Raw genomic sequence first — 48,558 nt, forward strand, 5'->3', positions numbered from 1 at the left:
GACCTATGAAGGAAGCGATATTATACGGCTATGAGCTTGTAAATAATACACATGTTGCTGCAGAAGAATATGTTGGGAATCAGTTGTCTTGCACAAGCTGTCATGCAGGAGCGGGTTATGATGAACAAGTTTCGTCATTGGTAGGTGTTATGGCGAATTATCCTCAATATATTGCACGCTCAGGTGATATTGTAACGATTGAGGAGCGTATTAACGGTTGTATGGTTCGCAGTATGAACGGTAAGAAATTTGACATGAATAGTAAAGAGTTAGAAGCAATGGTCTCATACTTCGCCTATATTTCAGAAGGTGTACCGATCGGGGCAGAGCGTGAATGGGTAGGTACAAGTACTATGAAGAACATTCCTATACCAGATGTTAAGAACGGTGAGGAAGTATATGCCCAGTCTTGTATTGCTTGTCACGCAGCTGATGGCTCAGGTACAGGTGCTAATACAGGCCCAGCATTATGGGGTAAAAACTCATTCAATGATGGAGCGGGTATGGCGAGAATGTCAAAAATGGCTGGCTACATCAAACATAATATGCCAGTTGGTGCAGAGGGTACTTTGACAGATCAAAATGCCGCTGATTTAGCAGCCTTTATTTTATCGCAGGATCGACCTGAATGGGCAAATCATGATAAAGATTGGCCAGAAGGCGGACGTCCTAATGATATTATGAATAAAGAAAAACGGGAACAAGTTAAAAATGGCACAATAAATTGGGAGCAAGTACTTTCTACTAATTAAGATGAGGGACCATCTCTTGCGAGTAGAAATAATATACGTTTCGATTTACCTTTAGATAATTTTTTGTCTAAAGGTATTTTTTTATCTAAAGATGGAAATCTACATCTGAGGCCGTATAGGCGCGTTATCCTTCGATTGCTATATTTAGTAATGGTGATTATTATTACGGATTTTAGACATAAGGAGGAAGTTTATTATTAAAAAAGTGTTGCGAAAGTATGGTTACACAAATGGTGCTTTAATAGGATTTATTTTATTGTTATGGATCAGTGTCTTTTTTATTGGTGGCATATATGGAGCGTATTCATGGGCAATACTTAAATTAGTTTTACCAATCGTAGGGGCGCTAGGATTGATGATTAATTTGATTATGGTGATTATATTTATTATTAAAAAGCAGAAAGGTGTAAAGCTGTTTATTAATATAGTCGTAAACATAATGTTAATCTTTCCAATACTAATGACCATGAATATTATTTCTTATGCTTACCCGAACACTATTGAACGTGCCCAACCATCTATAACTGTAAGCTGGCCTTTAACTGCAGAAACTGTAGTTGGGTGGGGCGGTAATGATGTTAAAGATAATTTGCCTCATGCAGTATGGGCATCAGAGAGATGGGCCTACGATTTAGTAATGGAACCATATAATATTAATAGTGAAAGCAATGAGGATTACAGAATATGGAATAAAGAAATTTACTCACCTGTTTCTGGAGTTGTTATTGCTGTTTCAAATAATGAAGCTGACATTACACCAGGGACAGAAGATTTTAAGTCGATTGAAGGAAATTACGTGTACATAAAAATAAACGAAACATGTACGTATCTTTTACTTAATCATTTTAAAAAAGGTAGCGTATCTGTTGAAGTTGGAGATACTGTAGAACCTGGAGATTTCATAGGGCGTGTTGGAAATAGCGGTTCATCCTCGGAGCCTCATTTGCATATTCACCATCAAAGACAAGATCCAACGAAAGTTATACATCCTGTCTTAGCGGAAGGACTGCCTCTATTTTTTCAAGATATAGATGGTGACCTCATGCCGAAAAAAGATACTATTATAGAACCACACCCTTTATTAAAGTAACTATTTCTCTGGCTTTATACAAAGATGTACAGGTCGTATTTTGTTATACTAGCAGTATTAGGAAGTAGCATCGGAGGTGACGCTGTTGATTTTTTTGAAATTTTTAATCGAACTCATTGTTGTATCAGTGCTTATTTATTTTGTAAGTGGTCGATTAATTGGTTCAAATATTAATTTTATACGTAGGGTTCTTTCTGTAGTTATTAGTGTGACGCTAACGTCCTTTGTTTATTGGTATACCTATTTACGCCATACAGATTTTTTATACGAACCAATGATGCAAACAGTGACAGAGGTTAGTACACTTGTTTGGATTGGTTGCATGCTACTAATTTCGATGTTACTCTACCTCGTTTTTGAGCTTTTTGATCCAAGTGGTATTACAGCTAGAGATCGTCGGAATGGCAAAAAAAATTTATTATTGCGCCTTCGTAGTTACTGGCGGCAGCAAAAGCGTTTGCGTCAGGTGTTAAAAATAGCAGTGACAAATGGTGTTGTTCAAACGATTAAATACGCAAGACAACGAGAAAATGAAAAGGAGCTTGCCGTTGCTTTAAGGATAACTTTGGAGCAATGTGGTGGGATATTTATTAAATTTGGTCAGGTACTTTCTACTCGTAAGGAACTGTTTTCGCCTATTTTTATTGACGAGTTAGAGAAGCTACAACATAATGTGAAGCCTTTATCGTCAGAGCAGGTATCACAAATTTTAGAAGATTCACTTCCGAAGCCTATGAATGAAATATTTGTAAGCTTTCAAATGGAGCCTATTGCGGCAGCATCTATTGGACAAGTACATAAGGCACGATTGAAAAATTTTGATGAAGTCGTGGTGAAGCTACTACGTCCAGACGTGAAGGAAATCATGCGAGACGATCTCGATATTTTAGAGGAATTTGCCAATTGGCTTTCAAACAAATCTACATGGGCTGAGTCACTTGGTTTTCGAGAGCTTGCTAAAGGATTTGGCGATGGGTTACGCGAGGAAGTTCATTTAGATATTGAGGCTCGTAATACATTGCAGGTGACGAATGCTCTTACTAAAAGCGATTATAAGGTGAAGATTCCTAAAATCTATACAAAATACTGTAATGAAAATATTATTGTCATGGAATATGTACGGGGGAAAAGCGTTGCAAATGCTGCGGCTGAATTTAATCGATTAGGAAATAATCGTAGGCAGTTTGCACGGACTGTTTTATACTCCTTCATTGAACAGATGCTTGTTTCGGGTATATTTCATGCAGATCCACATCCAGGAAATATTCAGATTGATGAGACGGATGGCACACCGATCCTCCTTGATTTTGGGGCTGTTGGCCGTTTGGGAGCTACACAACAAGAGGGCTTAAAGCTAATTTTAATGGGGATTCATCTAAATGATTCAAATACTTTATTTGACGGTGTAACATTATTGGTTGAAAACGCTGATCATGCAGATCGTGCAAAGATAGAACAAGCAATTGATCAAATTCTCTTGAAAATTTCTTACGTGGATCGAATTCCGACAGAAGAATTAATACATGCGTTATTTACGGTTGTTCGGGATTTTGGTCTTGCTTTCTATCCAGCAGTAGGTTTAGCGCTGCGTTCATTAGTAACATTAGAGGGGACTTTACGGGTAATTGACCCGAATTTTGATATTTTTACGGAAGCAAAAGATTTTTCATCTGCATATATGCGAGCATCCTTCCTGAAGCCATTTAAAGAACCGATGGCAACGAAGGAACGTTTACAAGAAGAATTAGCAATGCTTATTCCGGCATTGCGCAAAATGCCAAGACGAGTTAACCAGCTCATTCAACGGGTAGAGAGTGGAAAAATTATCTTACATCACGATGTTTTTTCGGATGAGGATAATGCTCGTTTTATTACAAATTTGTTTTCCCGTTTCGTCTTACTTCTCGTAGGTATTACCTTTGGCATTGTTTCTGTAGCACTTTTAGCAATCTCGCAATTTATTCGTGATGCATACGCTGTTTATTTAAATACAGCTGCATACTTGGGATTGTTTTTATGTGCCATACTTTTGGTACGCCTTTCTATCCAAGCGTTACGTTCTATGAGGCAATAGGAAGCGCCAACTTGGAGTGGAAATTAATATCTTTGTTCATTGAAATACATTTGCGACAAGATGAGGTAGGGGAAATGCTCCCTTACCTTTTTTTATTTTAACTTCTTTTAGCCGATTCTGGACGCAATTATGCAGAGGCATAATGGGTAAATGTTCTCGAGAAATATTACAAAAACATTACAAAACAGAAATTGGGTCTAATGGTAAAGCAGTTAAAAACGTTGTTATGTAGAATAAAATGTAGTTTTGTAGAATTTAATAGAATTTACGTGAATATTACAAGAATGTTGCGAGTTTTACTAAACGATTAAAAAGCCGTGAAATAGTATAAAAGTTATGCTAATAATGCTAAACTTTAAAAGGCTAATAAATATATAAGAGAAAATAAAAGAAATCGTTCCAGTGATTACATTAAAATACGAAGAGCGAAATTGACTAGTGAAGGGGAAGAATAACGTGGGTAAACGCAATAAATGGCGTAAGTCGATGGTGCTAGCATTAGCACTAGCTGGCGGCTTATTATTTAATACAGTTCAACCAACCGTAGTGCACGCAGAAGAAACATCTCAACAAATGATTGATAAGAAAGCTAAAATAGATACAGAGGTTAAAAAGCTACAAGAAGAATTAACTAATTTACAAAAAGAGATCGATGAAAAAGTAAAAGTATTTAACAAAGTACAAGCAGATATTAAAGAAGTTGATGCAAATATTGTAGATACTAAAAAACGTATTGAGCAACGTTCAACAATTTTAAGTGAACGTATGGCTGCATACCAAGCTCAAGATAACACTGTAGGTATATATTTAAGTGCTGTTCTTGAATCGAAAAGCTTTGCAGATTTAATGGACCGTGTCGTAGCGGTAAAAACATTAATGGATGCTGACCAAGAATTAGTAGATCAACAAGAAGCGGATAAGGCTAATTTAGAGAAACAAAAAACAACATTAGATGAAAAACAAAAAGAGCTTCAAAAACAATTCCAAGAGCTTCAACAAAAGGAAAGCGAAATGGAAGTAAAAAAAGCTGAGAATGAAGCGAAATCTCTAGCTTTAAAGGCACAAATTGCAACGAAACAAGAAGAAGAACGTTTAGAAGCAGAACGTAAAGCAGCAGAGGAAGAAGCAGCTCGTTTACGTGCACTTCAAGCAGCTACTCCAGTAGTACAAGCAACAAATAACGACGTTAACAATAATACTAGTAACAATAATAATAGTAACAGTAACAGTAATACTAGCAACACTAACAATAGTGGCAAAGCGAACAATGAAAAATCACTACAAAAAGTCGTTGTTGGTTCTGGTTCAGGTACTGCATCTTCAGGTGATGCAATTTCAACTGCAAAGCAATTCTTAGGCCGTAGCTATGTTTGGGGCGGCAGTAACCCATCAACAGGATTTGACTGTTCAGGTCTTGTGCAATGGTCTTACAAACAAGCAGGCGTATCTTTACCACGTACAGCATCACAACAATATTTAGCAACACAACGTATTTCAGCAAGTGAAGCACGTGTAGGTGACCTAGTATTCTTCAGCTATGGTTCAGGCATAGCGCATGTAGGTATTTACTTAGGAAATAACACGATGATCGATGCTCAAAATAAAGGTGTTGTCATTGAATCACTTGATTGGTGGAATCAATATTTAGTAGGCTTCGGTCGTATTCAATAAGCCCTACTATTATATAGACGATTTAAATAGCGAAAAGGTCATCTTTGTAAAAAAAATTACAAAGATGACCTTTTTTAATATTTGACGGTATTCAAGATTTTGCGAGTAAACCTATCATCCCTGATATAGTGATCCATTAATTTAGGCTCGACTAGTCGATGAATAATGAGTAAAATAACATCTAGGATGAATTTATTTACATAAGTAGATATATTTACTACCATATTACCAGTTACTAAAATGAAAATAGAGCCGATGTAAGGTATAGCATCAATTATCCATATAATGATTGCCATCGTTATAGCGTATTTCGCTTGGATTCATAGAAGGCTAATTCCGATTATAAAGCTAACATGTAAAATGTGTCTTTTATAGCCGAAAGAAATGTTTCCTTGCATAATGATACTCATTTCTGATAATTTTGAAATATAATAATTAGGTACCTTACTTTGAAATTAAAAGTGTTTGTGACTTTAGTTTCGTAGTAGTAAAGTAACGAATGATAGAAATTAATACAATACTTACAAGTTTACCATTTTTACGTTCTGAAACAATAAAGGTAGGGATGAATCATGGAAAAAGAGATTTTGCAACTTTTTAGTAATTTAACAGAGCGTGACCTTGATATTCAATACAAATCATACGAAGAATTAATGAAAATTATGCAAGAACCAGTTGATTGGACATATTCAGTTTGGGAACAACTTGTTCAAGCTCTTACATACAAAAACGGACATGTACGTGCAAGTGCTGCACAATTTTTATGCGCATTGGCAGCAAAAAGTGATCCCGAAGAAAGAGTATTAGAGGACTTCTTAAAGATTTGGGCAGTAACGTATGATGAAAAAACAGAAACTTCGAGGCATACTTTGCAGGCGATTTGGAGAATAGGTTTAGCAGGGCAGGTACAAAGAGATTTAGTCGTGTCATATTTGGCGAAAAGATTTCAAATATGCTTAGACGAAAAGCACCCGACATTGATACGCTATGATATTATTGTATCTTTTAAAAAGCTATTCGATGCAACGAATGACCCAAAACTACTAGAGATTGCTCGACGTTTAATTGAAGAAGAAGAAGATGTTAAATGCAAAAAGAAATATAAGAATGCCATCCGTTAAAAGATGTAAAATAGCTGTTTTTTTTGCGCATGCTTTCGTTGAGAGATAGCTTTTATAACATCAATCTATGAAATATAACAAATACCTGCACGAGCATGTGAAATGCCCGTGGGGTAACGAATACACCCGCGTGCATAAGGTGATACCTGCATGATCTTTATCCATCGTATTTGTTTATTCTAATTCCACAGCTATTTTTTCCTATTAATCTATGTTAAACTGCTAAACAAGTGAATAATTCTTGCAGAATAAGGGTGCTAAACTATAGCATAATCGGGAATTCGGTGAAAAACCGAAGCTGTTTCCGCAACTGTAAGTACAGGAATCATAAAGATATACCACTGTCGAATTATCTGATGGGAAGGTTTTTATGACTCACAACATGATTGAATGTAGTGAACTGTACAAGCCAGGAGACCGACCTTTGTTTGAACGTATGATAACTCTTCGGAAGCTAGGAGAATATGCGGCAATTACATAGGCTATGTTGTGTCTATACGACACTATTATGTTATTTTCGTTGTTTCCTTAGGAGTGGGAACAACGTTTTTTTATGTACACTTATCTTTCACCTGCTGGAATCCTAAGAAGGTGTGAATAAAGTAAGAATTTTTCACGAAGGAAAGCGGGGACTTAGATTTGAAAAAAGATGCACGTTATTCTTGTTATCCATTTATGCGTGAAAAGGCATCAACGGTAGATTTTGAAATTCGAACAGATAGCCTTACAACACATATTGGCGTCGCTTTGGTGGCGGTAAAAAAGGAAACGGTAGAGGTAGTAGTAGATGATTTACTAGCCATTTTACCAATGGCTTACCATGTAAATGGCTCAGTACGAGGTAAATTGGCGGTAACTGAAGATAATTTGACTTGGCTAAGTAATCGCTATGATTTCTATGTTAGTCATGTTAAGGATGAAATACAAAACTTTGTATTACCTCAAGGGACAGAGGCTGCTACTGCATTACATTTATGCCGTAGTGAGGCGAAAAAATCATATCGCGTTTTGCACAAAGTATCTGAAGAACGGGAAGTACCTGCTATTCTCTTTGATTATTTAGGATTACTAGCCAATGTCTTTTTTGTAATGGCTGTCTTTATGAATCAGCAGGCTGGTATTGCTGAAATACCGTTTATTAGTAAGTCATACCCGATGAAAAAGAAAAAGGAGAATCAATGAAATGAAGAAAATGTTTAAGCTACAATGGCTTTCTGTGTTAATGTTAGCACTCGTTTTAGTTGGCTGTGGCGCGAAAGAGGATATTAATAAAGAGACTATTTCTAAGGAAGATCAACAAGTTGAGAAAACTAGCTATAAAGTTAAGGATGACCGTGGCGTAGAAGTAGAGTTTGCTGCCGCACCTAAAACTATTGTTTCATTGCAACCAAGTAATACAGAAATTTTATTTGCTCTAGGTGTGGGGGATAAAATCGTTGGTGCAACTGAATATGATACGTATCCGGAAGAAGCGCAAAAAATTGAACGTGTTTCTGATTCTGTAAAATTCAATAGTGAGCGTATTTTAGCGTTAAAGCCAGATGTCGTTATTGCCTATACAACTGGAGGCGATGAAGAAAATTTAAATGCCTTAAAAGGTCTCGAAGATGCAGGTATTAAAGTGTTTGCCATTCAATCGGCTAAAACATTTGATGATGTGTACGGGGATATCCAACAAATCGCAACAGTTATGGGAATCAAAGATAAAGGCGACAAGTTAAATGATGATATTAAAGGTAAAATTGCAGAAGTCCAAGCAAAAGTTAAAGATGTGAAAGAACCAAAAAATATCTATTTAGAAATTAGTCCGAAGCCAGACATATATACACCTGGTTCTGGTACATTCCAACAAGAGATTTTAGATGCTGCAAATGTTAAGAACGTTTTTGCTGACCTCAAAAGTTGGGCAAAGGTATCTGAGGAAGATATTATTGCAAAAAATCCAGATGTCATTTTAACAACCATAAACTATGGGGAAAACCCAACGGCAGAAATCCTCTCTCGTGATGGATGGAATTCAATCACTGCCATTCAAAATAAAGCGGTGTATTCTATAGACACTGATATTTCAAACCGTCCGGGTCCGCGTATTGGCGAAGCTGTTGAGTTAATAGCAAAAGCAGTTTACCCTGAGTTATTTAAATAGTATTTTGGAGCTGTCCTTTATCAAGGGCAGCTTTTTTGATGGATAATAGTGAAATGTCAGGGTAAAAACCCGTTTCTCTTCGGTGAAGAAGTGTCGGTTGGAGTGGATAACTGATCCGCTTTGAAGAGAAAGTGATCGGTTGGAGTGGATAACTGATCCGCTTTGAAGAGAAAGTGATCGGTTGGAGTGGATAACTGATCCACTTTGAAGCAGAAGTGATCGGTTAGAGTGGATAACTACTCCGCTTTGATGAAGAAGTGATCAGTTGGAGTGGATAACTGCTCCGCTATGAAGCAGAAGTGATCGGTTGGAGTGGATAACTGCTCCGCTATGATGAAGAAGTGATCAGGTAGAGTGGATAACTGCTCTGCTTTGAAGAGAAAGTGATCGGTTAGAGTGGATAACTGCTCTGCTTTGATGAAAAAGTGATCGGTTAGAGTGGATAACTGCTCCGCTTTGATGAAAAAGTGATCAGGTAATACGGCCATCTCCCCGCTTCAATAAAGATTCGCTGAAATCCCCCCCTCAGCGTTCAAAGTAGCGTATGACATTCCCTAGTGCGAAAATTGGTATTATATCGAATTGTTCTATAATATAGAGGTAAGCATGCTTGCTAACAGAGAGAGGTGCAGTGAATGAAACAGCTTGATATGAAGATTGTTCCGTTTGAAGCAGTTTATAATTTTCGTGATATGGGTGGTTATAAGTCGAGAGATGGGCGTACTGTTAAGAATGGTTTGATTTATCGTTCAGCAGCACTTGGTAAAATGACGAAAACAGATAAGGAGCTATTTAAAACGCTAGGTGTGAAAACAATTTTTGATTATCGAGACAACCATGAGGCTCAAAATAATCCTAATCCGGTATTTCCGTATGCCAAGTATATTCAAATACCAGCAAAGGGAAATCATGCTTTTGAGATGCCTACAAACACTGGTGGAAAAGATTTTTATAAGATTGTAAGCCTAGAGATGTTCCGAGAATTTTATGCACAAATGCCTTTTAATAATGACTCGTTTAAAAAGTTAATAGCAACGATTCAACAACCTGAAAATTTAGGGCTTGTTCACCATTGTGCGGTTGGGAAGGATCGAACAGGTATTGGCAGCGCACTTATTTTACTGGCGTTAGATGTACCTGAGGAAACGATCATGGAGGACTATTTAGATACAAATGTACATCTACGTCCCTTAGTAGAACGAATGGCTCAGACAATTCAGCAAGATTATAGCGATCGAGAATTACAGCAATTTTACGCCTTAATGTCTGCCCGTGAGGACTATTTACAATCGGCATTTGATGCAATGGATAACCGATATGGTTCTAAGACTGCTTTTTTAGAGCGAGAGTTTGGTTTAACAACAGAAAAACGTAAGCAATTGCATGACCATTGCTTACTATGATAAGAAACCCTTTCGCATAAAATTGTGAGAGGGATTTTTTACGTATTATACTACCTTTACAATGTTTCGTTATAAATACTCTTTACACCCTAAAAATCTATGATAAGATACTATATATTTTTATCCCGCTGTAACGGGCAGTCATTTAACTGTACCGAAAGCGAAGCGTCAGGTACAAAACTCTCATCTCAAAATCGGTAGTTGGGAGATTAACTGCCCGTAAAATTCTTATGAAGCGTATAGGAGAAGTTGAAATTGTCAGACACAGTAAGAGAAAGTGATATAAAAGAGACAAATAAGTTAAGCTTGTTCCATTTAACGTGGCCGATATTTTTAGAAGTATTTTTATTTATGTTAATGGGACTAGCAGATACTTTTATGCTTAGTGCTTTATCAGATAATGCAGTATCAGGGGTTGGTGCAGCCAATCAGTATATTCATATTGCAATTTTAATACTTGAGGTAGTTGGTAATGGTGCTTCCATTGTTGTATCTCAATACTTAGGTTCAAGGCGCTTTTTTGAAGCTGCGAAAATTTCTGCTTTAGCAGTAACGATGAATTTGGTCGTTGGACTAATGATGAGTGTCTTATTTTTCTTCTTTTCGAGTCATTTAATGACCATGATGAACTTGCAGGGAGAAGTGCTTAAATATGCCCAAAGCTATTTGGCAATCATAGGAAGCTTTATTTTTTTACAGGCAATTATAAATGCGTTAGCAGCGATTATCCGTGTACATGGATGGACAAAGCAAACGATGTATGTATCACTAGGTATGAATGTGGTACACGTTGTATTAAACTACGGTTTAATCTTTGGTAACTTAGGATTACCGGAGTTAGGTGTAAAAGGAGCGGCTATTTCCTCAGTTGTAAGCCGGGGATTAGCAGTTCTTGTGTTTTTCTGGCTGTTGTATCAAGTGATGGAAGTAAGGGTGAAGTTAGAATATTATTTCGAGTATTCAAAGGAATATGTTCAAAAAATATTAAATATAGGCTTACCGTCAGCATTTGAGCAGGTGCTTTATCAGTTCTGTCAGATTGTCTTCCTTTATTATGCAACGTATTTAGGCACAGAGACACTTGCTGCAAGACAATATGCTATGAATATTTCGATGTTTACGTATTTATTTGCGATTGCAATCGGGACGGGCACAGCTATAATTATTGGGCGAAATGTCGGTGCTGGTAAAAAAGATCAAGCTTATCATCAGCTTTGGTTAAGTGTACGAGCAGCTTTTGCCTTTACGATAACTATGGTTGTAGTTGTGACGATATTCCGTAAGCAACTTATGCACGTTTTCACTGATAATCCAGAGGTAATAGCCATCGGGGCATCTGTCCTAGCATTAAGCATTCTGCTTGAAACAGGGCGTACAATGAATATTGTAGTTATTAACTCATTGCGTGCCTCGGGGGATGCAAGATTCCCGGTGAATATCGGTTTCTTATCAATGGTATGTATGAGCCTCCCACTCGGGTACTTGTTCGTATTCGTTTTACATTGGGGGTTAGTAGGTATTTGGCTAGCGATTTCGGCAGATGAATGGATGCGAGCCATTATTGTATACTTTAGATGGAGAAGTCGTAAGTGGGAGCGTTTTGCACTTGTTTCACCTACAGAACAAAAGGAGACGAATTAATGGGAGCACTTTCTAAAAGAGCTGCAGGGGCAGCCTTAATGGATAAAAATATGACACTTTTTGCTTGTCCAATTTGTCAGGAGTCAATGAGTGTATTTGAGCAGGGTAGATTAGTATGTTCCTCAAATCATTCTTTTGATATTGCCAAGCAAGGCTACGTCAATATGCTGACACATGGTGCTATTTCTAAGTACGGTAAAGACCTCTTTGAATCTCGAAAAGCGGTTATTGATAGTGGCATCTATGATTTAGTAGAAGATAAAATCGGAGAGCTGATTGCTAATGCAGAAACCGTGCTTGATACAGGGTGTGGTGAGGGTTCGCATTTAGCCCGTATTATGGAAGATAAAAAAGATAACAGTATTGGCATAGGTATTGATATAGCGAAAGAAGGCATACTTGCTGCATCCCGACATTATCCAGAGCAAATTTGGTGTGTTGGTGATTTAGCGAAAAGTCCATTTGCCAAATCAAGCTTCGATGCCATATTAAATATTTTATCGCCTGCCAATTACGAAGAGTTTAAACGTTTATTAACTCAGAATGGTTGTGTTGTTAAGGTTGTACCTCAAAGCGGGTATCTACATGAGCTTCGATCACAATTATATGCGGATTCTACAAAAGAGTCGTATTCGAATGAACAAATCGTTGCTCGGTTTAAAGAAAGCTTTGCCGATGTTAGTGTAGACCGTATTACGTATACGGTACCGCTAGCTACAGAGCTTGTACCGGCTCTGCTTGAAATGACACCGATGGGCTGGCATAAAAAAGAAGACGCTAATATTCAGTTAAATGAAATTACGATTGATGTTGATGTATTAGTGGGAAGAGTCTAGTTATTTCACAAGCAATTGCAGTATACTGGTCTTTTCGATTACAATGGGAATAACTATTGAAAATAAGGTAGGAATGAACAGTGTATAAATTTATAGCAAATCTTGTCAAAGTGATATTAAAATTAACGGGCTCAAAGGCGCGTGTATATGAGGAGCAAAACTTACCGAAGGAAGGTGGGTTTATTATTGCATGTACGCACACAGGCTATGTTGATATTTTAAATCTTGGGGTTTCAATGACTCCTCGAGAAATTCACTTTATGGCTAAAAAGCAATTGTTTGATATAAAAGGCCTTGGCTGGCTTATAGAGCGTTTAAATGCCTTTCCGGTTGACCGTGACAATCCAGGACCAAGTGTTATTAAAATCCCTTCACAGTTATTGAAAGAGGGTAAAATCGTAGGGATTTTCCCATCTGGTACAAGAAATGCTGAGGGTTCGGATTTAAAGCAAGGTGCAATTACTATAGCACAGTTGTCTAAAGCTCCAATTGTACCAGCTGCTTACGTTGGTGCGCGTAATGCTGGCGATGTTTTTAAGCGCGGTAAGGGTTATCTAATTTATGGAGAGCCATTTTATGTGACAGGCAAAGGTAAAGAAGGGCGCGAGGAATTTACACATCGCCTTGAACATGAATTAGTAACGTTAACTGAAGAATTAGAGAAGCGAATTGCGGCAGAAAAGAAATAAAGTGAAACATATTTAAAGGACTCCCTGTGAAGAATACAAACCTTCACAACCTTTTGAAGTGGAGTAGCTTCCTACTGGTTATATGCTGGACAGCTTAGAAGGCACTCAGAATCATTGATTTTGAGTGCTTTATCTTGGATTCAGCAATATTTTCTGTGCGAAAGCGAAGCGACAGCAACAGTTACGCCAAGCGAAATTGATTGAGGAGGATATAAAAATGATTCGAGTACTTTTTGTGTGTTTAGGGAATATATGCCGATCACCAATGGCTGAAGCGGTCATGCGTAATTTAGTTGAAAAAGAGCATTTAAGTCATAAAGTTGAGTTAGATTCGGCTGCAACAAGCTCTTGGCATATTGGCGAACCACCTCACAGAGGAACACAAGATAAGCTAAAAGAATATGGCATCTCAACGAAGGGTATGCAAGGACGACAATTACAAAAAGCTGACTTTGAAAATTTTGATTACATTATTGGCATGGATGAAAGCAATATACGTAACATCCGAACGATGCTTGGCAATCCTGATTCTCTAAAGATTTTCCGCTTTTTAGATTTAACCGGCCATCGAAAAGACGTGCCTGATCCATACTATACGGGAGATTTTCAAGAAACCTATGATTTAGCCTTAGAAGGTTGTCATGCACTATTAGAAAAAATCAAAGTAGAAAACCAATTGTAAAGTGCCTCTAAGTGAAACAATTTTCTGGACCACACCAAAAGTTGAGGATGACATTCAAAACGTATGCTATGTATATAAGTTGATTGGAGTGGAGGCTGGGCGACTCCTTGGGGATCAGCAATAGAGGAACGAAGGCTAAAAGCATCACATCCTGTGATAACGCCTTCGTGACCAACCTCGGTGCTGTTGCTGCTGCACTACGCTTTTGCGCAAAAAACATTTGTTGGCCCGAGACCCTGCAGCGAAGCGAAGCGGCTCATCGGACGCCCCCAGGAAGCTCTGCTCTGCGCGAAAGCGAAGCGTCAGCAACAAAGCGCCCTGCCGGAACGGAAATCAACCATACGTTATGGTGATGATCTGATTTTTTAAAAATTTATTCTTTAGAAAACGACCTTAAACATTGGCATATCTAGCTTTGTAAGCATCATTTGTGTTATTATTTTCAGAGTAAAGATACGAGAAGTATTTAATCACCATTTACAGATGTGCAAGTGTACATCTATTATTTTGATAAACTTTTAATTTGAAAGAGAGTGGAAACTATGGGTCGTAAGTGGAATAATATTAAAGAAAAGAAAGCGTCTAAAGACCAAAGCACAAGCCGTATCAATGCAAAATTCGGACGTGAAATTTATGTGGCAGCTAAATCAGGCGAACCAGATCCTGAGTCAAACCGTGCCCTTAAAGTTGTTCTTGAACGAGCAAAAACATACAGTGTTCCTAAACATATTATTGAAAAAGCAATCGATAAAGCGAAAGGTGGCGGCGATGAAAGCTTCGACGAATTACGTTATGAAGGTTTCGGACCAGCTGGTACTATGTTAATCGTCGATGCTTTAACGAATAATGTTAATCGTACTGCTTCAGATGTACGTGCAGCATTCGGTAAAAATAATGGGAATATGGGTGTCAGTGGATCTGTTGCCTACATGTTTGATTCAACAGCAGTTATCGGTTTAGAAGGTAAATCAGCAGATGAAGTTCTTGAAATTTTAATGGAAGCAGATATTGATGCTCGTGATATTCTAGAAGAAGATGAAGCTGTTATTATTTATGCAGAGCCAGAACAATTCTTTGCAACGCAAGAAGCTTTAAAAGCAGCTGGTGTTGAAGAATTTACTGTAGCAGAGCTTTCAATGCTTCCTCAAACGGAAGTAGAATTAACTGGTGACGACGTTGCGAAATTTGAAAAATTAATTGATGCATTAGAAGATTTAGAGGATGTCCAAAACGTTTACCATAATGCAGATTTAGGCGAATAATATAAATTATAAAACCAGTAGCAATTTTTAAAGCTACTGGTTTTTAATTAGGGAGGAAAATGGTGCAAGCTCTTTTAGCGATTGCTATATTTTTAGTAACTTTATTTTTTGTAATAGTGCAGCCACGTAAAATATCAATCGGCTGGTCTGCTTGTATTGGTGCTGCAATTGCGTTGTCGCTCGGGGTTGTTACTTGGCAAGATGTTGTTGAGGTAACAGGGATTGTTTGGAATGCAACGTTATCGTTTATAGGGATTATTTTCATTTCACTTATTTTAGATGAAATAGGATTCTTTGAATGGTCTGCCCTCCATATGGCACGCATCGCCAAGGGAAGTGGTATCCGCTTATTCATTTATCTTTCCTGTCTAGGTGCTGTTGTTTCAGCGTTATTTGCAAATGATGGTGCAGCCCTAATACTAACACCAATCGTTCTAGCGATGATCCGTAAGTTAAATTTAAGCGATAAAATGGTCTTTCCATTTATTATTGCAAGTGGCTTTATAGCAGACACAACATCATTACCGTTAGTCATTAGTAATTTAACAAATATTGTGTCGGCAGACTATTTCGATATTGGATTCATGGAATATTTCTTACATATGCTGATACCGAACTTAGTTTCTTTACTGGCAAGCATTGCTATACTTTATATAGTCTTTCGTCGTTCGATTCCAAAAGAATATTCACTTGAAGCAGTTGATAATCCAAAGCTGGCAATTCGTGATACGAGATTATTTTTATTATCATGGTATGTTATAGCGATATTATTAGTTGGTTTCTTTACGAGTGAGTTTTTCAAAATTCCTGTGTCATTTATTTTATGTGGTGTAGCGGCTATCTTTTTCTTACTTGCACGACGTAGCCATACTGTAGATACAAAGAGAGTTGTGAAAGGGGCACCGTGGAATATTGTGTTCTTTTCTATCGGTATGTATGTCGTTGTTTACGGTTTGAAAAATGTAGGAATGACTGGATTGCTAGCAAGTTTATTAGAGCACGCGATACAACAAGGGTTGATGGTATCGACAATAACGATGGGGTTTGTAGCAGCAATTTTGTCAGCTATTATGAACAACCTACCAACTGTCATGATTGATGCATTAGCTATTGCTGAAACTAGTGCAACTGGCATTATTAAAGATGGGCTTATTTATGCAAACGTCATTGGCACTAATTTAGGTCCTAAAATGACACCTATTGGCTCACTTGCAACATTGTTATGGCTCCATATACTGGCGCAAAAAGGGATAAAAATTGGCTGGGTTCAGTATTTAAAGATAGGTATTATCTTAACAATCCCAACTCTTTTAGCTACTTTAATAGCTTTAGTGACTTGGATTATGATCATATCATAGGTAAATAGAATAAAATCAAAAAACTATTTTTCTATAAGGCATATCGCTGTAGAAAGATAGTTTTTTCTGTTTTTCTAGCTCATCGGTCGCCTTCAGGAAAGCGCCCCAGCCTACCCATCAACGTTATGGTGATGAAGCATATCTGGGTAAAAAGGCGAATAATTCATACATAAATTACGTTTTACCCATTGTGAAAAATTTCAAATCATAACATAATATAGATTAATAGTCATAGTGACGAAGAGAAAAGGGGGGGCTAAAGCATGAAGTTTTCACGTTCGATACAGGGGAAACTAATTATCATTTCGTTAGCACTATTAATTATTCCTAGTTTAGTAATAGGGTTGGTTAGTTATAACAAAGCGAATAAAGGAATGGAGAATATTGGCGAACAAGTTATCAAAAATAGTGTTGAATCTACTTTGCAATTAATCGAGCTTGCAAATGAGAGTGTTAACAGAGGCGACGTTCCTTTGGAAGTTGCACAGGAACGGGTGCGGGAGGCACTTCTAGGGCCTAAGGATAGTGAAGGCAAAAGGCCAATTAATTACCCTGGAGACTTAGGGAAGTATGGTTATGTATATGTTTTAGATGAGAAAGGGACATTAACAACCCATCCGACTCGAGAAGGGGATAGCTTATGGAATGATAAAGATAATAGTGGCAATTACTTTATCCGAGAAGTAATCGAAAAAGCACTTGCTGGTGGAGGATTTACACAATATGAGTTTGCGCTACCGGGTCAAGATGTAATAGCTCCAAAAATAATTTATTCTGTAAAGGATCCTAATTGGGGATGGATCATTGCATCGGGTACATATATGCAAGACTTTAATAAAGAAGCTAATTCATTATTACTCGTTATTGGTATTACATTATTAGGAGCCATTATTATAGGTACTGTGGTTGTCATAATGATTTCGAGACATTTAGCTTTACCAGTGAAAAAACTATCTAAACGCGTACGCGAGGTAGCAAAGGGGAATTTAACTGTAGAAATTGAAAATCTACAACGTTCAGATGAGATTGGTCAGTTAAATGAAGGATTTAATGAAATGGTTGATCAACTGAAAACATTAATTACAGATGTAGAGGAAGCTATTGTAGAAATTCAATCGACATCGTCAAATTTAACATCTGTGGCAGAGGAAACAAACGCTTATGGAGATGAAATAGTAAAAGCGATAAATGAGGTCTCGGACGGTGCGGTAAAGCAAGCTTCAGATGCTGAAGATACGAATCGAACTGCCGTTGATTTTGCCCAGCAGATTGAGGTATTGCATGACAAAAATGAAGTAATGCTTGATGCATCTCAACATATGAAACGATCAAATCAAGAGGGGCTCTTAAATTTAAACCGCTTAAAAGAGACATCACACGAGTCTTCGGAATTGATTAATAATGTTTATGCTGTATTTAATAGCTTAATTGTGAAAGTAAGGGAAATTGAAGGCATTGTCGGTACCATTACCGAAATTTCTGATCAGACGAATCTACTTGCATTGAATGCATCGATAGAGGCGGCTAGAGCTGGTGAGCATGGCAAGGGCTTTGCAGTCGTTGCTGAGGAGGTGCGGAAGCTAGCGGACCAAACATCTGTAGCAACTGAGCTAGTGCGCACAACCTTAAAGGGAATCGAAAGTGAAACTAATTTAGTGAACGATGAGATGAAAAAAACAAATGTCATTGTTCATCAGCAAAATGATTCGGTTGCCATCACAGAGTCGTCCTTTAAGGAAATTGAATTGGCCGTAGAGAAAATTATTTCTGTTATTGGAGAAATGACTGCGGGAGTAGAATATTTGAATAGCTCAAAGGATAACATGATGCAATCTATCGAAAGTATTGCAATGATTAGTGAGAAAAATGCTGCTGCATCAGAGGAAGTAACAGCATCTGTTGATGAACAACAGCGTGCCATTCAGCTTGTTAGTGAATCTTCTAGTGATTTAACAGATGAAATAACGGCGTTACAGGAATCTATTAAGCGCTTTATATTAAGATAATCAATCGTGATGTTTGTACAGTAATTCTAGTACAAGCATCTTTTTCTTTGTCTAATCGTTAGTAAAGGTAAAGGGGGGATGTAATGTGAAAAAATGGTTAATCAGATTAGGGGTTGTACTGCTCGTTATTTGTATAGCTGTTTATATTTGGCTCGGCGAGGAGATGAAAAAAGGTGCCCAGCCGGCTGCAAACGGAACAGCTACATACATGATTGTCCTGGGAGCGAAGGTAAAAGCGGGTGGAATCCCATCGCTTTCATTGGAAAATAGATTAGAAGAGGCTGTAAAGTATTTAAACAAATATCCTCATGTGAAAGTAATTGTTTCAGGTGGGCAAGGAGCGGATGAAGATCGGACAGAGGCTTCAGTAATGTTTAAATACTTACAGGACAAGGGGATAGATACTAACAGAATATTAGTAGAAGACCAATCTACTTCAACTTATGAGAATTTACTATTTTCTAAAGAACTTTTGCCTAAAGGAACTAAGAAAATAACGATTCTCTCTAATGATTTTCATTTAAAGCGTGCAAAATATTTAGCTGAGTCTTTAGGTTTTGAAGTAGATGTCGTTGCGGCAAAAACACCGAAATCAGTGGAAATAAAGTTAAATCTACGTGAAAGGGCAGCATTATTAAAAACCTATATAATTGGCTATTAATTTGTTTCTTAATAGTATAGATTTGGCATATAATAGAAATATCACGGGGTATATGACAGAAAGAGGGGACTTCTATGAAAATGTTTAAAGACTATGAATACAGCCGTCCAAATATCGAGGCAATGAAAGAGCAACAATTATCCTTAATTGACCAATTTAAAAATGCTCAAACGATGGACGAGCAAAGTGAAATAATTGAAAAATTAAATGGATTGAGCAATGATTACGCTACAATGGCAAACTTAGTGTACATTCGTGCTTCGATTGATACAAATGATGAATTTTATCATGCAGAACGCGATTATTTTGACGAAGTTGGACCTGAGTTGGAAGAGGTAACAACAGAATATTATAAAGCGCTAATCGTTTCACCATTTCGTGAGCAGTTAGAAGAAAAATGGGGTCAGCAATTATTTGATTTAGCAACCTATCAAATTAAAGGCTTTTCACCAGCAGTCATTGATCTAATGCAAAAGGAGAACAAGCTCGTTTCAGAATACAATAAACTTGTTGCCTCTGCGCAAATTGACTTTAATGGTGAAACATTAACGCTTGCTCAGCTTGGACCATATGCAGAGTCTACTGATCGTGAAGTGCGTAAGGCGGCTACGGATGCACGCTTTGGCTTTTTTGCTGATCATGAAGAGGAATTTGATCGACTTTATGATGAGCTAGTTAAGGTGCGCCATGAAATCGCTGTTAAATTAGGCTATAAAAACTATGTCGAGCTAGGCTATATTCGAATGAATCGCATTGATTACAATGCAGAGATGGTAAAGAAATTCCGTGACCAAGTTCGTGATTTAATCGTACCTATTGCCACAAAATTATATGAGCGTCAGGCAAAGCGTATTGGTATTTCTGATTTTAAATTCTATGATGAAGCATTCAACTTTGTATCAGGAAATGCTACACCAAAAGGCGATCCTGAATGGATTGTTGCGAACGGTAAAAAAATGTATGAAGAGCTATCACCTGAGACTGGTGAATTTTTCAACTTTATGATTGATCATGAATTAATGGACTTAGTGGCGAAGAAAGGAAAAGAGAGTGGCGGTTACTGTACATTTATTGAAAACTATCACTCACCATTTATCTTCTCGAACTTTAATGGTACTTCTGGCGATATCGATGTGTTAACACATGAAGCTGGACATGCTTTTCAAGTCTATTCAAGTCGTAACATCGGAATCCCAGAATATTTATGGCCAACATATGAATCTTGTGAAATTCATTCGATGAGTATGGAATTTTTCACATGGCCATGGATGGAGCTATTCTTTAAGGAAGACACGGAAAAATATAAGTTCACACACTTAAGTAGTGGCTTGTTATTCCTTCCTTACGGTGTTGCAGTTGATGAGTTCCAGCATGTGATTTATGAAAATCCGAATATGACACCAGCTGAACGTAAAGCTGCGTGGAAAAAAATTGAAGAAACATATTTACCACATCGTGACTATGATCATAATAGCTATCTAGAAGCAGGCGGTATATGGCAACGTCAAGGACATATTTATTCAAGTCCGTTCTATTACATTGATTACACGTTAGCTCAAATTTGTGCATTCCAATTCTGGAAACGTTCACGTGAAGAATTTGAAGCTGCTTGGAAGGACTATGTTCATTTATGTGGTTTAGGTGGCTCTATGTCCTTTACGAAGCTTGTGAAAGAAGCAGGCTTAATTTCACCATTTGAGGACGGCTGTGTTGAATCGGTTATTGGTGATATTGAAGATTACTTAAATTCAGTAGAAGACACAAAATTATAGACTATTACGTTATGCGACATTAGTGGAAATTCGCGACACTCCTGTGGGGAAACAATCCGTCCGAGCTTTCTCAGATGCTATAGCATTTGAGGGGCTTGCGAGGATTGCCCGTTGGTGAGTTGCGAATTTTTTAGTTTAGAAACTCTTTTATTTGGAAATTAAATAGTAGGATACTTGCGAAATGGTTAATATATAAGTAGTATTTTCAGTAACTGTGATAAAAGGAAGTGAAGAAAGTGACGAGGAAAGTTTGGTTTCAAGTAGGCGTAGGGGTTTTGCTTGTTCTACTAGTCATTAAATATTTTATAGAGATTCATTGGATTTTTTCGCCGCTTGTAATTATCTTAAAGGCTATTTTTATACCTTTGTTACTTGGCGGTGTTTTGTATTATGTTACGGAACCGATTCAAAGGTTTTTAGAGAAGCGTAAATTTCCGAGATGGGCAAGTATATTAACGATAGTCATTGGACTCATAGCGTTCGTTGGTGGCTTTGGTTGGATCGTTGGTAATCCGATTGCAGAGCAGGTTAATAATTTAGTGAAAAATGTACCAAAGATTAGTGCTAGCATTCAAGAGGCAGCTGATTATGTGCTAAATAACTATAACCAGGATAGCTTACCACCCCAGTTAAAAAACTTTATCGACAATATGGCGAATTCTGTGCAGGATATTGCCGTTGTGGCAAGTAAGGGGCTAGTATCGTTTTTACAATCAGTTGTATCTGCCTCTTTATTAGCTATTTTAATTCCATTCTTCTTTATTTTTATGTTGAAGGATCATGAAAAATTTGCACCATCGATTTATAAATATTTTAGTGGTGAACGTCGTGAATGGGTGAAGAAAACGTTAAGTGAAATTGATGGTGTTTTACGTAACTATATTCAAGGACAGCTGCAAATTAGTTTTTTACTAGCACTCATTATGTATGTTGGGTATTTAATTATAGGTTTAGATTATTCGTTGCTACTTGTTATATTCGCGTTCTTTATGAATATGATTCCGTTTATTGGACCATGGATCGCCTTTACACCAGCACTGATTGTGGCCATTGTTCAGGATCCAGTGTTAGTCATATGGGTGTCTGTTGTCACACTCGTGGCGCAGCAAATCGATAGTAACTTTATAACGCCTAATGTAATGGGGAAAACACTCGATATACATCCGTTAACAGTTATTACAGTTATTTTAGCAGCAGGTAATATTGCAGGTTTCATCGGTATTATCATTGCTGTACCATTTTATGCAGTATTAAAAGTGATCGCATCCAATATTTATGATGAACGTAACGTGATTAAGAAAAAGGCTACGAAGTCTGTATAGGAGTCGAAAAAATGGAACAAGAAATTGTGAAAGTTTTTAATGAACAGCATGAACAGATTGGGACAGCAACGAGAGCAGAGGTACATGAAAAAGGACTGTGGCATGAAACATTCCACTGTTGGCTTGTCAATAAGGACTATATCTATTTCCAAATCCGTAGTTCACAAAAAAAGGACTACCCTGGCTTGCTTGATATTACAGCGGCAGGGCATCTGTTAGCTGTGGAGACAGTAGAATCAGGAATTCGTGAAGTGAAGGAAGAGCTAGGGCTCGATGTCGACGTACACGAAGTTGTTAAAATGGGCATGACATCTTGTAGTATCGTTTCGGAAAACATGATAGACAATGAATTTTGTCATGTTTATATATATCCATTCAAACATGATTGGGAATCATTTGAACTGCAGTATGAGGAAGTGTCAGGGGTCGTTCGAGCAAAACTCGATGAGGCAGAGGCATTCTTTTTAGGAGAAACAGCTACTCTGAATATTGAAGGCTATGAATATTTCCCTGATGGTCAACGAGCGAAAGTTGTGCGTCCAGTAAGTACAGCACAATTTGTCCCTTACCGTGAACTATACGTAGCTCATGTTATTCAGTTTGTAAAAGATAAAATGTTATGAATTGTGGGGGACTGGGGAAGTCTTCCGTAAGAATTCTGGCATAATTGTAAAAGGTAAAATCCGCTTCGCTTTCCGTGGACAAGGTATGAGCTGCATCGCTGTGCTCTTGCTCTATCCACAGGGAGTTTAAGCGGATTTTTTACCTTTATATTAGATAATTATTAGGCTCTGGCTTTCGTAAATATATTACTATTTTTGTCGCATCATCAAAAGTTAGGGGGATTATTTGTTAAAGCGTATGCCATGTGAAAAAGTTAGTCTTCGTTCCGACTGGGCGACTCCTTGGGGATCATCAAAGGGGAACGAAGGCAAAACCATCACGTCCTGTGATAACGCCTTCGTGACCAACATCGGTGCTGTTGCTGTCACTTCGTTCGCACAGAATGAAACCCTTTTGCTGCCGCTACGTTAGCACTACGCTTTCGCGCAAAAAACATCTGTTGGCCCGAGACCCTGCAGCGAAGCGAAGCGAAGCGGCTCATCGGACGCCCCCAGGAAAGCGCCCAATCGGAACGGAAATCAACATACACGTTATAGACATCAAACTTTACTTTTAGTACTACCTATTTTATTTCGATATAACAGGAAGAATAAGTTATACTGTAAGGTAGATTGAATAGAAAAGGAGCATTTTTATATGCTAACATTTGAACAAAAGCAAGCCATCATCGACTCATTTCCTGAACTTACGAAGAAGGAAATTTCATTAAAACGCTTAAATTATCACTTTATGGATAGCCTTTACGAAAAGACCATTGTTGTTGAAAAGCTACACCCAAATGGCAACGGCTTCGTCTTTGTTGGTGATTTATTGCGCTACGAGAAAGAAGCAAGCGATAAAGGTCTAGTCAATATTCGTGACTACGATGAACAACAACTTCGTGAAATTATTGAAGATGCCATTCAATATTTATCGGAAGAAGAAGAAGAGCAAGATCCGATTGAAGAGATTTGGCAAAATCGTGAAGGTATTCAATTAAAGCTAGCCTTTGAGCAACGTTCTTGGAATGTCTATCATGGTGAAAATTTAGAGGAAGCCTTTGGTACACAAGAAGCTGCGAAAGAATATTTACTAGAAGAAGGTTTTCGTAAAAAGAAATAAGTAATTCGGGGGATAAGAACGAATGAATGGGAAAAAAATAGTGGGAATAGTTATTGTTGTTGTTATAGCTGTTTGTTTATTTTCTGTATTTACGATTACGAAATTTTATAAAGACCATGAGGAACAGCCAAATAGTGAAAATCGAGAAATTAATAAGTCAAAGAGCTTGAATTTAATTTTGCCACAGGCTACAATTATCTCGAATTCAAGATAATCGAGAGGTGGACTGTAAATGCAGCACGTTTTTCATAAAGGAACAGATGAAACAAAACCGATTTTTTTACTGTTACATGGTACAGGTGGAAATGAACAAAGCTTAATTGGCCTTGCAAAGGAAATTGATGATACAGCAAGCATTTTAAGTGTTCGTGGAAATGTCCTTGAAAATGGTATGCCACGCTTTTTCCGTCGTTTAGCAGAAGGTGTTTTTGATATAGAGGATTTAATTTTCCGTACGAAGGAATTAAATGACTTTTTATTAGAAGCAGCACAGCAGTATGGCTTTGACCGTAATCGGGTGGTTGCTATCGGCTACTCTAATGGCGCAAATATTGCTGCTAGCCTATTATTCCATTATGAGGATGCTCTAGCAGGTGCCATACTGCATCATCCAATGGTGCCTAGACGTGATATTGAATTGCCTACACTTTCTTCAATCCCTGTCTTTATCGGTGCTGGAACGAATGATCCAATGTGTACTGCTCAGGAATCTGAGGATTTAGAGGCACTTTTATCGTCGGCTGGGGCAGATGTGGCAACTGTATGGTTTAATTATGGCCATCAGCTAACGATGCCTGAGGTAGAAGCAGCAAAAGAATGGTACGACCGTATTTATTCAAAATAAGGAAAAATCCGCAACTTTTGCGTGAGGAAGAGCTCACGGAAGGTTGCGGATTTTTTATTTTTGCTTCTTCGCGAAGGGGAGCCACCAATTCCAGTCCCCAAATAGCTTCATAAGACTTGGAACGAGCATGAGACGAATAATAGTTGCGTCGAGGGCGACTGCAATAGCTATACCAACCCCAATTTGCTTCACTGGCATTACATCTGTAAAAGCGAACGCCCCTGTAATAACAATCATAATAAGTGCTGCTGACGTAATGATACGACTTGTAGAGGTTAGACCGTCAATCGTAGCACGTGTATTATCCGCCCCTTTTTGATATTCCTCTTGAATGCGTGATATTAAAAAGACTTCATAATCCATACTTAAGCCGAATACAAGACAAAATACAATCACCGGGATAATAAGGACGATTGTACCGGCTTCAATCCCCAAATGTCCGTATTGGAAAATATAGACGAGAATACCGAAGGCTGAGGAAAGTCCAATGATATTCATAATAATCGCTTTCAGTGGGATTAAAATAGAGCGGAAAGCGAGCATTAATATAAAGAACGTTGAAACGATAATAATGGATACAGCCAAGAAAATTTTATTAGAGATTTCATCGAAAATTTCTTGATTGAATTTCGCATGACCTCCAAGAGCAAAATCCACACCTAAATCTTTATCTTTCCATGTTCGAGCGAATTGTTGAGCGGTAGTTGATGAACCGGCTGCATCCAATGTAATTGGGATAAAGAGTTGCTTATCTTTAGAAAACATATTTAGTATTGGTGTTAATTGTTCTGCCACTTGAGGAATTTTCAAAGAAGCAGTCAGTTCCTCGGGAGATTTAATGTTAGCCGTCGTATAAATGGTTGATACATGACTCACTAGAGGGTCATCAAGTAATTGTTCTTGAATATTGAAAATAAGCTCTCTTGCCTCACGATCTTCCCAGCCTTCTTTACGTTCTGCTAGCAAATATAAAGTTGAGGTATCGCCAAGTCCGAATGTTTTATCTAACTGATCATAAGCTGCACGTGCATCATATTTTGTTGGTAATGAATCCACCTGAGGAATTGTAAGTTTAATATCCTTCAACGGAATCATACCAATACCTAGTAATAGTAATGCCACAATAACGATGGTCACTGGATGTTTCATGACAAAGCCAGCAAAGCCACGCCAACGATTTGCTCCACCAGGCTTTACACGTAATAAACGCCATTTATTTAGGTTATCTCCTATTAGCATCATCGTAGCAGGTAGCAAGGTTAAGCCAGAAAGTACTGCAAGAAATACAACGATTGTGCCTCCTAAAGCGATATTGTGAAAAATTTCGACGTCAATGACAATCATGGCACCTAAGCCGATCATGACACAAACAGCAGAAAAGATGATAGAACGGCCAGCTGTCTCTATCGCTGTTTGAATAGCCTGTACAATGGATGCATGGGCACGTTCTTCGCGATATCGATTAATAAACAACAAGGCAAAATCGATGCTTAATGCAAGTCCAAGCATTGGTACTATATTTAATACAAAAATTGATAAATTGATATTACCGCTAAACAAAGTCAAAATTCCAAACGCAGTTACAACAGTAACAATGCCGATAATGATGGGTAAGATTGAGGCTACGACAGTACCGAAAGCAAGTAATAGCACTATGATAGCGATTGGTAAGCCTATTGCTTCCGCTGATGCTAAATCCTTTTGACTTGCTGTATTGATGTCTGCTGAAATAACAGGCCCGCCTGTAATGCTCACACCGTCATCCTCTATTAATGAACGGATGTCTTTCACAACATCAGGTAGATGATCAACATTATTTTTCATATGAATCATGGCATAAGCTATACCATTCTTTTGTAAAGAAGCATCATCAAGTGGTGACTGGATTGAATGAATCTCCTTCACTTTTTCTAATTTTTTTATTGTATCTTGAATTTTCTTATCGTCAGCTGGATTGAAGACGACCAAAATTGTATCGGAAGGCAAATCAAATGTTTTCGCAAGCTCATTTGTTACGTAGGTATGATCGCCTTTAACAAAAAAACCATCTCCATGAAGCTTACTTGGAAGTTGTATGGCAAACATAGCCATAGTAATGAAAATTACGAACCATAAGGCTACGATAGCTTTAGCGTGGGCTGTTATAAAGGCTGAAAAAGTTTTCATTGTAGGTACTATCCTCCTTTTAACATAGTGTAAAGGATGTGTCACATTTTGTCGTGTGACAATGTAAAGACTCCTGTTCAACAAGGAACAGGAGTCTTAGTATGCTTTCAAATTAAAAGAATAACGATAACAAAAAGTAAATAATAGCTGCCATAACTGCAGAAATTGGCATTGTAATAACCCAAGTAGTTACGATTTTTCGCGCCATCCCCCAGTTCACACCACGTACACGTTGTGCAGAGCCAACACCCATGATAGAGGAAGAAATAACGTGTGTTGTAGATACTGGTAGGTGAATTAATGTAGCACCGAAGATGACTGATGCAGATGCTAAATCTGCTGCAACTCCGTTCACAGGACGGATTTTCATAATTTTACCGCCGACTGTTTTAATAATCTTATAGCCGCCGATAGAAGTACCAAGCCCCATTGCAGTTGCCGCTGCAGCTCGTATCCAGAAAGGAATGTCATCTCCTGAATGCAAACCACCAGCGATTAACGCCATCGTCATAATCCCCATTGCCTTTTGTGCATCGTTAGTACCATGTGTAAAAGATTGAATTGCGGCAGTGAAAATTTGCATTGTACGGAAACCTTTATTCGTACGATATAAATTTAAGTTTTTAAACCATAATTTAAACAGTGTCATCATAATAAAGCCGGCGCAAATTGCAAGAATTGGTGATAGCACTAGGGCCATAAGGATTTTAGTAAAACCGCCATAGTTTAAAACTCCGAAGCCAGCAGATGCAACTGCTGCACCAGCAATGGACCCAATCAGAGTATGTGAAGAACTCGATGGAATACCGAAATACCATGTTAGTAAGTTCCAGATAATAGCGGAGATTAATGCTGCTAAAATAACGACTGATCCGGTCGTGTCTCCATCAAAAGCATTTAAAGAGAAAGGATCTACAATGTCTTTTGTTAAAGCCTTTGCAACACCGACAAAGGTAATAGCTCCTATAAAGTTCATCGTCGCAGCCATCATGATAGCTACACGAGGTTTCAATGCTCTAGTGGAAACTGAGGTTGCTATAGCATTTGCTGTATCATGGAAGCCATTGATAAAGTCAAATGTTAGGGCAAAGATAACGACCAGAACAGTTAGTATAATGATTGTGTTCATTGTAAGTGCCCATCTCCTAATTACGCGTTACGCATGATAATTGTTTCCATAGTATTTGCAACGTTTTGGCAATGATCAGCGATATCTTCAAGTTGTTCATATATATCTTTATATTTAATAAGTCGAATTGGATCTTTTTCATTTAAAAATAGTTGTTTAATAGACGAACGTTGTACTTCATCACATTCACGTTCATAGTCCTTAATAAGAATTGAGTGTGGGCGCATGCCAATAAGATTCTTTTTCTTTAACTCTTCCGTTGCTTTAACAATTTCATCAGCACTTTTTGAAATATAGCCTAAGAAAGTACGCATTGATTCATCAACCTCAGTTAGAGAGAACATCTCAAAATGAGCGATACAATGCTCCGTACCATCTAATACGTCGTCCATACGAATGGCGAATTCTAGAATGTCTTCGCGTTCGATAGGTGTCATAAATGATTTGTTTAGCATCACGATTAGTTCATGAATGAGCTTATCACCAGCTGTTTCGTAATTTTTCATAGTAATGCTAATCTCTTTTAAGTCAGCCACACTGTTAATACGAAAATCATTTGCGTAATGTACAGCCTCTCTCATATTCTCAGCAATTTTATGCAAAGCTATAAAGAAAGGGTCTTGTTTTTTTGAGTTAAGCATGTAAATCGAATCCTCCTGGATATAAATAAATTAGCCTCTAAACTTTACTATCATAACAAAATCTTTAAATTATCTACATAAAATTCTTCAATTCTACAGAAAACTTTACAATCCTGTAATATAAAATTTGTTCACAAAATAAGAAAGGTATCACTGTGTTTGTTTTTACTAATACAGGAAAAATGCCTTTAAGATAGGTTTTATAAAGAGATTTTCCTCTGTTTAATACAAAAAGATACTATTCGGACATAAAATTTCGAAAAATTTTCGGATGAATTGTAAAGAGAATGTAAAGGAATTGTTTTGCTAATAGTTTTCCATTTTCTTAAGAATATCTTCATTTTTATCCTTCAACTTTATTAAGAATTATTTACTACAATGAAGAAAGAAGGGTTAATAACCATAAGTTTGGGATGATATTTGTTAAAAGCATATTCATGTATAGAAGTTGATTGGAGTGGAGGCTGGGCGACTCCTTGGGGATCAGCAATAGAGGAACGAAGGCTAAAACCATCACATCCTGTGATAACGCCTTCGTGACCAACATCGTGTTGGCCCGAGGCCCTGGAGCGAGCCTCGCGAGTGAAGCGGCTCATCGGACGCCCCCAGGAAGCTCTGCTCTGCGCGAAAGCGAAGCGTCAGCAATTGTTTTATCTGTGCGAAAGCGAAGCGACAGCAACAACAAAGCGCCCAGCCGGAACGGAAATCAACCCCCATGTTTTGGTGATGAATCTAAAGAAGGTGAAAGGGGAGTTTTTTGAAAATGATTCAAGTCGAGAACTTACAACATACATTTTTAATTGGAAAGAAAGGCAAGGAAAAGCAGGTTCCGGTATTAAAGGGTGTCAATTTTGAGGTGAAAAAAGGAGAGATTGTTGCAATTGTTGGTAAAAGTGGCTCCGGGAAATCAACCTTATTACAAATATTAGCTGGATTTATGAAATCTGAGCAAGGATCTATTAAGGTACACGGAATGGAAACAGCTCATCTCACTGAAATAGAAAGTGCTGCTTTTCGCTTGCAACAGTTCGGATTTATCTTTCAAAACTTTCAACTGATGCCAGGCTTAACGGCATTTGAAAACATTGAACTACCTTTGAAGTTACAGGGTATCAAGAAAGACATGCGTCTAGAAAAGGTAAAAAAATTAATGGACAAGGTTGGGTTAACAGAGGTGGCAGACCATTACCCAAATGAATTATCGGGTGGTCAGCAACAGCGTGTAAGTATTGCAAGAGCCTTAATTACAAATCCTCCTATTTTGTTGGCGGATGAGCCGACAGGAAGTCTTGATTCGGAAACAGAGCAAGATATATTGCTACTCATTCAAAGCCTAAACCGTGAGCTTGGTTTAACATTTGTCATCATTACTCACGACGAGGAAGTAGCAACGATAGCACATCGACGTTTCCGCATGTACGATGGGGAACTTGTAAAGGAGGAAGCATAATATGTTATTTAAAGATCAATTAGATTTTGTTAAACAGCATATAAAGAAAAATAAATTACGTGTGTTTATGACCGTGCTAGCGGCAACGATGGGCTGTGCATTTTTGATTGTCCTCGCATCAGTTGGGTTTGGGCTTCAGGATTCCATACGTAATGAAATATTATCAAATGAAAAAGTGACGAAAATTCAAGTGTTTGGTAATGATCAATTTACAGAGGACCAAATACATGAAATAAAAGGTATAGAACATGTGGAAACAGTACTCGAAACGATTACTGTCAATGCATCTGCACATTCATTTTTTGAGGACCGTGATACACAATCAGATTTATTCGTTGCTAATATGCATGATTTTGAGCAAGTGAATGGCAAGCTTGAAGAAGGAAAGTATCCAACAAAGCCAAACGAAATCGTTGTAGGTTATCATTTTGCTCAAACATTAGTCAATGATGCTGAGCGTAAAATTATTGAAGAAAAGAGTAAAAAAGCTGAAGCAGAAGACACGTATTATAATGGTAGTGAGGAAGGTTATAAGGACTCATTAATTGGTAAAGAGATCGAGTTATCATTAATGCCACGTACTGATGGGGCAGAAGAGACAAAGAAAATGAAATATACGATTGTCGGTGTTATGAAGAAGCCTTCTTATGATTGGATGATCAATAACTCTATCTATATGGATACAGAGGAAAAGCCGATGATAGCTACAAATTTAGCAGCACCTGGTAATGTTAAAGAGGATGAAATGTTTTATTCGGAATTTAATATTTTTGCAGATAGCATGGAAAATGTAAAGCCGATATTAGACAAACTAAAAGACAAGGGCTATAGCGTTTATTCAGTTACTGAACAATTGGATCAAATGAATGTATTTTTCCTAGTTTTAAAAATTGGTTTAATATTTGTAGGAACAATTGCTGTCTTGATCGCCTCGATTGGCATTTTCAATACAATGACAATGGCTGTTACAGAACGAACTCGAGAAATTGGTGTTTTAAAGGCGATTGGAGCAAGTCCTAAGCTTATTCAACGATTGTTCTTAATGGAAAGTACATTCATTGGTATTATTGGTACGTTGATAGCGGTAGCCATTTCATATGTTATTAGCTTTGTAGCAAATGCTGCATTACCTTTAATTCTAAAAGCTGCAACAGGGGAAGATGCTTTTAGTAGAAATGACATTACATTTTCCCTTATTCCTTGGCAGCTTGTTCTTATTGCATCAGCGATTAGTATTGGGGTAGCAATGATTTCAGGCTATCGTCCAGCACGTAAGGCCACGAAAATTGACGTTATTCAAGCATTACGACAAGAACTATAATAGTAAGGGCGGTCCAGAAATTATTGGACCGCCCTGTTAATTTGAATTGCGCAAATTAGAAATACCCGCGGAAGGATAGAGAATACTCGCGAATTCTCATGAAATACTCGCGGAAGGATAGAGAATACCCGCGCTTCATCATGAAATACTCGCGGAAGGAAAGCGAATACCCTCGCATCCTCATAAAATGCCCGCGAAAGAAGAGAGAAAATTTACTCTGCGACCATAAATACAGCGAATTTTATAAGTAAGCTTGTAATTCATTTGCTAAAAATGGCTTGGCATTTAGCAACTTTATAAAGGCATCATAATTGGCTCGCTGTTCAGAGCTCGGCTTTTTACCTGTATGATAGGCTCGTATTAAAATGTTTTTTGGTGTATTTTCCATATCTATAAACTCTAGCAATTGTGCTTCATAGCCAACGTGGGATAAAATTTCCGCTCGGATTGCATCTGTTGCGAGCGCTGCAAAACGTTCGCGTACGAGACCGTGTTGAAGCATGATATCTAATGCTGGTGTATTAAGCTGGCGATTTAGCTCATGCTGGCAACAAGGGACACTTAAAATAACGCTTGCTCCCCATTTCACAGCACGTGCTAATGCCATATCAGTGGCAACATCACAAGCGTGTAGAGTTACCACCATGTCCACAGCAGACTCCTCATTATAATCATTAATATCTCCTACTAGAAATTCGAGCTGCTCATAGCCTAAATCCTGTGCAATTCGTGAGCATTCTTCAATAACTTCCTTCTTTAAATCCAAACCAGTGACACGGATGTCTAAGCCTTTTTCGATTTTTAAATAATGGTATAGGGCGAATGTTAAATAGGATTTGCCTGAACCAAAATCTAAAATACGAACTTGACGATCTTTTGGCAAATAGCTTAATGCATCATCAATAAATTCAATGAAGCGGTTGATTTGTTTAAACTTATCGTATTTTTGTTTCTTTATTTTGCCTTCTTCTGTTTGCACACCAAGACGAATTAAAAATGGGTACGGCTTATCCTCTGCCAGTAAATAGTTTTTCTTGCGATTATGCGCTAAATTAACTTGCTTTGGCGTTGAGGATTTATCAGATTTCCATAGGACTTTGTTCTTTTTTGATAGCTGTACTTGTATATTTTCATCAATAAAATCAATATGCGCTTGACGGTAATCGTTAAAAAATGCTTCTAGCTTCTCATGAAAATCTTCTAATAGAACATTTTCATGTTTTAAAATACGTTCAAATTGATATTCAACTTGTATATGATAAGTATCCTTAAGTAATAATGGTTTTAGCTTTATACGTTTTACTTCGTTTGATTTCATACGTGGTTGACTGATCGTAGCAGTAACGAGTTGCTGCTGTAAAATCCGCTCCATAAGCTGAGTTTTCATTTCTTCAAATGTCATACGTTTCGCCTTCTTTATCGTGTTATAGATGGCACTAGTTTAACACACTTTTTGAAGTGCAATGCTAGTATAAATTTCAGAATACACTTTTTGAATATTTATAGGATATTTTGTATATTTGTGGTATTTTAATTATACTGACATTTTAATTTATTTCAGCAATTGTTTTTGTAACGAAAGCAAAGCGTCAGCAACAACACACCAAGGGGAAACAGGGGGAAAAGTATGTCTGAAAACATGTATCAATTACTTGCGATTATTATTTATATGATCGCCATGCTAGGAATAGGTTGGTATGCATTTAGGAAAACATCAAATTTAACGGATTACATGCTTGGGGGGCGTTCGCTAGGCCCTGCTGTTACAGCGCTGAGCGCGGGTGCAGCAGATATGTCTGGCTGGCTGTTAATGGGTTTGCCGGGTGCAATCTATTTAGCTGGACTTTCCAAAGCTTGGATTGCTGTTGGTTTAACAATTGGCGCATATTTGAATTGGCTATTAGTAGCACCGAGGCTGCGTGTATATACACAAGTTGCTAATGACTCAATTACTATTCCAAGTTATTTAGATAATCGTTTACGAGACAACACTAAACTAATAAGAATTGCGTCAGGTATCATTATTTTAATCTTCTTTACATTTTATGTTTCTTCAGGAATGGTTGCAGGGGGTAAGTTTTTTGATAGCTCATTTGGCTATGACTACCATACTGGCTTATTAATTGTATCTGCTGTTGTTGTGGCATACACATTGTTTGGAGGATTTTTAGCAGTTAGTTATACAGACTTTTTACAAGGACTTATTATGTTTTTTGCACTTATAAGTGTACCGTTATTTGGTTTGTTTTTGACAGGTGGAATTGGAGATACAATAACATCCATTAAAGCTGTAAATCCTGAACACCTAAGCTTATTATCTTCAAATGCAACTGCTGCAGTAATTATTTCATCACTTGCATGGGGACTAGGTTATTTTGGACAACCACATATTATCGTCCGCTTTATGGCCATAAGCTCAGTAAAAGAAACAACGCAGGCTCGTCGTATCGGTATTGGTTGGATGATATTAAGTTTATTCGGAGCGATTGCAACAGCTTTAGTAGGTGTGGCTTATTATGAGCAAAATGCAGGTGAATTAAAGGACGCTGAGACAGTATTTATTGTACTTGGTCAAATCTTATTCCATCCATTTATTGCAGGTATAATGCTAGCTGCCATTTTAGCCGCAGTTATGAGTACAATTTCATCGCAATTAATTGTTACTTCGTCTGCGCTTGTTGAAGACATTTACAAGGCTCTATTTAATAAAACAGCAGATGATAAACATTATGTCTTTGTTGGTCGTGTGGCTGTTTTAGTTGTAGCTATTGTCGCAGGGATTTTAGCATGGAATCCAGATAGTTCTATTTTAGCCTTAGTAGGCTTTGCTTGGGCTGGTTTCGGTGCAGCGTTCGGACCTGTAATATTGCTGTCCTTATATTGGAGAAAATTAACGAATTACGGAGCGCTCAGTGGGATGGTGGCAGGTGCAGCAACTGCCTTTGTTTGGGGGAAAATAAAGTTCTTAGCTGATACATTATATGAGATTGTTCCAGGCTTCTTAGTATGCTTAATTGTAGCCGTTATTGTCAGCATTTTGACATATAAACCGAATAAAGATATTGAAGACGAATTCAATCGTACTGAAGTATTACTAAAAGAAGAACGTAAGTAAAAATGAAATGCGCCTTTTGCATAAAGGCGCATTTTTTACGATATATATGTTAAACGACACGAATTAGGACATTATATGGTAAGATGAAGAAAATTTGTCGTAGTAGCACCAAAGTTTGGTGGGAGGTTTGTGGATGGATAGAATTAAAGAAGTAGATATATTGTTGGAAAAAGCTGTTTTAGTTGGCGTAAATCTACGGAATGATGAGCATTTTGATTATTCGATGGAGGAGCTAAAAAATTTAGCTGAAGCTTTGAATGTTGAAGTTGCCGGCATTGTCACACAAAATTTAGAGCGCATTACGCCATCTCATTATGTTGGTACTGGAAAAATTGAAGAAATAAAAAACTTTTATGATGAAGCACAAGCGAATTTAGTGATTTTTAATGATGAATTATCACCTTCACAAATCCGTAATTTAGAGCGTGATTTAGAGACGAAGGTTATTGATAGAACGATGTTGATTTTAGATATTTTTGGACGTCGTGCTAAAACAAGTGAAGCACAGATGCAAGTCGAGTTAGCACAATTGCAATATATGCTACCTCGTTTAGTCGGCTTGCATGCATCTCTCAGCCGTCAAGGTGGTGGCACAGGTGGTGGCTTTAAAAACCGTGGTGCTGGTGAGACAAAACTCGAGTTGGACCGTCGGAAAATTGAGGATCAGATTTCGAAAATAAAGAAGGAGCTTGAGCATGTAAAGGAGCAACGGGAGACGCAGCGTAAACAACGACGTAAAAATGCTATCCCTGTCGTTTCCATTGTCGGCTATACGAATGCTGGTAAGTCAACTATTATGAATCAGCTACTTTCGAAAATAGGGCAAGAAGATCATAAACAAGTGTTTGAGAAGGACATGCTTTTTGCCACACTTGAAACATCCGTCCGTCAAATAGAATTATCTGATAAAAAGACATTCCTATTAACAGATACAGTTGGTTTCGTTAGTAAATTACCGCATCATTTAGTGAAGGCATTCCGCTCAACGTTGGAAGAGGCTCGTGACGCCGACTTACTACTCCATGTTGTAGATGTTTCCAATTCTGAGCACGGCTTTATGATGGATGTAACAAATGAAACGCTTAAGGCAGTTGGCGTTGAAGGGATTCCGACAATTTATGTGTATAATAAAGCGGATATAGCAGACGTTCCTTATCCTGTTATTAGTGGTGATAATATTTGGATTTCTGCGAAGCAAGGGAATGGATTAGAAGAATTATTGCAAATGATACGTCAGCATATTTTCTCTGATTATGTAACATGTAATATGCTCATTCCGTATGAACAGGGGAATATTGTCTCTTATTTAAATGAATACGCCTCTGTCTTTGAAACAGCATATGAAGAAAATGGTACGTTGCTAACGCTAGAGTTAAAAGAAGCGGATTATGCAAAATTCCAACAATATGTCATTAAATAATGAATAACATCATTGTTTTAAAAGCATGCTAGAAGCACATTGTGTTTCTAGCGTGCTTTTTTGTAATCGGAAAAGAGAATTTATATCGCTATGAATGAAATTATAGATAATACAAGCTTTTTTGTTTAAAAAGTAAAAAGTCTGACTATAAAATATTTTAGAATAATTTTATAACGATTTATAATTTAGTGGGTATTAAAGAATCAGAAAACTTAGGAATATCAATAGGTTTGCTATAATTCAACGAAAATCATTCTGAATTTAAAGAAAAGGTCCAAAATTTCAACATTTTTTAAAACTCTTGAAAAAGTTTTGAAAACGCTTTAGTATGATGAAATAAAGTTTTATCCATTGTAAATGGGTAATAATATTATCATTGAATAATGAAATCGGGAGAGGATATTTTTATGTCTACTAAAGATGAAATTGTAAAATCCGTCCCTCAAAATGGCTTTGTCGGACACCCTAAAGGGCTCTTTACATTATTTTTCACTGAATTTTGGGAACGATTCTCATACTACGGTATGCGAGCAATTCTGATTTTCTTTATGTATTATGAATTGCATGAAGGCGGCTTAGGCCTAGATCGTGGACTAGCGAACTCCATTATGGCCATCTACGGATCACTGGTTTACATGTCGGGGATTATCGGTGGTTGGATTGCTGACCGATTACTAGGTACACGTAGAACCATTTTCTATGGTGGAGTGTTCATAATGTTTGGACATTTCCTGCTAGCGTTACCTGGTGGCGTAAGCATGTTATTTGTTTCAATGTTCTTTATTGTCATTGGGACAGGCTTATTAAAACCGAACGTTTCAAGCATTGTCGGAGATATGTATGCTGATACAGATAGTCGTCGTGATGCAGGCTTTTCAATTTTCTATATGAGCATTAACATGGGATCATTCCTTGCACCATTAATTGTCGGAACAATTGGACAACAGTATAATTTCCACCTAGGCTTTGGTGCAGCAGGGATCGGAATGTTAGTTGGTTTAATTATTTTTAAATTAACAGGAAAAAAATATTTAGGGTTAGCAGGGTTACAGGTAAACAACCCGTTACTGCCTGAAGAACGAAAAAAAGTCTTTACACGATTTGGGATTATAGCGCTACTTATTATTATTGCTGGGGCAATTGGTATCAAAACTGGCGTACTAACAGTGAATGTTTTTGGTTTAATTATTACGATGTTAGGTATTGTAATTCCAACGGTGTACTTTATTTATATGTATAGAAGTGAGAAAACAACTAAGGATGAGAAGTCTCGCATACTCGCTTATATTCCTTTGTTTTTATCGGCTGTAATGTTTTGGGCAATCCAAGAACAAGGGGCGACTATTTTAGCAACGTATGCAGATAGTCGTACACGATTGGATATTGGTAGTTTTCATATTCCATCTTCTTGGTTCCAATCGTTAAACCCTTTATTCGTCGTTACAATGGCTCCGTTATTTGCTATGTTATGGATGAAATGGGGAGATAAGCAACCATCTACACCGCGTAAATTCGCCTATGCATTATTCTTTGCAGGATTGTCATTCTTAGTGATGATGCTACCAGCGTATTTATCTGGTGGTACAGATTTAGTAAGTCCATGGTGGTTAGTATTATCATTCTTTTTAGTTGTAGTTGGGGAGTTATTATTATCGCCAGTAGGGTTGTCAGTTACTACAAAATTGGCTCCGAAGGCTTTTGCTGCACAAACGATGTCACTTTGGTTTTTAACAAGCGCAGCAGCGCAAGCAATCAACGCACAACTTGTAAAAGTCTATGAAGTGGTAAGTGAATTCACATACTTCGGTTTCTTAGGCTCATTATCAATTGTTTTCGGGATCGTAATATTAGTGCTTTCGCCAATTATTTCAAAAGCTATGCGAGGTATTAATTAATCAAAAGATGCAAGTGCAGTTATTCAAATAACTGTACTTGCATCTTTTTTTTGTATTAAAGAGCATTTGATATTAGTGTTTGAATTAACAAACCGAGGAAGTGGGCAACTATTCGTCAGAAAGTTGAAAGTTGTGCCCGTAGAAACAAAAGTGACGAATAGAACGACATAAAGCATTCAAACATATATAATGAATAACCATTTTTATAATCTAAGACTCAATGTTTCTAATGACTCTAAGTATTATTTTTTTGGCTCATCATCAAAAGTTTAGGATGACATTTTTTTAAAACGTATGCTATGTAAAGAAGTTGATTGGAGTGGAGGCTGGGCGACTCCTTGGGGATCAGCGTCACAGATGAGACCCTGGAGCGAAGCGAAGCGACAGCAACAAAGCGCCCAGCCGGAACGGAAATCAACCACACGTTATGCGATGAGCCATTTATCTACTATATCATGTAGTTAATTTTCTGAATGAGGGAATATGTTTTTGTGTGAAAAGGTTTCATTTTCGTTATAATAATCTTAATAGTATGATAATTTAAGGGGTTGGATACTATGAAGGAAGCTTTAAGTCGTTTGAGGCCAAGATTAATGGAGATTTTCACGTATTTGCACGCGAATCCAGAAATAAGCTGGCATGAGGTAGAAACAACAAATTATATTGTTGATTTACTAACACGTGAAGGGTTTTCACCAATACGCTTTAAAAACAGTACAGGACTTTATGTTGATGTAGGAAGTGGTAGTCCTAAAGTCGGTTTGCGTACGGACATTGATGCGTTATGGCAGGAAGTAGATGGTGAATTTCGTGCGAATCACTCCTGTGGCCATGACGGACATATGACGATGGCAATCGGTGCTCTATTACTTTTGAAAGAGCTTGCTCCATCATTCAGCGGTACAATTCGTGTGATTTTTCAACCAGCTGAAGAAAAGGGAACTGGTGCTTTATCAGTTTTAAAAGAAGGAATCATTGATGATTTAGACTTTTTATTTGGTGTCCATGTAAGGCCAGTCCATGAGCTTGAAGATGGTACATATTGTGCCGCATTGTATCATGGAGCCTCTCGATTACTTGAGGGGGAAATCATTGGAGAAGATGCTCATGCTGCAAGACCGCATCTCGGCGTGAACGCTATTGAAGTAGGAGCAACTATTATCGAAGATTTAAGAACGCTTCATACTGACCCAATGGTTCCTGTATCAATTAAGATGACCAAATTCCATGCTGGAGGAGAATCCGGCAATATTATTCCTGGGAGTGCATCGTTTACCATTGATATACGAGCTCAACAAAATGATGTGATGGATGCACTTGTGCAGGGAGTAAAAAGGGTTATTGATTCTTCCAAGGTCTTGCATAAAGTGCAGATTGAATTACGTACAGTAGCAAATGTAGTAGCTGCTGAGGTAGACCCAACTGCTCAATATATTATGGAGCAAGCACTCGTGCAAGCAACCGGGTTGTCGAATTTAAGAAAGCCGGTTCATACACCTGGAGGAGAAGATTTTCATCACTATGCAGTTCAACGCCCGCATTTAAAATCTACGATGTTAGGTTTAGGCTGTGGTGTAACACCAGGCCTACATCATCCAAAGATGAAATTTAAGCAGGCGAGGCTTGTAACGGGGGTTGAAATCCTTACAAGAGCGGTATTATTAGCATTGGAGTCGGGGAATACAAAGGAGGGATCAGCATAATGTTAGAGAGAGTACGTATTCAAAAAATAATGGCACCTACAGAGATTGCAGAAGTACAAATTTTGAATGAAAGTATCTGGGGGAGTCAGGCTATTCCCTCACATCAATTGTTAGCAGCTGTACAAAATGGTGGATTAATCCTTGGAGCGTATTTAGACGAAAAGCTGATTGGCTTTAACTACTGCTTTGTTGGCTGTCGACATGGGAAAATATATTTACACTCACACATGATTGGTGTGGAGAAAACATATCGTGAACAAGGTGTAGGTGAATTATTAAAGCATGCCCAACAGGAATATGCAAAAGAACATGGGTTTCAGCTTGTGATTTGGCTATTTGATCCGCTAGAAGCATGTATGGCTAATTTATCATTTTTGAAGCTCAATGCCTTTAGTTTTCAGTACGAAAATGATTATTATGGACCGCTCAAGGATGATTTTAACGATGGGCTACCTTCAGATCGAATTGTTGTTGAATGGTGGATTGAACGCGACCGAGTGGAGGACTCCTTAGATGAACTGGAAGAAGAAGCTGACGGAATTGTACCGTGGTCTTTAACGGTAGATGGCTTACCAGTGCTCGATATTGATGGTGAATTTCAGCAAGAGCAATCATATTATAAGGACGCCTATTTATTGCCCATTCCTCAATTTTCACAAAAGATGAAAGTGGAGAGTCCAGGGCTTGCAGAGGACTGGCGTTATAAAGTACGTACTATTTTAACGACATTGTTTGAACAAAATTATGCAATTGTTCGAGTAAAAAAGAATAAGGACTATGTTCATAGCTATCTATTAGTCAGACGCTCCTTATTAGCTTTATAATAAGGATAAGGAGTGAAATCTTGTGAAATTAGAACAGATTACAGTGAGACATATAAAAATGCCTATGAAAGCACCGTTTACAACGAGTTTTGGCACAATTGATGAAAAAGAGTTCTTACTTATAGAAGCGATAGATCAATCAGGAACTGTAGGATGGGGAGAAGCTGTTGCCTTTGTAGCGCCGTGGTATACAGAAGAGACGTTAAAAACAACATTGCATATGCTTGAAGACTTCTTAATCCCCATCTTGTTACATAAAGAGATAGGGCATCCAGATGAAGTCAGTGCTTTGTTCTCCCCTATTCGTCGTAATTGCATGGCGAAATCCTTTATTGAAGGGGCTATTTGGGATATTTATGCTCAACAAACGAAGCAATCACTTGCTCAAGCGCTAGGCGGAGTTAAGGAACAAATAGAGGTAGGTGTTAGCGTAGGTATTCAATCTTCCACAGATGCATTAATTGAATTATTAAAAGGCCATGTAAATAAAGGCTATAAACGAGTAAAAGTGAAAATTAAGCCCGGTCACGATGTAGAAGTTATTCGTGCTATTCGAGCTGAAATGCCAGATCTGCCTTTGATGGTAGATGCTAATTCTGCGTATACATTGAACGATATGGATGTATTGCAGCAACTGGATGCATTTAATCTATTAATGATTGAGCAGCCGTTAGCTGTTGATGATATTGTCGATCATGCTAAGCTACAGCGAAAGTTAAAAACGCCTATTTGCTTAGATGAAAGCATCACCTCCTACGAAGATGCTCGAAAAGCTATAGAGCTTGGTAGTTGTGGTGTTATTAATATAAAAATAGGACGTGTAGGCGGTTTAACAGAAGCAAGAAGAATTCATGATTTATGTAAGGAAAATAATATTCCTGTTTGGTGTGGCGGTATGTTAGAGGCAGGAATCGGACGAGCACATAATATTGCATTAACATCGCTTTCTAATTTTGTGTTGCCTGGGGATACTGCAGGCTCTAGTCATTATTGGTATGAGGATATCATTACACCTGAAGTAATTGTAGAGGATGGTTATATTCGTGTGCCGCAAACGACCGGAATTGGATATACACCTAATATGAAAGTAATCGATAAGTTAACAATCAGTAAGAAGGTCTATCAATAATAGGTTCATCACCAAATGTTGTGGATGGCTTTTGATAAAACGTCTACTATATAAATAAGTTGATTGGAGTGGAGGCTGGACGCCCCTAAGAAGCTTTGCTCTGTGCGAAAGCGTAGCGACAGCAACAATTGTTTTATCTGTGCGAAAGCGTAGCGACAGCAACAACAAAGCGCCCAGTCGGAATGGAAATCAACCATACGTTTTGGTGATGATCCCAATAATAGGATAAACAGGGAGAGAACTGATTGAAAAAAAGTTTGCAAATCGGTGGTGCCTATGTAGGAATTATCGTCGGTGCGGGATTTGCATCAGGACAGGAAATCGTACTATATTTTACGAGCTATGGCTTTCAAGGAATTTATGGTGCACTTATTGCTACAGTTGGATTTGCCTTTGTAGGGATGTGCATTGCTCAAATTAGCTCAAGATTACGTACGACATCGCACAAAGATTTAATTTATCAAATTTCAGGTAATGCTGTAGGTTTGGTGATGGATTATTTACTATCGCTCTTCTTATTCGGTGTAGCAGTAATCATGTTTGCAGGAGCAGGTGCTACGTTACATCAAATGTTTGGACTACCAGTTTGGCTGGGGAGCATTTGTATGATTGTACTTACTATAGCGACAGTTATGATGGATGTGAAGAGCATCATAAACGTTATTGCAATTGCTACACCCTATCTGCTAGCAATTGTCTCGATAATAGCAATCTATTCATTAGCTACGATGGATTTAACCTTTGTCGAACAAGCTGTTATTGCACAACGAGCACAGGTAAGTTCTACAAGCTGGTGGGTTACTGCTGTACTGTATTTGTCTTTTAATATCGGTGTATGTTTTTCGCTTTTAACTGTTATGTGTGGGTCTATTCGCAATGAAAAAGTGGCAGGGCTGGGAGGTATTATTGGTGGGATTTTGCTTGGAGCTTTAATTCTACTTATTAACCTGTCTCTTCTTGCAAAAATGAATGTAATCGTTGGCATTGATATACCAATGCTAGCTTTGGCAAATGAAATTCATCCTCTGATTGGTCTATTGATGTCCTTTTCATTATTAGGGATGATTTATAATACAGCAGTGGGGATGTTCTATTCATTTATGGTGAGATTTTTAAAACCTAATAAGGCTAGTTTTAAGGTAACTGCCGTTTTTATCGGTGGTTTGGCCTTTTTAGCAAGTCTTGCCGGTTTTACAACGCTTGTAGCTAAGCTATATGCTGTCATGGGATATGTCGGTTTTATATTAATCATTTTAATTATTTTTGCATGGTTAAAAGGCGTTCGACGAATAGCTTAACTTCTTCAGCTGAAGTATCTCATTTCTATAGGTGATAAGATGAATGTGGTTTTAAGTCACTTTTCCGTGGGTGTCCATACATCCGCTAAAATAGAGAAGCTCAGTCAAAACACGTTGCTGACACTGCGTTAGCACTACGCTTTCGCGCAAAAAACTTCTGTTGGCCCAAAGCCTCCGGCGGATGTCACAGAATCGGAAAGTAGTTAATAAAGGATGTTAGCCTAAAAATCATCGCATCCATGCGATAACGGCTAACTGACCTGCATCGGTAAAAACGCCACGTCCTGTGGCATTACCGAAATGACCGACATCGTGTCGGCCCTCACGCAGGCCTAAGCACAAAGCCGATTCCGGACGCATTGTTTATCTGTAGTGAAAGCGAAGCGGCAGCTACAAATGTTTACTGCGCGAAAGCGAAGCGGCAGCGGCAGGCATAATTAATTTGATAAGGTAATTGAGAAGAAAACAGTATTTTATTCTCAATTACCTTTTTATTTGTGTAAAAAATGTAGAAATTTTAATCTTCAGAAATAACACTAAATGTAAATATTCCGTTGAGAATACTCATTTTTTAAGGATTCTCAAATAAAACGAGAATAATTCTCAATTGAAGGTTGACTGAGAATAGAAACACGCTTATAATGAGAATCGTGAGTAATGATAATCATTTTCAATGAGTGTTACGAGCAAAAATGAATCTACCGGGGATTACAATGAAAAAAAGATATCTTTTAACAGCAACTGTTGTGCTGTCTATAGTTTCACTATTTATCGGAGTAGTTGATATAAAACCGAGTGATCTATTAGACTTCGAATCAGAAGAAACTAGACTATTTTTTATTAGTCGTATACCGAGACTTGTAGCAATTTTGTTAGCAGGTGCAGGTATGAGTATTGCTGGTTTAATTATGCAAAGCTTAAGTAGGAATAAGTTCGTGTCACCAACGACAGCAGGTACGTTAGATGCTACAAAGTTGGGGATATTAATTTCGATGATGTTTTTCACAAATGTCTCGTACTTTCAAAAAATTTCCTTCGCTTTCATATTTGCTTTAGCCGGCACATTATTGTTTATGCAAATATTAAATCGAATAAAGTTTAAAGATGCGATCTTTATACCGCTTATTGGCTTAATGTTTGGGAATATCCTTTCGTCAATTACAACGTTCTTTGCGTATAAGGCGGATATTATCCAAAACATTTCTGCATGGTTACAGGGAGATTTCTCATTAATGATGAAAGGTCGTTATGAGCTTTTATACATAAGTGTACCCGTGCTGATTTTAGCTTACATTTATGCGAACCGTTTCACAGTGGCAGGAATGGGTGAGGATTTTGCAAAAAACCTTGGTCTTTCCTATAAATTCGTTGTGAATTTAGGTTTAGTGTTAGTAGCACTTATTTCGACGACGGTGGTGCTAACAGTTGGTGTGATACCGTTCCTTGGTTTAATCATTCCAAATATAGTTTCGCTGTTCAAAGGGGATAACCTTGCTAAGACATTGCCTCATACAGCATTACTAGGTATGTCGTTCTTATTATTCTGCGACATTATAGGGCGTGTGCTGATTTTCCCTTATGAAATTCCGATTAGTATGACAGTCGGGGTCATCGGAAGTGCGATCTTCCTAATTATGTTATTTAGGGGGAAAGCATATGCGTAACCGTACAAAAATGTTGATTTTACTAGGTTTGGCTGTAGCATCTATTTTACTGTATGTATTTTATGGACTTAATGGTAACTATCATTACGCGTTTCCTCGTCGCATTATTAAAGTGGTAGCGATGTCGTTAACAGGGATTGCGATTGCTTATTCAACAGTAGTCTTTCAAACGATTACACATAACCGTATTTTAACGCCGAGTGTAATGGGACTTGATGCATTATATATGATGGTTCAAACGTTCATCTATTTCTTCTTTGGCTCTATGTCGATATTCGTAATTAATGCAAAATACAATTTCTTACTAGCTGTTTTAGCTATGGTTGTCTTTGCGGTGATTTTTTATCGCGTATTGTTCAAGGAAGGAAAACGTCCGATTTATTTCTTGCTGCTTGTCGGTATGATTGTCGGAACGTTTTTGGGAAGCGTAACTACATTCTTCCAAGTTTTAATAGACCCGAATGAGTTTTTAAGCTTACAAAGTAAAATGTTTGCAAGCTTCAACAATGTCAATTCGGATTTAGTATGGCTTGCAGGTGTTGTCATAATCATTACCTTTATTTATGGCTGGCGTCACATGAACCAATTAGATGTAATGTCTCTTGGACGTGATACAGCAATTAATTTAGGGGTACCGTATGACAAGCTTGTACAGCGTATGCTCATTTTATCTTCAATATTAATTGCTGTTTCTACAGCTCTTGTTGGGCCAATTACATTCTTTGGCTTAATCGTGGCAAATTTATCGTATCAATTTTTCAAGACGTACAAGCACTCTGTGATAATCGCAGGTTCTTGTGTGATGAGTATTGTAGCTTTGGTCGGTGGACAGTGGATGGTCGAACGTATTTTTAATTTCGATACAACACTAAGCGTTATTATAAACTTCGTAGGTGGCGTGTACTTCATCTACTTATTATTGAAGGAAAGTAGGTCAGCAGGATGATCCAAGTAAAAGAAATCTCTAAGTTTTTTGGGAAAAAACCGGTCATTCAAGATGTCAGTGTCGACGTTGCACCAGGGAAAATTACGTCTTTTATTGGACCGAATGGCGCAGGTAAATCAACATTGCTTTCAATGGTAAGCCGTTTACTTAATGCAGACACTGGGGAAGTATTACTCGATAAATCAGATGTACGTCGTTGGAAATCGGACGATTTTGCGAAGCGAGTATCCATTTTAAAACAGTCAAACTATATGAATGTTCGCCTAACAATTCGTGAGCTTGTTTCATTTGGGCGTTTTCCTTATTCGAAAGGGAATTTGAAGCCTGAGGATGAGCTAAAGATTGATGAAGCAATTCAATATATGAATTTAGAGGATCTTCAGCACAATTATTTGGATGAATTATCTGGTGGTCAACGTCAACGTGCATTTATTGCAATGGTTATTGCGCAGGATACAGACTATATTTTGCTTGATGAGCCGCTTAACAACTTAGACATGAAGCACTCTGTGCAAATCATGAAAATTTTGCGAAAGCTCGTTGATGAGCTGGGGAAAACGGTTGTCATCGTATTACATGATATTAACTTTGCTTCCGTATACTCTGATCATATTGTCGCATTAAAAAATGGACGTGTTGTCAAAGACGGTCCAACAAATGACATCATCAACTCTGATGCGCTTAAGGAAATCTATGATATGGATATCCCTGTTCAAGAACAGGACGGCTGTCGCATTTGTGTATATTTTAACTCTTAAAAAAATAATAGATGGAAATGTCCATCTGAAAAATAAAGGAGCAATTTTACAATGAAAAATTGGAAATTACTTACTGTATTAATGGCGATGATGCTATTAGTATTAGCTGCTTGCGGTTCTAAAGATGAAGCAAAAAAAGAAGATAAAGATTCTTCAACCGATAACAAGTCTGCAGTGGATCAAAAGGAAGAAGCTACAGCTTACCCACTAACAATCCCAGCTATCAAGGATGGTAAAGAAACTTTTAAAGAAGTAACGCTTAAAGAGCAACCAAAGAATGTTGTTGTATTTGACTATGGTTTCCTTGATACTTTAGATGCTTTAGGTGTTGAAGTTGCAGGGCTTCCACAAAAATCAGTTCCAAAATACTTAAGCAAATATACTGATAAAAATTACGTAAATGTTGGTTCTTTAAAAGAGCCTGATTTTGAAGCAATCTCTTCTATGAATCCAGACATTATTTTCATCTCTGGTCGTCAAGCATCTGCTTACGATGAATTATCTAAAATTGCGCCAACTGTATTTGTAGGTGTAGATGATCAAAATTTCGTGGAATCATTCAAAGAAAAAACTGAATTAGCTGGTAAGATTTTTGGTAAAGAAAAAGAAGCTGCTGATGCATTTGCTGCATACGAAGCAAAAGTAGAAGAAGTTAAAGCTAAAACAGCTTCAGCTAAAGAAAAAGCTTTAATCGTTTTAGCAAATGAAGGTTCATTATCTGCATATGGTCCTGGTTCACGTTTCGGTGTGATTCATGATGTATATGGTGTGAAAGCTGCTGATGAAAAAGTTAAAGTCGATACACATGGCGACAATGTAAGCTTCGAATATGTACGTGACACAAACCCAGATATTTTATTCGTAGTTGACCGTGATGCTGCTGTAAATCCAGAAGGTGAGTCTGGTACAAAAGCTGCAATTGAAAACGAAATTGTTGGTGCTACTAATGCTGCGAAAAACGGTAAAATCGTTTATTTAGATCCACAAGTTTGGTATTTATCTGGTGGCGGTTTAACTTCTGAAACTCAAAAAGTTGAAGATGTTCTAAAGGTGTTTAACTAATATGTTTGTACAAATTAAACGTATTGTCGTTACGGAAGGGAATTCGGATAAAGTCGTTGAGCGTTTTGGTGCAAAAAAAGATGGTCCATCATTGCTTGAACAACAGCCGGGCTTTGTTGATAAGCAAGTGCTTGTAAAAAAAGTACGACGTGGTGATGAAGAAGTGCTAATTGTGGTTCGTTGGGAATCAGAAGAAGCATGGAAAAACTGGGAGAAGAGTCCCGAACATATTGCTGGTCATAAAGCAAATGCTGGTAAACCGAAGCCTGATCATATCATCGAAAGTGGCCAAGAAGTTTATTATGTAAAAGGTTAATAATCAGAGGTGTCTCAAAGTTCATTTGAGGCACCTTTTTTCTTATGAATAGGACTAGAATCATTGCATTGCCTGATAGAAATAAATGATAGATAGTCAAAGTGGAGGATAGAGGTGCGAAGGTGACGGATAGAAGTTCAAGGGATAGATAGAAGTCAAAGCGACGGATAGAAAGGCTGGAGCGACGGAAAGAAAGATCAGAGCGACGGAAAGAAAGGTCAAAGTGACGGAAAGAAGCGCTAGAGTGTCGGATAGAAGTCAGGGCGACGGAAGGAATGGGTAGAACGACGGATAGAACAGTCAAAGCGACGGAAAGAAAGATCGAAGCGACGGAAAGAACCGCCAAAGCGACGGATAGAAGTCAGGGCGATGGAAGGAATGGCTAGAGCGACGGAAAGAAAGACCAAAGCGACGGAAAGAACCGCCAGAGTGACAGATAGAAGTCAGGGCGACGGAAAGAAAGGCTGGAGCGACGGAAAGAAAGATGAAAGCGACGGAAAGAAAGGTCAAAGTGACGGAAAGAACCGCCAGAGTGACGGATAGAAGTTAGAGCGACGGAAAGAAAGGTGAAAGCGACGGAAAGAACCGCCAGAGTGACAGATAGAAGTCAGGGCGACGGAAAGAAAGGCTGGAGCGACGGAAAGAAAGATGAAAGCGACGGAAAGT

42 protein-coding genes and 1 riboswitch (1 of these 43 running past the window's edge) are annotated in these 48,558 nt (G+C 37.8%); of the genes, 36 read left to right on the top strand and 6 right to left on the bottom strand.

Features of this window, described 5'->3' with window-relative positions:
• From ACIQ7T_RS10240 to ACIQ7T_RS10270, 7 genes are all read left to right on the top strand, one after another.
• On the top strand, positions 1-752 hold the 3' portion of the coding sequence (locus tag ACIQ7T_RS10240) for a c-type cytochrome (protein WP_370077057.1). 199 nt of this gene lie to the left of the window's left edge; only the last 752 of its 951 coding nucleotides appear in the window; its start codon lies off the left edge, out of view; it ends in the stop codon at positions 750-752.
• Between the two features lie 205 nt (positions 753-957).
• On the top strand, positions 958-1,842 hold the full coding sequence (locus ACIQ7T_RS10245; RefSeq protein ID WP_402870106.1) for a M23 family metallopeptidase: 885 nt from the start codon (positions 958-960) through the stop codon (positions 1,840-1,842).
• Positions 1,843-1,927: 85 nt separating this feature from the next.
• On the top strand, positions 1,928-3,916 hold the full coding sequence (locus ACIQ7T_RS10250; protein ID WP_370077053.1) for an ABC1 kinase family protein: 1,989 nt from the start codon (positions 1,928-1,930) through the stop codon (positions 3,914-3,916).
• 456 nt (positions 3,917-4,372) lie between these two features.
• Positions 4,373-5,587, top strand: a complete 1,215-nt coding sequence (locus tag ACIQ7T_RS10255) for a C40 family peptidase (RefSeq protein WP_402870109.1) — start codon at positions 4,373-4,375, stop codon at positions 5,585-5,587.
• Between the two features lie 572 nt (positions 5,588-6,159).
• On the top strand, positions 6,160-6,708 hold the full coding sequence (locus tag ACIQ7T_RS10260) for a hypothetical protein (protein ID WP_370077049.1): 549 nt from the start codon (positions 6,160-6,162) through the stop codon (positions 6,706-6,708).
• Positions 6,709-6,942: 234 nt separating this feature from the next.
• Positions 6,943-7,148, top strand: a riboswitch (cobalamin riboswitch).
• Between the two features lie 199 nt (positions 7,149-7,347).
• Entirely contained in the window at positions 7,348-7,890 is a 543-nt protein-coding gene (locus tag ACIQ7T_RS10265) for a hypothetical protein (protein WP_370077047.1), read from the top strand.
• 1 nt (position 7,891) lies between these two features.
• On the top strand, positions 7,892-8,854 hold the full coding sequence (locus tag ACIQ7T_RS10270; RefSeq protein ID WP_402870113.1) for an ABC transporter substrate-binding protein: 963 nt from the start codon (positions 7,892-7,894) through the stop codon (positions 8,852-8,854).
• A gap of 236 nt (positions 8,855-9,090) precedes the next feature.
• On the opposite strand, the gene ACIQ7T_RS10275 is transcribed toward ACIQ7T_RS10270, so the two are convergent.
• Entirely contained in the window at positions 9,091-9,342 is a 252-nt protein-coding gene (locus tag ACIQ7T_RS10275) for a hypothetical protein (RefSeq protein ID WP_402870116.1), read from the bottom strand.
• Between the two features lie 147 nt (positions 9,343-9,489).
• Between ACIQ7T_RS10275 and ACIQ7T_RS10280 the strand changes: the two genes are divergently transcribed.
• The 15 genes from ACIQ7T_RS10280 to ACIQ7T_RS10350 all read left to right on the top strand — a co-directional run bounded on the left by ACIQ7T_RS10280 (position 9,490) and on the right by ACIQ7T_RS10350 (position 25,055).
• Complete coding sequence (locus tag ACIQ7T_RS10280) at positions 9,490-10,257, top strand: tyrosine-protein phosphatase (RefSeq protein WP_402870119.1); 768 nt, start codon at positions 9,490-9,492, stop codon at positions 10,255-10,257.
• 255 nt (positions 10,258-10,512) lie between these two features.
• The gene (locus tag ACIQ7T_RS10285; protein ID WP_402870122.1) at positions 10,513-11,898 is read left to right on the top strand and encodes an MATE family efflux transporter; all 1,386 of its coding nucleotides are present in this window, start codon (positions 10,513-10,515) and stop codon (positions 11,896-11,898) included.
• A complete protein-coding gene (locus ACIQ7T_RS10290; protein WP_370080094.1) occupies positions 11,898-12,734 on the top strand; it encodes a putative RNA methyltransferase in 837 nt (278 codons plus the stop codon). Before ACIQ7T_RS10285 ends, ACIQ7T_RS10290 begins: the two co-directional genes overlap by 1 nt.
• An 80-nt stretch (positions 12,735-12,814) precedes the next feature.
• Positions 12,815-13,423 (top strand): lysophospholipid acyltransferase family protein, encoded by a 609-nt coding sequence (locus ACIQ7T_RS10295; protein WP_370080092.1) that lies wholly within the window; start codon positions 12,815-12,817, stop codon positions 13,421-13,423.
• Between the two features lie 217 nt (positions 13,424-13,640).
• Positions 13,641-14,105, top strand: a complete 465-nt coding sequence (locus ACIQ7T_RS10300) for a low molecular weight protein-tyrosine-phosphatase (RefSeq protein WP_402870127.1) — start codon at positions 13,641-13,643, stop codon at positions 14,103-14,105.
• Positions 14,106-14,647: 542 nt separating this feature from the next.
• On the top strand, positions 14,648-15,367 hold the full coding sequence (locus tag ACIQ7T_RS10305) for a YebC/PmpR family DNA-binding transcriptional regulator (protein WP_370080089.1): 720 nt from the start codon (positions 14,648-14,650) through the stop codon (positions 15,365-15,367).
• 59 nt (positions 15,368-15,426) lie between these two features.
• Complete coding sequence (locus tag ACIQ7T_RS10310) at positions 15,427-16,725, top strand: arsenic transporter (protein WP_402870130.1); 1,299 nt, start codon at positions 15,427-15,429, stop codon at positions 16,723-16,725.
• A gap of 263 nt (positions 16,726-16,988) precedes the next feature.
• Positions 16,989-18,731 carry a methyl-accepting chemotaxis protein gene (locus ACIQ7T_RS10315; protein ID WP_402870133.1) on the top strand — a complete coding sequence of 581 codons (1,743 nt, stop codon included), beginning with the start codon at positions 16,989-16,991 and terminating at the stop codon, positions 18,729-18,731.
• Between the two features lie 85 nt (positions 18,732-18,816).
• Positions 18,817-19,392, top strand: coding sequence for a YdcF family protein (locus ACIQ7T_RS10320; protein ID WP_370080083.1), 576 nt, complete (start codon positions 18,817-18,819; stop codon positions 19,390-19,392).
• A 74-nt stretch (positions 19,393-19,466) separates the two neighbouring features.
• Positions 19,467-21,164: a M3 family oligoendopeptidase gene (locus ACIQ7T_RS10325; protein ID WP_402870136.1), complete on the top strand. Its 1,698-nt coding sequence runs from the start codon at positions 19,467-19,469 to the stop codon at positions 21,162-21,164.
• A 236-nt stretch (positions 21,165-21,400) separates the two neighbouring features.
• Positions 21,401-22,486: an AI-2E family transporter gene (locus tag ACIQ7T_RS10330; RefSeq protein WP_370080079.1), complete on the top strand. Its 1,086-nt coding sequence runs from the start codon at positions 21,401-21,403 to the stop codon at positions 22,484-22,486.
• Positions 22,487-22,497: 11 nt separating this feature from the next.
• Positions 22,498-23,109, top strand: a complete 612-nt coding sequence (locus ACIQ7T_RS10335) for an NUDIX hydrolase (protein ID WP_402870139.1) — start codon at positions 22,498-22,500, stop codon at positions 23,107-23,109.
• A gap of 637 nt (positions 23,110-23,746) precedes the next feature.
• Positions 23,747-24,211, top strand: a complete 465-nt coding sequence (locus ACIQ7T_RS10340; RefSeq protein ID WP_370080075.1) for a hypothetical protein — start codon at positions 23,747-23,749, stop codon at positions 24,209-24,211.
• 22 nt (positions 24,212-24,233) lie between these two features.
• Positions 24,234-24,425 carry a hypothetical protein gene (locus ACIQ7T_RS10345; protein WP_370080073.1) on the top strand — a complete coding sequence of 64 codons (192 nt, stop codon included), beginning with the start codon at positions 24,234-24,236 and terminating at the stop codon, positions 24,423-24,425.
• Positions 24,426-24,443: 18 nt separating this feature from the next.
• Positions 24,444-25,055, top strand: coding sequence for an alpha/beta hydrolase (locus tag ACIQ7T_RS10350; RefSeq protein WP_370080071.1), 612 nt, complete (start codon positions 24,444-24,446; stop codon positions 25,053-25,055).
• 54 nt (positions 25,056-25,109) lie between these two features.
• Here ACIQ7T_RS10350 and ACIQ7T_RS10355 read toward each other — a convergent pair whose 3' ends face one another.
• The 4 genes from ACIQ7T_RS10355 to ACIQ7T_RS10370 form a co-directional block, all read right to left on the bottom strand.
• On the bottom strand, positions 25,110-27,221 hold the full coding sequence (locus tag ACIQ7T_RS10355; protein WP_402870142.1) for an MMPL family transporter: 2,112 nt from the start codon (positions 27,219-27,221) through the stop codon (positions 25,110-25,112).
• 112 nt (positions 27,222-27,333) lie between these two features.
• Positions 27,334-28,350 carry an inorganic phosphate transporter gene (locus ACIQ7T_RS10360; RefSeq protein WP_370080067.1) on the bottom strand — a complete coding sequence of 339 codons (1,017 nt, stop codon included), beginning with the start codon at positions 28,348-28,350 and terminating at the stop codon, positions 27,334-27,336.
• Between the two features lie 20 nt (positions 28,351-28,370).
• Positions 28,371-28,991, bottom strand: coding sequence for a DUF47 domain-containing protein (locus tag ACIQ7T_RS10365; RefSeq protein WP_249074778.1), 621 nt, complete (start codon positions 28,989-28,991; stop codon positions 28,371-28,373).
• A 359-nt stretch (positions 28,992-29,350) separates the two neighbouring features.
• Positions 29,351-29,587, bottom strand: a complete 237-nt coding sequence (locus tag ACIQ7T_RS10370) for a hypothetical protein (RefSeq protein ID WP_402870144.1) — start codon at positions 29,585-29,587, stop codon at positions 29,351-29,353.
• Between the two features lie 167 nt (positions 29,588-29,754).
• On the opposite strand from ACIQ7T_RS10370, the gene ACIQ7T_RS10375 reads away from it, so the two are divergent.
• Together ACIQ7T_RS10375 and ACIQ7T_RS10380 are read left to right on the top strand one after the other, a co-directional pair.
• The gene (locus tag ACIQ7T_RS10375; RefSeq protein WP_370080063.1) at positions 29,755-30,441 is read left to right on the top strand and encodes an ABC transporter ATP-binding protein; all 687 of its coding nucleotides are present in this window, start codon (positions 29,755-29,757) and stop codon (positions 30,439-30,441) included.
• A gap of 1 nt (position 30,442) precedes the next feature.
• A complete protein-coding gene (locus ACIQ7T_RS10380) occupies positions 30,443-31,762 on the top strand; it encodes an ABC transporter permease (protein ID WP_402870147.1) in 1,320 nt (439 codons plus the stop codon).
• Between the two features lie 241 nt (positions 31,763-32,003).
• Here the strand turns inward: ACIQ7T_RS10380 and ACIQ7T_RS10385 are convergent, their stop codons facing one another.
• Positions 32,004-33,164 (bottom strand): class I SAM-dependent methyltransferase, encoded by a 1,161-nt coding sequence (locus ACIQ7T_RS10385; protein WP_402870149.1) that lies wholly within the window; start codon positions 33,162-33,164, stop codon positions 32,004-32,006.
• A gap of 225 nt (positions 33,165-33,389) precedes the next feature.
• On the opposite strand from ACIQ7T_RS10385, the gene putP reads away from it, so the two are divergent.
• The 12 genes from putP to ACIQ7T_RS10445 all read left to right on the top strand — a co-directional run bounded on the left by putP (position 33,390) and on the right by ACIQ7T_RS10445 (position 47,892).
• Entirely contained in the window at positions 33,390-34,877 is a 1,488-nt protein-coding gene (gene putP / locus ACIQ7T_RS10390; RefSeq protein ID WP_402870152.1) for a sodium/proline symporter PutP, read from the top strand.
• A gap of 133 nt (positions 34,878-35,010) precedes the next feature.
• The gene (hflX, locus tag ACIQ7T_RS10395) at positions 35,011-36,297 is read left to right on the top strand and encodes a GTPase HflX (protein WP_370080056.1); all 1,287 of its coding nucleotides are present in this window, start codon (positions 35,011-35,013) and stop codon (positions 36,295-36,297) included.
• Between the two features lie 407 nt (positions 36,298-36,704).
• Complete coding sequence (locus ACIQ7T_RS10400; protein ID WP_402870155.1) at positions 36,705-38,192, top strand: peptide MFS transporter; 1,488 nt, start codon at positions 36,705-36,707, stop codon at positions 38,190-38,192.
• A 557-nt stretch (positions 38,193-38,749) separates the two neighbouring features.
• The gene (locus ACIQ7T_RS10405) at positions 38,750-39,895 is read left to right on the top strand and encodes a M20 peptidase aminoacylase family protein (protein ID WP_402870158.1); all 1,146 of its coding nucleotides are present in this window, start codon (positions 38,750-38,752) and stop codon (positions 39,893-39,895) included.
• The gene (locus ACIQ7T_RS10410; RefSeq protein ID WP_402870161.1) at positions 39,895-40,719 is read left to right on the top strand and encodes a GNAT family N-acetyltransferase; all 825 of its coding nucleotides are present in this window, start codon (positions 39,895-39,897) and stop codon (positions 40,717-40,719) included. The genes ACIQ7T_RS10405 and ACIQ7T_RS10410 overlap by 1 nt, the downstream gene beginning before the upstream one ends.
• A gap of 22 nt (positions 40,720-40,741) precedes the next feature.
• Positions 40,742-41,848: an o-succinylbenzoate synthase gene (gene menC / locus ACIQ7T_RS10415; RefSeq protein ID WP_370080048.1), complete on the top strand. Its 1,107-nt coding sequence runs from the start codon at positions 40,742-40,744 to the stop codon at positions 41,846-41,848.
• A gap of 245 nt (positions 41,849-42,093) precedes the next feature.
• Positions 42,094-43,146: a YkvI family membrane protein gene (locus ACIQ7T_RS10420; RefSeq protein ID WP_370080046.1), complete on the top strand. Its 1,053-nt coding sequence runs from the start codon at positions 42,094-42,096 to the stop codon at positions 43,144-43,146.
• Positions 43,147-43,859: 713 nt separating this feature from the next.
• Positions 43,860-44,810: an ABC transporter permease gene (locus ACIQ7T_RS10425; RefSeq protein ID WP_370080044.1), complete on the top strand. Its 951-nt coding sequence runs from the start codon at positions 43,860-43,862 to the stop codon at positions 44,808-44,810.
• Complete coding sequence (locus ACIQ7T_RS10430; protein WP_370080042.1) at positions 44,803-45,756, top strand: iron chelate uptake ABC transporter family permease subunit; 954 nt, start codon at positions 44,803-44,805, stop codon at positions 45,754-45,756. Before ACIQ7T_RS10425 ends, ACIQ7T_RS10430 begins: the two co-directional genes overlap by 8 nt.
• Entirely contained in the window at positions 45,753-46,514 is a 762-nt protein-coding gene (locus tag ACIQ7T_RS10435) for an iron ABC transporter ATP-binding protein (protein WP_370080040.1), read from the top strand. The genes ACIQ7T_RS10430 and ACIQ7T_RS10435 overlap by 4 nt, the downstream gene beginning before the upstream one ends.
• A gap of 51 nt (positions 46,515-46,565) precedes the next feature.
• Positions 46,566-47,576, top strand: a complete 1,011-nt coding sequence (locus ACIQ7T_RS10440) for a siderophore ABC transporter substrate-binding protein (RefSeq protein ID WP_402870164.1) — start codon at positions 46,566-46,568, stop codon at positions 47,574-47,576.
• 1 nt (position 47,577) lies between these two features.
• Positions 47,578-47,892 carry an antibiotic biosynthesis monooxygenase family protein gene (locus ACIQ7T_RS10445; protein WP_370080036.1) on the top strand — a complete coding sequence of 105 codons (315 nt, stop codon included), beginning with the start codon at positions 47,578-47,580 and terminating at the stop codon, positions 47,890-47,892.
• Positions 47,893-48,558: the final 666 nt, after the last annotated feature.

Origin of the sequence: Lysinibacillus sp. NPDC096212 (genome assembly GCF_044763105.1) — a bacterium.
In the GTDB taxonomy this organism is placed as follows: domain Bacteria; phylum Bacillota; class Bacilli; order Bacillales_A; family Planococcaceae; genus Lysinibacillus.

Excerpts from the sequence above, each read along its gene's own strand:
- ACIQ7T_RS10305 (WP_370080089.1), top strand. The coding sequence starts at position 14,648 with ATGGGTCGTAAGTGGAATAATATTAAAGAAAAGAAAGCGTCTAAAGAC.
- ACIQ7T_RS10345 (WP_370080073.1), top strand. The coding sequence starts at position 24,234 with ATGAATGGGAAAAAAATAGTGGGAATAGTTATTGTTGTTGTTATAGCT.
- ACIQ7T_RS10380 (WP_402870147.1), top strand. The coding sequence starts at position 30,443 with ATGTTATTTAAAGATCAATTAGATTTTGTTAAACAGCATATAAAGAAA.
- ACIQ7T_RS10410 (WP_402870161.1), top strand. The coding sequence starts at position 39,895 with ATGTTAGAGAGAGTACGTATTCAAAAAATAATGGCACCTACAGAGATT.
- ACIQ7T_RS10315 (WP_402870133.1), top strand. The coding sequence starts at position 16,989 with ATGAAGTTTTCACGTTCGATACAGGGGAAACTAATTATCATTTCGTTA.
- putP (WP_402870152.1), top strand. The coding sequence starts at position 33,390 with ATGTCTGAAAACATGTATCAATTACTTGCGATTATTATTTATATGATC.
- ACIQ7T_RS10350 (WP_370080071.1), top strand. The coding sequence starts at position 24,444 with ATGCAGCACGTTTTTCATAAAGGAACAGATGAAACAAAACCGATTTTT.
- ACIQ7T_RS10300 (WP_402870127.1), top strand. The coding sequence starts at position 13,641 with ATGATTCGAGTACTTTTTGTGTGTTTAGGGAATATATGCCGATCACCA.
- ACIQ7T_RS10260 (WP_370077049.1), top strand. The coding sequence starts at position 6,160 with ATGGAAAAAGAGATTTTGCAACTTTTTAGTAATTTAACAGAGCGTGAC.
- ACIQ7T_RS10310 (WP_402870130.1), top strand. The coding sequence starts at position 15,427 with ATGGTGCAAGCTCTTTTAGCGATTGCTATATTTTTAGTAACTTTATTT.
- ACIQ7T_RS10430 (WP_370080042.1), top strand. The coding sequence starts at position 44,803 with ATGCGTAACCGTACAAAAATGTTGATTTTACTAGGTTTGGCTGTAGCA.
- ACIQ7T_RS10360 (WP_370080067.1), bottom strand. The coding sequence starts at position 28,350 with ATGAACACAATCATTATACTAACTGTTCTGGTCGTTATCTTTGCCCTA.
- ACIQ7T_RS10400 (WP_402870155.1), top strand. The coding sequence starts at position 36,705 with ATGTCTACTAAAGATGAAATTGTAAAATCCGTCCCTCAAAATGGCTTT.
- ACIQ7T_RS10365 (WP_249074778.1), bottom strand. The coding sequence starts at position 28,991 with ATGCTTAACTCAAAAAAACAAGACCCTTTCTTTATAGCTTTGCATAAA.
- ACIQ7T_RS10275 (WP_402870116.1), bottom strand. The coding sequence starts at position 9,342 with ATGGCCGTATTACCTGATCACTTTTTCATCAAAGCGGAGCAGTTATCC.
- ACIQ7T_RS10325 (WP_402870136.1), top strand. The coding sequence starts at position 19,467 with ATGAAAATGTTTAAAGACTATGAATACAGCCGTCCAAATATCGAGGCA.
- ACIQ7T_RS10425 (WP_370080044.1), top strand. The coding sequence starts at position 43,860 with ATGAAAAAAAGATATCTTTTAACAGCAACTGTTGTGCTGTCTATAGTT.
- ACIQ7T_RS10270 (WP_402870113.1), top strand. The coding sequence starts at position 7,892 with ATGAAGAAAATGTTTAAGCTACAATGGCTTTCTGTGTTAATGTTAGCA.
- ACIQ7T_RS10280 (WP_402870119.1), top strand. The coding sequence starts at position 9,490 with ATGAAACAGCTTGATATGAAGATTGTTCCGTTTGAAGCAGTTTATAAT.
- ACIQ7T_RS10385 (WP_402870149.1), bottom strand. The coding sequence starts at position 33,164 with ATGACATTTGAAGAAATGAAAACTCAGCTTATGGAGCGGATTTTACAG.
- ACIQ7T_RS10340 (WP_370080075.1), top strand. The coding sequence starts at position 23,747 with ATGCTAACATTTGAACAAAAGCAAGCCATCATCGACTCATTTCCTGAA.
- hflX (WP_370080056.1), top strand. The coding sequence starts at position 35,011 with ATGGATAGAATTAAAGAAGTAGATATATTGTTGGAAAAAGCTGTTTTA.
- ACIQ7T_RS10405 (WP_402870158.1), top strand. The coding sequence starts at position 38,750 with ATGAAGGAAGCTTTAAGTCGTTTGAGGCCAAGATTAATGGAGATTTTC.
- ACIQ7T_RS10290 (WP_370080094.1), top strand. The coding sequence starts at position 11,898 with ATGGGAGCACTTTCTAAAAGAGCTGCAGGGGCAGCCTTAATGGATAAA.
- ACIQ7T_RS10435 (WP_370080040.1), top strand. The coding sequence starts at position 45,753 with ATGATCCAAGTAAAAGAAATCTCTAAGTTTTTTGGGAAAAAACCGGTC.
- ACIQ7T_RS10445 (WP_370080036.1), top strand. The coding sequence starts at position 47,578 with ATGTTTGTACAAATTAAACGTATTGTCGTTACGGAAGGGAATTCGGAT.
- ACIQ7T_RS10440 (WP_402870164.1), top strand. The coding sequence starts at position 46,566 with ATGAAAAATTGGAAATTACTTACTGTATTAATGGCGATGATGCTATTA.
- ACIQ7T_RS10370 (WP_402870144.1), bottom strand. The coding sequence starts at position 29,587 with ATGAGCCGCTTCACTCGCGAGGCTCGCTCCAGGGCCTCGGGCCAACAC.
- ACIQ7T_RS10375 (WP_370080063.1), top strand. The coding sequence starts at position 29,755 with ATGATTCAAGTCGAGAACTTACAACATACATTTTTAATTGGAAAGAAA.
- ACIQ7T_RS10335 (WP_402870139.1), top strand. The coding sequence starts at position 22,498 with ATGGAACAAGAAATTGTGAAAGTTTTTAATGAACAGCATGAACAGATT.
- ACIQ7T_RS10355 (WP_402870142.1), bottom strand. The coding sequence starts at position 27,221 with ATGAAAACTTTTTCAGCCTTTATAACAGCCCACGCTAAAGCTATCGTA.